At 40.6% G+C, this 57,671-nt stretch carries 59 protein-coding genes and 1 tRNA gene (1 of these 60 running past the window's edge); 34 read left to right on the top strand and 26 right to left on the bottom strand.

Annotated features, from left to right (window positions below; genetic code table 11):
• The 3 genes in view from O9316_RS07905 to O9316_RS07895 are tightly spaced (at most 6 nt apart) and all read right to left on the bottom strand, a layout consistent with a single transcriptional unit that may run on beyond the window.
• A protein-coding gene (locus O9316_RS07905; protein WP_298203607.1) for a glycosyl hydrolase 53 family protein crosses the window boundary here: on the bottom strand, positions 1-526 show its 5' portion. The gene continues 479 nt to the left of window position 1, outside the view; only the first 526 of its 1,005 coding nucleotides appear in the window; the start codon lies at positions 524-526; its stop codon lies off the left edge, out of view.
• A 6-nt stretch (positions 527-532) separates the two neighbouring features.
• Complete coding sequence (locus O9316_RS07900) at positions 533-1,603, bottom strand: glycosyl hydrolase 53 family protein (protein WP_298203606.1); 1,071 nt, start codon at positions 1,601-1,603, stop codon at positions 533-535.
• Positions 1,604-1,607: 4 nt separating this feature from the next.
• Positions 1,608-2,651, bottom strand: coding sequence for an aldose epimerase family protein (locus tag O9316_RS07895; RefSeq protein ID WP_298203605.1), 1,044 nt, complete (start codon positions 2,649-2,651; stop codon positions 1,608-1,610).
• A gap of 100 nt (positions 2,652-2,751) precedes the next feature.
• Here O9316_RS07895 and O9316_RS07890 point away from each other — a divergent pair, with 100 nt between their 5' ends.
• On the top strand, positions 2,752-3,750 hold the full coding sequence (locus O9316_RS07890) for a GntR family transcriptional regulator (protein ID WP_298203604.1): 999 nt from the start codon (positions 2,752-2,754) through the stop codon (positions 3,748-3,750).
• 67 nt (positions 3,751-3,817) lie between these two features.
• Positions 3,818-4,237 carry a CBS domain-containing protein gene (locus tag O9316_RS07885; RefSeq protein WP_298203603.1) on the top strand — a complete coding sequence of 140 codons (420 nt, stop codon included), beginning with the start codon at positions 3,818-3,820 and terminating at the stop codon, positions 4,235-4,237.
• Positions 4,238-4,263: 26 nt separating this feature from the next.
• Here the strand turns inward: O9316_RS07885 and rpe are convergent, their stop codons facing one another.
• The 3 genes from rpe to O9316_RS07870 all read right to left on the bottom strand — a co-directional run bounded on the left by rpe (position 4,264) and on the right by O9316_RS07870 (position 7,533).
• Positions 4,264-4,923, bottom strand: coding sequence for a ribulose-phosphate 3-epimerase (rpe, locus tag O9316_RS07880; protein WP_298203602.1), 660 nt, complete (start codon positions 4,921-4,923; stop codon positions 4,264-4,266).
• A 508-nt stretch (positions 4,924-5,431) separates the two neighbouring features.
• Positions 5,432-6,295, bottom strand: a complete 864-nt coding sequence (locus tag O9316_RS07875; RefSeq protein WP_073363102.1) for a sigma-70 family RNA polymerase sigma factor — start codon at positions 6,293-6,295, stop codon at positions 5,432-5,434.
• Between the two features lie 287 nt (positions 6,296-6,582).
• On the bottom strand, positions 6,583-7,533 hold the full coding sequence (locus tag O9316_RS07870) for a helix-turn-helix transcriptional regulator (protein ID WP_298203601.1): 951 nt from the start codon (positions 7,531-7,533) through the stop codon (positions 6,583-6,585).
• 100 nt (positions 7,534-7,633) lie between these two features.
• Between O9316_RS07870 and O9316_RS07865 the strand changes: the two genes are divergently transcribed.
• From O9316_RS07865 to O9316_RS07855, 3 genes are all read left to right on the top strand, one after another.
• The gene (locus O9316_RS07865; RefSeq protein WP_298203600.1) at positions 7,634-8,161 is read left to right on the top strand and encodes a hypothetical protein; all 528 of its coding nucleotides are present in this window, start codon (positions 7,634-7,636) and stop codon (positions 8,159-8,161) included.
• Positions 8,149-8,772 carry a hypothetical protein gene (locus O9316_RS07860; RefSeq protein WP_298203599.1) on the top strand — a complete coding sequence of 208 codons (624 nt, stop codon included), beginning with the start codon at positions 8,149-8,151 and terminating at the stop codon, positions 8,770-8,772. Before O9316_RS07865 ends, O9316_RS07860 begins: the two co-directional genes overlap by 13 nt.
• Before the next feature lie 177 nt (positions 8,773-8,949).
• Positions 8,950-9,549 carry a CDP-alcohol phosphatidyltransferase family protein gene (locus O9316_RS07855; RefSeq protein WP_298203598.1) on the top strand — a complete coding sequence of 200 codons (600 nt, stop codon included), beginning with the start codon at positions 8,950-8,952 and terminating at the stop codon, positions 9,547-9,549.
• A gap of 403 nt (positions 9,550-9,952) precedes the next feature.
• On the opposite strand, the gene O9316_RS07850 is transcribed toward O9316_RS07855, so the two are convergent.
• The 5 genes from O9316_RS07850 to O9316_RS07830 all read right to left on the bottom strand — a co-directional run bounded on the left by O9316_RS07850 (position 9,953) and on the right by O9316_RS07830 (position 15,599).
• Positions 9,953-11,068, bottom strand: a complete 1,116-nt coding sequence (locus O9316_RS07850) for a hypothetical protein (RefSeq protein WP_298347101.1) — start codon at positions 11,066-11,068, stop codon at positions 9,953-9,955.
• A gap of 387 nt (positions 11,069-11,455) precedes the next feature.
• Positions 11,456-12,325, bottom strand: a complete 870-nt coding sequence (locus O9316_RS07845; RefSeq protein ID WP_298203596.1) for a hypothetical protein — start codon at positions 12,323-12,325, stop codon at positions 11,456-11,458.
• 120 nt (positions 12,326-12,445) lie between these two features.
• Positions 12,446-14,644 (bottom strand): polyribonucleotide nucleotidyltransferase, encoded by a 2,199-nt coding sequence (locus O9316_RS07840; protein WP_298203595.1) that lies wholly within the window; start codon positions 14,642-14,644, stop codon positions 12,446-12,448.
• 130 nt (positions 14,645-14,774) lie between these two features.
• The gene (gene rpsO, locus O9316_RS07835; RefSeq protein WP_073363115.1) at positions 14,775-15,044 is read right to left on the bottom strand and encodes a 30S ribosomal protein S15; all 270 of its coding nucleotides are present in this window, start codon (positions 15,042-15,044) and stop codon (positions 14,775-14,777) included.
• Between the two features lie 99 nt (positions 15,045-15,143).
• Positions 15,144-15,599: a GAF domain-containing protein gene (locus tag O9316_RS07830; RefSeq protein WP_298203594.1), complete on the bottom strand. Its 456-nt coding sequence runs from the start codon at positions 15,597-15,599 to the stop codon at positions 15,144-15,146.
• Positions 15,600-15,670: 71 nt separating this feature from the next.
• Between O9316_RS07830 and xrtF the strand changes: the two genes are divergently transcribed.
• From xrtF to O9316_RS07790, 8 genes are all read left to right on the top strand, one after another.
• A complete protein-coding gene (xrtF, locus tag O9316_RS07825; RefSeq protein WP_298203593.1) occupies positions 15,671-16,225 on the top strand; it encodes an exosortase family protein XrtF in 555 nt (184 codons plus the stop codon).
• Positions 16,203-16,643, top strand: a complete 441-nt coding sequence (locus tag O9316_RS07820) for an exosortase F system-associated protein (RefSeq protein ID WP_298203592.1) — start codon at positions 16,203-16,205, stop codon at positions 16,641-16,643. Before xrtF ends, O9316_RS07820 begins: the two co-directional genes overlap by 23 nt.
• Before the next feature lie 39 nt (positions 16,644-16,682).
• Positions 16,683-17,522 (top strand): ATP cone domain-containing protein, encoded by an 840-nt coding sequence (locus O9316_RS07815; RefSeq protein WP_298203591.1) that lies wholly within the window; start codon positions 16,683-16,685, stop codon positions 17,520-17,522.
• Positions 17,519-18,874 (top strand): MBL fold metallo-hydrolase, encoded by a 1,356-nt coding sequence (locus tag O9316_RS07810; RefSeq protein ID WP_298203590.1) that lies wholly within the window; start codon positions 17,519-17,521, stop codon positions 18,872-18,874. The genes O9316_RS07815 and O9316_RS07810 overlap by 4 nt, the downstream gene beginning before the upstream one ends.
• A 52-nt stretch (positions 18,875-18,926) precedes the next feature.
• A complete protein-coding gene (locus O9316_RS07805; RefSeq protein WP_298203589.1) occupies positions 18,927-19,343 on the top strand; it encodes a hypothetical protein in 417 nt (138 codons plus the stop codon).
• A gap of 49 nt (positions 19,344-19,392) precedes the next feature.
• Complete coding sequence (locus O9316_RS07800; RefSeq protein WP_298203588.1) at positions 19,393-21,399, top strand: TonB-dependent siderophore receptor; 2,007 nt, start codon at positions 19,393-19,395, stop codon at positions 21,397-21,399.
• Between the two features lie 28 nt (positions 21,400-21,427).
• Positions 21,428-21,772 carry a heavy-metal-associated domain-containing protein gene (locus O9316_RS07795; protein ID WP_298203587.1) on the top strand — a complete coding sequence of 115 codons (345 nt, stop codon included), beginning with the start codon at positions 21,428-21,430 and terminating at the stop codon, positions 21,770-21,772.
• 156 nt (positions 21,773-21,928) lie between these two features.
• Positions 21,929-22,597 carry a VTT domain-containing protein gene (locus O9316_RS07790; RefSeq protein WP_298203586.1) on the top strand — a complete coding sequence of 223 codons (669 nt, stop codon included), beginning with the start codon at positions 21,929-21,931 and terminating at the stop codon, positions 22,595-22,597.
• 76 nt (positions 22,598-22,673) lie between these two features.
• Here the strand turns inward: O9316_RS07790 and groL are convergent, their stop codons facing one another.
• From groL to miaB, 9 genes are all read right to left on the bottom strand, one after another.
• Positions 22,674-24,302: a chaperonin GroEL gene (gene groL / locus O9316_RS07785; protein WP_298203585.1), complete on the bottom strand. Its 1,629-nt coding sequence runs from the start codon at positions 24,300-24,302 to the stop codon at positions 22,674-22,676.
• Positions 24,303-24,344: 42 nt separating this feature from the next.
• A complete protein-coding gene (locus tag O9316_RS07780) occupies positions 24,345-24,620 on the bottom strand; it encodes a co-chaperone GroES (protein ID WP_298203584.1) in 276 nt (91 codons plus the stop codon).
• Between the two features lie 144 nt (positions 24,621-24,764).
• Positions 24,765-25,127, bottom strand: a complete 363-nt coding sequence (gene secG / locus O9316_RS07775) for a preprotein translocase subunit SecG (RefSeq protein ID WP_298203583.1) — start codon at positions 25,125-25,127, stop codon at positions 24,765-24,767.
• A gap of 3 nt (positions 25,128-25,130) precedes the next feature.
• Positions 25,131-25,961: a tetratricopeptide repeat protein gene (locus tag O9316_RS07770; protein WP_298203582.1), complete on the bottom strand. Its 831-nt coding sequence runs from the start codon at positions 25,959-25,961 to the stop codon at positions 25,131-25,133.
• 2 nt (positions 25,962-25,963) lie between these two features.
• Positions 25,964-26,464: an LptE family protein gene (locus O9316_RS07765; protein WP_298203581.1), complete on the bottom strand. Its 501-nt coding sequence runs from the start codon at positions 26,462-26,464 to the stop codon at positions 25,964-25,966.
• 51 nt (positions 26,465-26,515) lie between these two features.
• The gene (locus tag O9316_RS07760) at positions 26,516-27,313 is read right to left on the bottom strand and encodes a hypothetical protein (RefSeq protein WP_298203580.1); all 798 of its coding nucleotides are present in this window, start codon (positions 27,311-27,313) and stop codon (positions 26,516-26,518) included.
• A 52-nt stretch (positions 27,314-27,365) separates the two neighbouring features.
• Positions 27,366-28,625 (bottom strand): sigma-54 dependent transcriptional regulator, encoded by a 1,260-nt coding sequence (locus O9316_RS07755; protein WP_298203579.1) that lies wholly within the window; start codon positions 28,623-28,625, stop codon positions 27,366-27,368.
• 11 nt (positions 28,626-28,636) lie between these two features.
• Positions 28,637-29,140: a YcxB family protein gene (locus O9316_RS07750; RefSeq protein ID WP_298203578.1), complete on the bottom strand. Its 504-nt coding sequence runs from the start codon at positions 29,138-29,140 to the stop codon at positions 28,637-28,639.
• A 3-nt stretch (positions 29,141-29,143) separates the two neighbouring features.
• A complete protein-coding gene (gene miaB, locus O9316_RS07745) occupies positions 29,144-30,595 on the bottom strand; it encodes a tRNA (N6-isopentenyl adenosine(37)-C2)-methylthiotransferase MiaB (RefSeq protein WP_298203577.1) in 1,452 nt (483 codons plus the stop codon).
• A 250-nt stretch (positions 30,596-30,845) separates the two neighbouring features.
• Here miaB and topA point away from each other — a divergent pair, with 250 nt between their 5' ends.
• From topA to O9316_RS07710, 7 genes are all read left to right on the top strand, one after another.
• Positions 30,846-33,350 carry a type I DNA topoisomerase gene (topA, locus tag O9316_RS07740; protein WP_298203576.1) on the top strand — a complete coding sequence of 835 codons (2,505 nt, stop codon included), beginning with the start codon at positions 30,846-30,848 and terminating at the stop codon, positions 33,348-33,350.
• A gap of 6 nt (positions 33,351-33,356) precedes the next feature.
• Positions 33,357-34,508 carry a formimidoylglutamase gene (locus O9316_RS07735; RefSeq protein ID WP_298203575.1) on the top strand — a complete coding sequence of 384 codons (1,152 nt, stop codon included), beginning with the start codon at positions 33,357-33,359 and terminating at the stop codon, positions 34,506-34,508.
• A 220-nt stretch (positions 34,509-34,728) separates the two neighbouring features.
• A complete protein-coding gene (gene gldK, locus O9316_RS07730) occupies positions 34,729-36,141 on the top strand; it encodes a gliding motility lipoprotein GldK (RefSeq protein WP_298203574.1) in 1,413 nt (470 codons plus the stop codon).
• 61 nt (positions 36,142-36,202) lie between these two features.
• Positions 36,203-36,832, top strand: a complete 630-nt coding sequence (gldL, locus tag O9316_RS07725) for a gliding motility protein GldL (protein ID WP_298203573.1) — start codon at positions 36,203-36,205, stop codon at positions 36,830-36,832.
• A 53-nt stretch (positions 36,833-36,885) separates the two neighbouring features.
• On the top strand, positions 36,886-38,415 hold the full coding sequence (gene gldM, locus O9316_RS07720) for a gliding motility protein GldM (RefSeq protein ID WP_298203572.1): 1,530 nt from the start codon (positions 36,886-36,888) through the stop codon (positions 38,413-38,415).
• A gap of 40 nt (positions 38,416-38,455) precedes the next feature.
• On the top strand, positions 38,456-39,367 hold the full coding sequence (gene gldN, locus O9316_RS07715) for a gliding motility protein GldN (RefSeq protein WP_298203571.1): 912 nt from the start codon (positions 38,456-38,458) through the stop codon (positions 39,365-39,367).
• Positions 39,368-39,422: 55 nt separating this feature from the next.
• Positions 39,423-40,493, top strand: coding sequence for an FAD-binding oxidoreductase (locus O9316_RS07710; RefSeq protein ID WP_298203570.1), 1,071 nt, complete (start codon positions 39,423-39,425; stop codon positions 40,491-40,493).
• On the opposite strand, the gene O9316_RS07705 is transcribed toward O9316_RS07710, so the two are convergent.
• Entirely contained in the window at positions 40,459-40,845 is a 387-nt protein-coding gene (locus O9316_RS07705; protein WP_298203569.1) for a DUF983 domain-containing protein, read from the bottom strand. The two genes, O9316_RS07710 and O9316_RS07705, sit on opposite strands and share 35 nt — an antisense overlap.
• Before the next feature lie 66 nt (positions 40,846-40,911).
• Here O9316_RS07705 and O9316_RS07700 point away from each other — a divergent pair, with 66 nt between their 5' ends.
• Positions 40,912-42,825 (top strand): ABC-F family ATP-binding cassette domain-containing protein, encoded by a 1,914-nt coding sequence (locus O9316_RS07700; protein WP_298203568.1) that lies wholly within the window; start codon positions 40,912-40,914, stop codon positions 42,823-42,825.
• Positions 42,822-43,193 (top strand): DUF4345 domain-containing protein, encoded by a 372-nt coding sequence (locus O9316_RS07695; protein ID WP_298203567.1) that lies wholly within the window; start codon positions 42,822-42,824, stop codon positions 43,191-43,193. The genes O9316_RS07700 and O9316_RS07695 overlap by 4 nt, the downstream gene beginning before the upstream one ends.
• 4 nt (positions 43,194-43,197) lie before the next feature.
• On the opposite strand, the gene O9316_RS07690 is transcribed toward O9316_RS07695, so the two are convergent.
• Together O9316_RS07690 and O9316_RS07685 are read right to left on the bottom strand one after the other, a co-directional pair.
• Complete coding sequence (locus tag O9316_RS07690) at positions 43,198-44,355, bottom strand: GNAT family N-acetyltransferase (RefSeq protein ID WP_298203566.1); 1,158 nt, start codon at positions 44,353-44,355, stop codon at positions 43,198-43,200.
• 63 nt (positions 44,356-44,418) lie between these two features.
• Positions 44,419-44,907 (bottom strand): DUF1761 domain-containing protein, encoded by a 489-nt coding sequence (locus tag O9316_RS07685; RefSeq protein WP_298203565.1) that lies wholly within the window; start codon positions 44,905-44,907, stop codon positions 44,419-44,421.
• 187 nt (positions 44,908-45,094) lie between these two features.
• Here O9316_RS07685 and O9316_RS07680 point away from each other — a divergent pair, with 187 nt between their 5' ends.
• The 3 genes from O9316_RS07680 to era all read left to right on the top strand — a co-directional run bounded on the left by O9316_RS07680 (position 45,095) and on the right by era (position 47,076).
• Positions 45,095-45,946, top strand: a complete 852-nt coding sequence (locus O9316_RS07680) for a leucine-rich repeat domain-containing protein (RefSeq protein ID WP_298347099.1) — start codon at positions 45,095-45,097, stop codon at positions 45,944-45,946.
• Between the two features lie 126 nt (positions 45,947-46,072).
• Positions 46,073-46,145 (top strand) — tRNA-Met (locus tag O9316_RS07675).
• A 46-nt stretch (positions 46,146-46,191) separates the two neighbouring features.
• Entirely contained in the window at positions 46,192-47,076 is an 885-nt protein-coding gene (era, locus tag O9316_RS07670) for a GTPase Era (RefSeq protein WP_298203563.1), read from the top strand.
• 123 nt (positions 47,077-47,199) lie between these two features.
• On the opposite strand, the gene O9316_RS07665 is transcribed toward era, so the two are convergent.
• Positions 47,200-47,697, bottom strand: coding sequence for a hypothetical protein (locus O9316_RS07665; RefSeq protein ID WP_298203562.1), 498 nt, complete (start codon positions 47,695-47,697; stop codon positions 47,200-47,202).
• A gap of 94 nt (positions 47,698-47,791) precedes the next feature.
• Between O9316_RS07665 and der the strand changes: the two genes are divergently transcribed.
• From der to O9316_RS07635, 6 genes are all read left to right on the top strand, one after another.
• Positions 47,792-49,102, top strand: coding sequence for a ribosome biogenesis GTPase Der (gene der, locus O9316_RS07660; protein ID WP_298203561.1), 1,311 nt, complete (start codon positions 47,792-47,794; stop codon positions 49,100-49,102).
• 5 nt (positions 49,103-49,107) lie between these two features.
• Complete coding sequence (locus O9316_RS07655) at positions 49,108-49,740, top strand: 7-carboxy-7-deazaguanine synthase QueE (protein ID WP_298203560.1); 633 nt, start codon at positions 49,108-49,110, stop codon at positions 49,738-49,740.
• Positions 49,741-50,547: an energy transducer TonB gene (locus tag O9316_RS07650; RefSeq protein WP_298203559.1), complete on the top strand. Its 807-nt coding sequence runs from the start codon at positions 49,741-49,743 to the stop codon at positions 50,545-50,547. It begins immediately after the preceding gene.
• Positions 50,548-50,561: 14 nt separating this feature from the next.
• Entirely contained in the window at positions 50,562-51,299 is a 738-nt protein-coding gene (locus O9316_RS07645) for an energy transducer TonB (protein WP_298203558.1), read from the top strand.
• Between the two features lie 97 nt (positions 51,300-51,396).
• Entirely contained in the window at positions 51,397-51,822 is a 426-nt protein-coding gene (locus O9316_RS07640) for a DUF2059 domain-containing protein (RefSeq protein ID WP_298203557.1), read from the top strand.
• Positions 51,823-51,884: 62 nt separating this feature from the next.
• Positions 51,885-53,042, top strand: coding sequence for an aminotransferase class V-fold PLP-dependent enzyme (locus O9316_RS07635; protein WP_298203556.1), 1,158 nt, complete (start codon positions 51,885-51,887; stop codon positions 53,040-53,042).
• Between the two features lie 118 nt (positions 53,043-53,160).
• Here O9316_RS07635 and O9316_RS07630 read toward each other — a convergent pair whose 3' ends face one another.
• A complete protein-coding gene (locus O9316_RS07630) occupies positions 53,161-53,862 on the bottom strand; it encodes a methyltransferase domain-containing protein (RefSeq protein ID WP_298203555.1) in 702 nt (233 codons plus the stop codon).
• 33 nt (positions 53,863-53,895) lie between these two features.
• Between O9316_RS07630 and O9316_RS07625 the strand changes: the two genes are divergently transcribed.
• Together O9316_RS07625 and O9316_RS07620 are read left to right on the top strand one after the other, a co-directional pair.
• Complete coding sequence (locus O9316_RS07625; protein WP_298203554.1) at positions 53,896-54,393, top strand: YkgJ family cysteine cluster protein; 498 nt, start codon at positions 53,896-53,898, stop codon at positions 54,391-54,393.
• Between the two features lie 41 nt (positions 54,394-54,434).
• The gene (locus O9316_RS07620; RefSeq protein ID WP_298203553.1) at positions 54,435-54,659 is read left to right on the top strand and encodes a hypothetical protein; all 225 of its coding nucleotides are present in this window, start codon (positions 54,435-54,437) and stop codon (positions 54,657-54,659) included.
• Here the strand turns inward: O9316_RS07620 and O9316_RS07615 are convergent.
• Positions 54,656-55,957, bottom strand: coding sequence for a DUF1343 domain-containing protein (locus O9316_RS07615; RefSeq protein WP_298203552.1), 1,302 nt, complete (start codon positions 55,955-55,957; stop codon positions 54,656-54,658). The two genes, O9316_RS07620 and O9316_RS07615, sit on opposite strands and share 4 nt — an antisense overlap.
• Before the next feature lie 4 nt (positions 55,958-55,961).
• Here O9316_RS07615 and O9316_RS07610 point away from each other — a divergent pair, with 4 nt between their 5' ends.
• The gene (locus O9316_RS07610) at positions 55,962-57,197 is read left to right on the top strand and encodes an FtsX-like permease family protein (protein WP_298203614.1); all 1,236 of its coding nucleotides are present in this window, start codon (positions 55,962-55,964) and stop codon (positions 57,195-57,197) included.
• Positions 57,198-57,671: the final 474 nt, after the last annotated feature.

Below are 57,671 nucleotides of genomic sequence, written 5' to 3'. Positions count from 1 at the left end.
TCCAATGTTGGGTGCTACCGTCGGGCCAGAGCATTCCACCTGGAATTTCATTGCCAATTTGAACCCAATCCGGGGTGATGCCCGCGACTTTGAGGGCCATAAGGACATCAAGCGTATGCTGGTAAACGGCATCGCAAAGTTGTGGAAATGGTAGATTTTCCCATGCTTTGGGTTTGTTTTGTTTGGCAGGATCGGCCCAGGAATCGCTGTAATGGAAATCGATAAGGATGCGCAGGCCTAATTTTTGTGCCCGAAGTGCCATAGCTACCGTTTCTTCAGTATTGCAATGGCCGCTGGTTTTGTCGTTATTAGGGTTCACAAAAACGCGCAATCGGATGCTATTCATGCCCAATTCTTTCAAGATAAGCAAACAGTCTTTGGGTTGGCCTTGCGGGTCTTTGAAGACGATACCGCTGGCTTCCATTTGGGGTAACCAACTCACATCGGCTCCTTTGGCAAAAAAGGGTTCTTGCGCCCAAGTAAGGATAGTGCCCCACAGGCATAGCGTTGTGAATAGCTTTTTCATTTTCAATTAATTGGCATTAAACACGCTCATCGCAGGTAAAGCATTTTGGTCAAAGTCCCATAAGGCTTGATTTTCCCAACTGGATCCATTGGTTGCTGTGGGTCCTCGAAACGCCACCCATTCCGCGCCCCAATAGCAAAATCCAACACCTACGGGCGATTGATTTACCATGTTTTTGATGGCTGAGAAAAAGCCGCGTTGGCCATTGGGAGTGGCGTCAAAACCGGGGATTAATTGGTTGTTTAGTCCTACCACATTGTTGGTAAAATCATCAAAGCCAAGGGTGAAAGGGTAGGATGTTTCGGCTAGCATCACTTTTTTATTATGTAAGTTGCCAAGCGTATTCATTTTGTTTTGTACATCGACCAAACTTTTTCCGTGCCAAATGGGGTAATAGGAGAGTCCGATATAATCATAGTCAACCTGAGCTACTTTTCCAAAATACCAATCAGCACCTGTTAAACCGGCAAAATGAAGCATAATTTTTGTGGCTGGATTGGCCGAACGAACGGCTCCACAAGCGGCATTTACAAGTTGTAAATATTGATTTTCTTGTGTTGAAAGGCGTCCCTCAGGCCACAGCATGCCGTCGTTGGTTTCGTTGCCAATCTGAATGATATCGGGTTGAATTTCGTTGACAATTTGGGTGGTGTAACTGATTACAGCATTTTTCAAGCTGTTAAAATCCATACTCTGCCAAGCTACAGGTTTGGTTTGGTGTCCGGGATCGGCCCAAGTATCAGAATAGTGTACGGTGATCCAAACTTTCAGCCCCGCTTGTTTGATGCGTTGTGCAAAGGTTTTTACCTCATTAAATCCACTGTGTCCGTCGGCTGGATTGTGCCAAAGACGAATGCGAATGGCGTTGCATCCTGCATTTTTGAGCGTAAGAATGGGATCTTCAGCCACTCCGTTGTTTTTATAGACGGTTCCCTCACTTTCGATAAGCGGAATAAAAGACGCATCCGTAGCGCGATAAAAGGTCGGTTCGGGAGTAGGCGTTGGACTTGTATTTTCTTCGCTGTTGGAACAAGAGAAAAGAAAGATAAGACTACATAAAGAGAGTAACTTTTTCATATGCTTATTGTTTTTGAAATTGAAATAACGTTTCGTGCAAATAGGGTTCTCCTTTTCGTAGCACGGTATTCGGAAAATGGGGGTGATTGGGGGCGTCGGGAAATTTTTGGGTTTCAAAACAAATGCCACTTAGGCTGTGGTAGGCGGCTTGTTCTTTGCCTGTAATGGTATCAAAACAGTTGCCACCGACATAAATATGTACCGCAGGTTGGTTGGTAAAAACATCCATACGCAATTGGTTTTTCGGACTGTATAAAGTCGCGGCATGGGCATTCGAAAGAATAAACGTCGTATCACACGCTTTAGGACACGCTCGAAGTTGCGCAAAATCATGGGCAGTTTCACGAACGGAAATACGATTTCCTGTGGGAATCATATCTGAGGTGGTCTCCAATTTTTGTGAGGCATAGAGTTGCAATTGCATGCCATGAATCGAAGTGTCGTGTCCGTTTAAATTGAAATAACTGTGCTGGGTGAGATTGAGGAATGTATCGGCTGTTGCGGTTCCTTTGAAGGTTACTTTTAGGGTGTTGTTTTCCAAAAGTTGATAGGTTACCCACAAGGTTAGTATGCCCGGATAATTTCCTGCTCCTGCCGCCGAGGTGTAAGTATAGGTCAAACTCGGATTTTCACCAAATGTTGCCGATTTAAACCGCCACAATTGATTGCTTAGATTGGTCGAGCCTCCATGCAAATGGTGTGCACCCGCATTGGTTTCGAGTTGAATGATCTCACCATTTAGCGGTGCTTTTCCTGCATTGATACGCCCAGCATAGGGTCCCACTACAGCTCCCATAAAAGGGGGGTTGGGTAAGGAAAACGATTGAATGTAATCGGCAACCGATTCAAAGCCGAGAACAACATCGACCGCATACAGCACATTTACGGGAATTTTTAATCGCGTAATCGTCGCCCCAAAATCAGCCACAGAAAGTTCCATACCGTTTTGATTGCGAATGGTGCGCAAATACACATCCTGACCCAAAGGCGTTGTCCCGAAAAATTGTGCTCCCGTTGCCGACTGCAGTTGCGAATGTGACGATTTCATCCTGATTTTTTTTTGGAATTATCAAAATTAGCCGACTTTATTGTAAATTGCATACCGGTACCTACCAGTTTTTGTTTTACACCCTACCGGTTTTTAAAAAATGCGCATTATACAAATTGATAAACAGTCCGTTACGCCTATTTATAGGCAAATTGTTGCTGCCGTTGAAGAGGCGATTGTGACAAAGAAGTGGCGAAAACACGATCGATTACCGTCCGTGAATAAGGTATGTTTAGAGAACGGGGTGTCGCGTGATACGGTTTTAACAGCCTATGAGATGTTGAAAAAGAAAGGGGTTATTTACGCGCATTTGGGGAAAGGGTATTTTGTAAAAAGTGAAGATCTCAGCTATACGCAGCGCTATTTTTTATTGTTTGACGAATTGAATGCCTTTAAGGAAGATATTTACAATGCGTTTTTGGACGCTTTAGGGAATAACGCACAGGTGGATATTTATTTTCATCATTTTAATTTGGGGTTGTTTCGCAAAATGATAGACGATGCGTCGGGAAGTTATTCAAAATACATTCTTATGCCCTCCAACATGGAAGGTGTTGAGGAAATTATTGCGCAATTGCCTCGTCAGGATGTGCTCATTTTAGACCAAACGCGACCCAGTTTACAGCAGTATCCCAGTATTTATCAAAATTTTGTTCGCGCCATGTATTCGGCTTTGACGCTGGCTGCTTCACGATTGGAACCTTATACCCAATTGGTGTTGTTGTTTCCGGGCCAGAAAGAACCTTTTGGGATGGTGACTGGTTTTGAGCAATTTTGTCGTGATTTTGGAAAGCGGTATACGATACAATCGCATTTTGAGCTTTCGCAATTAGAACGGGGAACGGTGTTTGTAATCCCCGACGATCGTGATTTGGTTCGAGTGGTAGAAAAATCACAAGAGTACGGATTGGAAATTGGGAGCGATGTGGGCATTATCTCCTACAATGACACCCCATTAAAGAAAGTCGTAGCCCGCGGAATAACAACGATTTCGACCGATTTTTCAGCAATGGGAAAACGTTTAGCCGATTGGGTGCTAACGCAAGAATTTATTCAGGAGGAAAATCCAAGTCGTTTGTTATTGCGGCAATCGTTGTAACTGATTTATATCATATTTTTTTGATTTTTTATCGACTACTTTTAATCAACCATTAAAGGATAATCTTATGAAAAATCATGTACCGGTCGCTACGATAATGACCAAAAATGTAATTAAACTCAACAGTACAGACGACTTAACGAAAGCAGAAGCGTTGTTCAAAAAGCATCACATCCGTCATATTCCCGTGGTGCAGGGCAATACCATTGTTGGGATGTTGAGTCTCACCGATTTGTTGCGAATTTCTTTTGCCGATGCTGTTGACGAGGAAGCGATGGAAGTAGATACTACCGTTTACAATATGTTTTCGATAGAGCAAGTAATGGCGCGCCATTTGGTTACTGTATCTCCTGATACTACTATACGGGAGGTTGCCGAAATTTTAGCATCTCGTGAGTTTCATGCTTTACCGGTGGTATTGGATGAATTATTGGTAGGTATTGTCACAACCACGGACTTGATTAAATACTTATTGGCGCAGTATTAAAAAAGGCTCCCGAAGAAGCCTTAATGTTATCTTGTAATTGATTTCAAATTTTGTATGGTTGCTATCGGATTCTCGGCGCGAAAGACAAAACTTCCTGCCACCAAAACATCTGCCCCGGCAGCGGCCAATTGTCTTGCGTTTTGGTCCGTAACGCCACCGTCGATTTCGATTAAAGTAGTAGCGCCTTTCTCAGTAATCAGTTGTTTTAAACGGATCACTTTGTTGTAGGTGTTTTCGATAAACGATTGTCCCCCAAACCCCGGATTTACACTCATCAAACAAACCAAATCAATATCTTGAATACAATCATTTAAAACTTCAATAGGGGTATGCGGATTTAAAGCGACTCCAGCTTGCATTCCCTCGGCTTTGATGGCTTGAAGGGTACGGTGCAAATGGGTGCAAGCTTCGTAATGTACCGTCAGAATATCGGCGCCTAATTTTTTGAAGGTAGTAATATATCGGTCAGGATCGATAATCATTAAATGTACATCAATGGTTTTTTTGGCATGTTTTTGAATTGCTTCCAAAACCGGCATCCCAAAGGAAATATTAGGAACAAAAACGCCGTCCATAATGTCAATGTGGAACCAATCGGCTTCCGATTGATTGATCATTTCGATATCGCGTTGAAGATTAGCAAAATCTGCTGCCAAAACGGAAGGCGCAATTAAGGTGTTTTTCATTGTGGATGTAGTGAGTTAGTGATGTCTTGGCAAAGGTAAAATTTTAACCGCAAAGACCGCAAAGGTTCGTCGCAAAGTTCGCTAAGAAAAATAAATGGGTTTTTATTACTGGTTTGCGTAAAGGGTTGAGCAATTGTTTGAGCTCTTTTTGTAGTGTGTAATGCAATGAAACACTACAAAAAAGCGAGTGCGAAAGCCTGGCCTGAAAGGACACGCCCAAAAAATGAGGTATAAGATACGATTGCTTCGCATAAAAAGCGCGCAATGACAAAAACAAAACTCCGGACCCGAGCAGCATACGAACGGTGTGAAACAAAACTCGAGCTGCAAGCGAACAGACCGGGTTTTGTTTGCCCTAAAAAAACAAAACTCCGGTAATCAGCCGGAGTTTCAATCATCAATCAAAAAACGAACAGTCGTGGACTGTTGTTGCGTTAAATGTGTTTCACGTTTCGGCATTTAAGTTGTGGAGTGACTTCCCTGAACTGTAGTGCTTGAAACGTATGTATTATCCTAAATACGTTTTTAATATTTTGCTTCGTGATGTATGTTTTAAACGTCGGATGGCTTTTTCTTTAATCTGACGCACACGTTCACGGGTCAAGTCGAAAGTTTCACCAATTTCTTCCAACGTCATCGGGTGTTGGTCACCCAATCCAAAATACAAACGTACTACGTCGGCTTCTCTTGGTGTTAAGGTTTCTAGAGAACGCTCAATTTCGATGCGTAACGATTCATGAATTAACTCACGATCGGGATTCGGAGATTCTCCCGAACGCAATACGTCGTAAAGGTTAGAATCTTCCCCTTCCACCAAAGGCGCATCCATTGATAAGTGACGTCCCGAGTTTTTCATCGACTCTTTTACGTCATTGACAGTCATGTCTAATTCCTTTGCGATTTCCTCAGCAGAAGGTGGACGCTCGTTAGATTGCTCCAACAAAGCGTACATTTTGTTGATTTTATTAATCGAACCAATTTTGTTCAACGGCAAACGAACGATACGCGATTGCTCAGCCAAGGCTTGTAAAATGGATTGACGAATCCACCAAACCGCATAGGAAATAAACTTAAATCCACGGGTTTCATCAAAACGTTGCGCCGCTTTAATCAACCCTAAGTTTCCTTCATTAATTAAGTCGGGTAGCGTTAAACCTTGGTTTTGGTATTGTTTTGCTACGGAAACAACGAAACGTAAGTTAGCTTTAGTAAGTTTTTCAAGTGCGCGTTGGTCACCCGCTTTAATGCGCTGTGCCAATTCCACTTCTTCATCGGCAGTAATCAAATCTACTTTTCCGATTTCTTGTAGGTATTTGTCTAAGGAAGCAGTTTCACGATTGGTTACCTGCTTGGTGATTTTGAGCTGTCTCATTACGTTTTCTCCTTATTAAAATTAAGTTTTCAGGTGTTTTACGTAACGTGTTTCATAAAAGTTACATAAATTCTGCTTTTTTTAAAATAATAATTATACCCTAATAAAGTGGTTGTTGGACCGCTGGTACAATTGATTACCGCTTGTTTTTAATAAATAAATTATATTGAAGCAATATCTTATAGTGTAATCAATTGAAAAGTAACATTTCAAAATTAATGAAGAATTTCATGTAAATTAATTGTTCAAGGATTAACAATTTAATTTAAGAACAAAACGATATTAATTTATATTTTAAATTCAATTGTGTTATTAATTTTATAGAGAACATACTGAATGCGTTGTTTCTTTTTGGCAAAAAATTGTAAACGATCTTTAGGTCCAGAAGCATTTAAACACTTTGCATTGCCCAATTGGCGTTGAAAATAAACTATCGATTCTTGTGTAGTATAAAGATCATCCGTAATTAAATAACTAATCATCGTGTAGGGGACAAACAATTTGGCTTGTTGTTCACTTTGTACCAATACATTGTTGTTCATGAGTAGTAATTCATGATGATATAAATAGAAGTTGGGATTGTCATTCACCTTTTGTTCCAATTGATCAATTAAGGTAACTAGGTTTTCCAATAACTCTTGAGCATGACGCGCCGTCAATAAACCGGCTTCATAATAATAATCAATTTGATACAGCGAACTGTTTAAGGTAGAATCATTCCAGAGTTCGTGCACTGTGCTTTGTCGGTAGAGGTTTTCTAATTTTTGAGTATAATCCGCTATACTTTGCTCTAAATAAAATTGGTCGAAAGCTTTAATGTTTTCTGGTTTTGCCAGTAAATTCAACCATACATACCACTTAAATTTGGATAGTAAATTACTTCCCAAAGTATAAAAGAGCGGAATGTCTTTGGCCGAATAATAGAAAGTCACCTGATTTTTAAACTCCGCTAAATGCATGTAGGCATCTTCTAAATAAGCCGCCAATTCCGTTTGCGAGGTTACTGCCGTCGACTTTTTACAAATTAAATGATTCTGATTTTGTTCCAGTTGGTCTAACGAAATACCAAAAGCTTTGCTCAATCGTAAGGCTTCGTCCATGGATAGTTTACTTTTTCCACTTACGCGACGATGGGCTGCATCATAACTGATGCCCAAACGTTCAACCAAAGTGTCATGCAGTGAACGGTTGCCTATCTTTTTTCTAAGTGCTTTAAATAGTAATTCCTGGGTGTTCATTTGTGAAAATCGCAAAAAATTTCTTCAAAATTAGTAAAAAGCACAAACTAATAAGCGATAATCACAATTAATTTTGAACTGTAATTCAACGTTTACCCCTATGAAATCATTTACATTTTTGACACTTTTACTCGTTTTTAGTGCTTTGGCAACTTCTTGTTCGGTCAGTCAACTGCAATTTCAAGAAATTGAGAAAGTAAAAACAAAAGGAACAGGTTGGAAAGACAATTATGCACTCCAACCTATCGATTCGGTTGCTAAAAAAAGAAATTTAATCGAATTCTTCGAACTGAATCGCTACAATGCCGATACGATTTATCATTTGGAAGTGACACCCAAAGCCTTGGTAATCCATTTTCGTGATCGGTTGGGGAACCATCATTTTTTACACTATGAAGGGAAATTAAAAAGGAAATGTTTTGAATTCTATACCGAGTATGAAACATTAAATTTTCCGCCTTTATTGATGATGACTCAAAAAAGTAAAATGCAATTGTATCGGCAACCGGATTCAAGTTTAGTGGTACGAAAAACCTTTGACCATAGCGGCATGCTCTTTATCATAGGTGCAGGAAATTCCGGTTCGTATTATTCCATCTTTAAATCCTTATCCCGATGGAAAAAATAGTCTTACTCGTAATTTTTGGGTTACAACTAATCCAAGCTCAAGATACCATTTTTGTAAAATCACCGGATACCTTTCGAAGAAATTATGTCGAAATAGGGTTCAACTATCCCCAAGGTAATTTGAGTAATAAGTTTGTACATGGGATCGAAGTGGGGTATTGGTTGCGCAATCGATTAGCAAAAAATCACTATTTAGATTATGGACTAGAATTAAATTTTCTAGAAAAACCTCGGACTATTTCCTATCGGTATGCCGACTCACTCATTCAATTTGAATCGGCAAGAGTGGGATTAAAATTAGGTCTTCGCTACAGTAAAGTTTGGTATCAAGGTTCCAATCCTGACGAATTTTCATTGGAGTCCAATTCGGGTTTAGGATGGGCTGCGCTTTATTATAGAGTCGCTTCACAATATCCAGATCAATTCCAACACGATTTAGATAAAAAAACCAATTTGCATACTCTTTTTTTCTCCCAGACGGTGAAGCTCAATTGGAATCGATTCGGATTTTATGTTACGGGTTCGCTGCAACCTTATACACTATTTTACAAAAAGCATGAAGCGCATTTTGGCGGAACACTCATTTCTTGGGGAATGGTGAGCCGATTTTAATCCAGTTGGTTGTCTAAAATTGGTATAACTCTCGAAAAGTCATGCATAAAAAGATGCTTTGGTTTTTGTCTTGGATCTATCGAAAAGGGGTTGAATGGTATGAACCCGAAAGTCTTTTGCGAAAGCAATTAAAGTATCTATGCTTACAATTCATTACCTATCTAAAAAACAAATAAAATGAAAAAGATTCCTCTTCTCCTTATCCTCTTTCGATTGATGTTAGGTCCATTAGCAATCACTACAGTTGTATTGGACATGGCTCAAGTTCGACCCATGCTTCTAGTGCTTATGAGTCTCGGATTTATAAGTGATATCCTCGATGGCATTATTGCTCGTAAAACGGGTACTGCTACCGCTAAGCTACGTCGCATGGACAGTCAAACCGATATGGTGTTTTGGGTTTGTATTGGTATTTGTGCTTGGTTGTTGAATCCAGAAATAATCGCTGACAACCGAGTGGCTGTGCTCACCGTATTGGGGATGGAAGCACTAACCTATGTATTTAGTTTTCTCAAATTTGGTCGCGAAACCTGTACGCATGCCTTTTTGTCCAAACTTTGGGGCATAACACTCTTGGGGGCTTTTATTTCTCTTATTGGATTTGCGCATGCGGGTTGGCCTTTTGCTTTAGCCGTAATTGTTGGGGTAATAAGTCATTTGGATGTGTATCTCATCATTTGGATTTTACCGCAATGGACCCATGATGTTCCTAGTGCCTACCATGCGTATTTGATTCGAAAAGGAATTCCGTTCAAAAAACACCGTCTTTTAAACTAATCCAATCGGTCCTTGTATTTTTTGAATAAACTGTTCATAACCAATAATACAATACCTACACCTAGTAATACCATCGCCCGAATTAAAAAGTCGGTATTGGAAAGGTTAGATTAACAAGTTGTATAAATCACATTAAATAATCTAGAAAATCAATCATACAGAACAGATACTAAGATGTAGAAAAACAAAACCGAAGTCGTTCTTTTATTTTTGGGCACGCCCCGATTGCCAGAATTTTAGTTGACAATAACAAACATTGTTCTCCGCAATCGGGGCCGGGTCATCCGCTGTATCTGCCCCTCCTCGCGTCGGAGCAGGATGCCGCTGCTCCCCCTCGTGCAATCCCTGCGCTTAAGCAAGAACCCATAAATCGATGCGGATTGAGGATTAAAAATCGTATGATTTAAAAATAACGAACCATACGTGTACCCACATTAGCCGTATTTTTGGGAAGTAAAACAGTGGCGCCCGTATTAAAATCAATGCATTTTGCCTGAGGTGTTCCTGTGTCGGTTGAACTCCAATACGGAGTTGCTGAAAATCCACCGGCCCCGTTCATGTGCAAATTGTCATGAATCAGTTTTAACTCATCATGCGAAGGCAAACACCAGTCGCGTTGGTCCCCAAAATCATTTGTTAAAGCCGAAAATGCAGCAACACTTCCATTATTCAACGCACTACAAATCCCAGGATTCGTCGCGTATTGATTTAACGATTGGTGAAAATTAGCAATAGCTACCGAGTTTTGATACCCACTACCAACACCATCAAATTGCGCATTCATCATGTTGGAGGTGACACATCCCCATTCGCTTATTGGTAAATCGTTGGGAGCCACTTCCATATAACGCCATCCCTCCGAATAACTTCCTTTATCATAAGCAATAATCCCCCCCGAAGGACCAAAATCACCTACTTGATACGGAAGAATTTCATTACACGTCTGAAGAAAAAACCGCTCTCCCCCCGAATAGGTGAGCTTTCTATACGGTCCCACAAAGCCCAAATAGTGATAACTTTTATTCCAATAGGTCGCGATGGGATTGATACCCGCAAAGTTGATGTTGATGTACGATTTTCGATTGATAAACATCACCGTCCAAGTTCCTAGATAGTTGTTGCCCAAATGGCGTAAAGTGATGGTGCCATCTGGATTGGCATAGAAAATAGCGCCAGCATATTCATTATCGGCATTATCGGGCAGGTATGGAATTTTTGTAACACAACTCGTAGGGGTACAAAATTGTCCAGTGATATACGAAATCACACTTTCATCCGAACACGAACGCAGTGAAATCAATAGTTCATCATCATTGTTAATACTGATGATATTGCCATTGGAATCGGTAGTTTCAATGGGATATGAGATGCTAATAGTGTGATTTAGCGGCAAATCCACCAACGTTTGAAACAAAGTACTGTCATCCGTCATGGTCAAGTTTTGCACCGGCTCCCGATTGGTGTTGTAGACCAACAGTTGAAAAGGGTATACAAAATCGATACAAATTTGCTCTTTCATTGGGTCACCATTTTGTGACGTAGTGTTTAACATGAGTTTGAAGAGCTCATTCGGGTACCCGATGGTGGATACAGTACCTTCGGCAGGTTCGTTGTTACAACTCTCCAAACCAAGTGACAATACTGTAAGGAAAATAAAAATTTTAAATTTAAGTATAGCTTTCACCTCAATAATATACTAGTAGATGATAAATTGTAGAATAGGTTGCGCTGAAATAGGCATTAATTTACATCGACCGCCTTTAAAATAAATTTAAGCAATAATATGACTTTAGAATTTGCTTGAAGTAAAAACTATAATGCCAATACTAGTTTTAAGTAATATATTGTATTTATTCGGTTTTCAATAAGTATTTTCAAACACCTTATGTAAGTTCTGAGTTAATAGTTAATTGTAAATATAAATTTCTTCCTCAGTTAATGAGGCACCACTAGTATTATTTACCCGTGTAGTTGTAAAATTTGTAATGTAATCGGAGCTGTTAAATGTACTTTGATAGGTGATAGTGAAATTGCCAATTGTGGTGTTTGCGTAGAAAGGATAAAAATTACATATAGCATTAACATTTCGTATTGATAATTCACGTAGCATGGTATTATTCATTTCTAATATAGGAATTGTTAAGTTAGCAGGTTTGGGGAATGGATAAAATTCATATACCAAATTTGCATTTGGATTATTAGTGCTTTGGAATGAGAGTGGTTGCAGATTGTTGTAGGTCACCGTTCTGATATCAGGATTATCTGCACCTAAAGATTCTTTAAATAAGAGCCCATTGGAATGAAAGTAGAATGTGGCTAGATAAAAAGTTGGTGTATTGGGCTGATTTTGAAAAGTTGTGTAAATAGTAACGCTTCCTTCTATATCATTATAAACGTAAGTTTTTGAATTGTTATACGGTAAAACATCTCTTCTTTCAATTAACCTTCCGGAGGTGTCGTAAATCAAATCTTGTTGAAAAGTTAATTGGTTATTGTTGTTAAAGGTTTTATACGATTTAGTGTTGCCACTTACTGTAATTACATTTCTACTAATCCACTGATCTAAATGATTAAAAGTAGTGTCGGCTATTACTTGATTATTCAAATAATACCGAATACGTTTAGTGTTGTCCTGTGGCGTTTGTGAATAGGTTTGTAAAGTAATTCTTTTCACTAAACTCATTGTGCTTTCTGTAGCTACCGTACTTGACTCGGAATCGCAAGATGCCATTAATGCAACTAAACATAAACTAAGGGCTTGAATTAATTTTCTCATATTTTTTTGGTTTTTATTGTATAAAATTAACAAAAATTACGCCAAATGTTTAGATTTTATAAAAAAAACTCCCGTTTCAATACCATGAAACGGGAGTTCAATGCTAGAATTTAAATCTATTTAGTTATCAGACGTATCCTTTTTCTCTCCTCTAGGGGGACGTTTGTCTTCGCGCGGAGGACGATTTTCATCCCGTGGAGGACGCGGTAACAATTGTTTGCGTGAGACTTTCTCTTTGCGTGTTTTGGGATCAATGCCTAAGTATTTCACTTGGAATACATCGCCCATATTCACCACATCAGAAGGTTTCTCAGTGCGCTCCCATGCCAATTCAGAAACGTGAAGCAATACTTCATTTCCAGGGGCTTGGGTATATTCAACTACCGCTCCAAAGTCCAACATTTTGATGACACGAACTTCATACGTCTCGCCAATTTCGGGCTTGAAAATAATGGAATCGATTTTAGCCAATACCATTGCGATACCGTCCGGACTAGTTCCTAAGATTTCTACAATACCTTGCTCGTCCACTTCGTTGATGACAATGGTAGTTCCCGATGCTTTTTGTAACTCTTGAATTACTTTTCCACCTGGACCTATAAGTGCACCAATAAAGTTGCCTGGAATAGTTCGGGTAATAATTTTTGGAGCGTGATCTTTAACGTCTGTTCTAGGTGTAGCAATGGTCTCCGTAATTTTACCTAAAATATGCATACGGCCTTCACGTGCTTGCTCCAAGGCTTGCTCCATGATGTCGTAGCGCAATCCATCAATTTTGATGTCCATTTGACAAGCGGTAATTCCGTCTGCTGTCCCCGTTACTTTAAAGTCCATATCTCCCAAGTGATCTTCATCTCCTAGAATATCAGAAAGAACAGCAAATTTTTGTCCGTCAGTGATCAATCCCATCGCGATACCCGATACGGGTTTAATCATTTGAACTCCCGCATCCATTAGTGCCATTGTTCCAGCACAAACTGTTGCCATTGATGAGGAACCGTTGGATTCTAATACTTCTGAAACCACACGAATAGTATACGGACAATCGGCAGGAATCATATTCTTTAAGGCGCGTTGTGCCAAATTTCCATGTCCTACTTCACGGCGCGACGTTCCACGTAACGGTTTTGCCTCTCCAGTGGAGAACGGAGGGAAGTTGTAGTGTAAATAGAATTTTTCTTCCCCTTGTTCAGAGGCATTGTCAATCACATTGGCTTCGCGAGACGTTCCAAGGGTTACTGTTGCCAAGGCTTGTGTTTCCCCACGGGTAAACAAAGACGATCCGTGAACAGAAGGTAAGTAATCTGTTTCACACCAAATAGGTCTGATTTCAGTTGTTTTTCTTCCATCCAAACGAATGCCTTTTTCCAAAATCACATTGCGTACGGCCTCTTTTTGTGTTTTGTAATTGTATTTACCAACCAACCCTGCTAAATCGGGGTTTTCGGCGTATTCTTCTTCGCTAAAAAGCGCTTTTACTTCTTCCTTCACTGCCGCAAATTTTTCGCCTCTTTCGCTTTTTGCAGAAGCTTCTTGTGCGATAGCATAATACTTGTCATACGAAGCTGCTTTTACTTTTTTGTAAACCTCTTCATCTTCAACTTCACCTTCATATTCGCGGTATGCTGGAGAACCAACAGCGGCTCTTAATCGCTCTTGCGCTTGAATTTGAATTTTGATGGCTTCGTGAGCAAACTTGATGGCTTCAATCATTTCGGCCTCTGAAATTTCTTTCATTTCGCCTTCTACCATTGCAACCGAATCCATAGAGGCTCCGATCATCATGTCGATATCTGAACGCTCTAAATCGGTGCGACTTGGGTTGATGACCAATTTTCCGTCGACACGGGCTACACGAACTTCCGAAATTAAGTTGTAGAAAGGAATGTCAGAAACAGCCAACGCAGCCGAAGCGGCCAATCCAGCCAATGCATCGGGCATAACCTCTTCATCATGCGACATCAATTGAATCATGATTTGGGTTTCGGCGTGATAATCATCCGGAAATAACGGACGCAATACGCGGTCAACCAAACGCATGGTCAACACTTCCGCGTCGCTAGGACGGGCTTCACGCTTGAAGAATCCGCCTGGGAAACGCCCCGCAGCGGCAAATTTTTCACGGTAATCAACCGTTAAAGGTAAAAAGTCTACTCCGGGATTGGACGTGCGTGCCGAAACGGCTGTAGCCAATAGCATAGAATTGCCCATGCGAACGACAACCGAACCATCGGCTTGTTTGGCAAGTTTCCCGGTTTCAATGGTGATGGTTCTTCCATCGGCCAAAGTAATGGTTTCTTGGGTTACTTTTGGAATCATAAAATTTAATTCTGTTTTTAATTAAGGTTAGTTGTGTTGTTGTTAGTTGTTGTAACCCAATGAAAAACTGAAACTTTTTTTTAATGGTGTTTAAAAAAAAGAGGCGCGCAGGCACCTCTTAAGTTTTGTATTATTTTCTAATACCTAATTCCTTGATGATTTCACGATATCTGTTGATATCTTTATTTTTCAAGTAATCGAGTAAGCTTCTTCGTTTACCTACCAATTTCACCAACGAACGCTCCGTGTTAAAATCGTGACGATTTTTTTTCAAGTGCTCCGTTAAGTGGTTAATTCTAAATGTGAACAAAGCGATTTGTCCTTCTGCTGAACCCGTGTTTGCAGCAGCTCCTCCGTGTTTAGCGAAGATTTGTTCTTTAACTTCTTTAGTCAAGTACATGCTAATATTTGTTTAAATAATTATTATGTAGATTGGGTCGTTCCCAATTCGGTTGCAAAGGTAGCCTTATTTTTGAATTTGGCAAATAAAAAAAAGGATTTAAAATAATTTGGCAACTTCTTGATTTACAAACTCCAAGAAACGTTCGTCAGCCTCAGAAAACGGGTCAAGCACATGGCTGTCAATATCGATTTGACCGATGTTTTCACCGCGAACAAATAAAGGAACCACGATTTCAGATTTGACCGTAAAACTGCAAGCAATATAATTGTCTTGTGCCGAAACATCGGGTACTACAAAATTAGCGTTTGATTCGGCGACCTGCCCACAAATCCCTTTCCCAAAAGGAATTACAGTATGGTCGGTTGGAGCGCCTACATAGGGACCTAGATGTAAGGTACGCGTTTCATGATTGGCAAAATAGAATCCCACCCAATTATAGTAGGATACTTTTTCATTCAAAAGGGCACACAGTTCGTGTAACTTTTCATCCCGTGATTTTGCGGGTTGCGATAAAATCGAGACAACTTCGGGCTGTAAATCTTCAAATTGCATTTGCGGTATTTTTTTGCAAAAGTAACCAATGGCTTTTCGTATTTTTACCTAAAATTTGTTAAAAACAACCCTTGGCAAACGTATTCACGGTTTATCGGCCCTTTTTATCTTTTTTACTGCGATTCATCGTTTCGTATGCAGCATTGGCCTTTTTGTATCAAGGGTATCTTCTGCAATATGATTCGTCTCAAAAAGAAGTGGATTATATAACTTATCAAGTGGCTGAACAGTCCAAATGGGTGCTGCAATTTTTTGATGAAACGGCCTACACAGCTCCCAATCCAAAAGAAGCGGGGATTAAATTATTTTATCATAACACTTGGATTGCACGGATAATAGAGGGATGTAATGCCGTAAGTGTAATGATTTTATTTGCTGCTTTTGTGGTTGCTTTTCGCGGAACTTGGCAACGAACCCTTTGGTTTATACCGCTTGGAATCGGGATCATTCATTTAGCCAATATTTTACGAATTGCATTGCTAGCCATCGCACTCTATCATTTTCCTACCTATGAGCACGCCCTTCATGGCGTATTGTTTCCAATGGTGATATATGGCATTGTTTTTTTACTTTGGATGGCGTGGGTTAATTATTTTTCAAAGTATGCAGGGCCTTCCAAAAAATAAGTCAAAATGGTTTTTAATTGCCGTACTCGTTGGTCTTCTCTTGTGTATTCGAGCAGGAGAGGGGCAATGGTTTTATGATCCGCTTTTGACCTATTTCAAAGGCGATTATCAAAATCTACCGCTACCACCATTAGATTCTTTTCGGTATGGAGTCCATTTGTACTTGCGCTACGGACTAAACTCGTTGATTTCCATGGCGATATTGTTTGTGGTGTTTCGCCAACGCGAACAGTTGCGTTTCGTAGCGTATTTGTATGTTGGTCTAGGATTAATTTTGGGCATAACTTTTTTTTTACTCTACAATTCATCGACTGACGCCCCTAAACTCTTAATTTTTTACGTTCGACGTTTTTTAATTCAACCCCTTTTTCTGTTGCTTTTTATTCCCGCATTTTTTTATCAAAATAAACATCGATAACGGGATTATTTCATACCTTTAATAGATAATTGAAGGGGTATGAAAGTAGTAAAACAATCGGGACATTATGTTGATTTTGATCGTGAAAAGCTTCGGAAGTCCATGATTCGTTCGGGAGCTGATGCTGCTTTGGTAGACAATGTCGTGCAAAAAATTAGCGCATCAATTTATGACGGGATTAGTACACGTAAGATATATAAGTTGGCATTTTCTCTGCTCAAAAAAGAATCCAGTTCTCATGCGGCACGATACAATTTAAAGGGAGCTTTACAAATGTTAGGCCCAGCAGGCTTTTTCTTTGAAAAGTTTATTGCCAGACTTTTTGAAAGTCAAGGGTACCAAACGGAGGTAAATTGTTTTTTACAAGGAACCTGTGTGACACATGAAATCGATGTGGTCGCTCAAAAAAATGAAATTACAGCCATGATTGAATGTAAGTTTCATGCCACTCCTGCAGCGGTCACAGATGTAAAGGTGCCTATGTATATTCTTTCCCGATTCAATGATATAAAACCGCTCCCACACAAGCTAATGGGGCAACATCAAAATATTACAACTTGTATTTTGGTAACCAACAGTCGATTTACTTCCGACGCTTTAGCCTTTGGTACATGCTGCGGATTAACATTACTAAGTTGGGATTACCCCAAGCACGAAAATATTCGGCATTTAATCGATCGCGAACGATTGTACCCTATAACCTGTTTGACCACATTAACGGCAGTCGAAAAAGAGAAAGTGTTGATTCAAGGCATCATTTTGGTTTCCGATCTGCCCGATCAATCCTTTATTTTGGAAGCCATCGGACTTAGTCCACAGCGGATAAAAAATGTATTGCAAGAAATTCGTGAACTCACCAAAACCAAATTAACAATATGAAAGTAACTTTTTTAGGCGGGGTGGGTACCGTCACGGGGTCTAAGACCTTAATCGAATCGCAGGGAATTCGAATTCTCATTGATTGTGGCCTTTTTCAAGGGCTTAAAAATCTTCGGGAGTTGAATTGGGAACCCTTACCTATTTTACCCAAAACTATTGATTATGTGTTGCTCACTCATGGGCATCTCGATCATTGTGGGTGGCTCCCGTGTTTGGTGGCTCAGGGGTTTGAGGGTAAAATTTATTGTACTTCTTCAACCCGAGATATTGTAAAGTTAATACTGTTGGATAGTGCCAAAATTCAGGAGGAAGAAGCCGAACGCGCCAATAAAGAAGGTTTTTCAAAACATGAAGTCGCCCGCCCACTTTACACCGTAGAAGATGCCGAAGCGGTTTTTCCCTACTTACACGCAATTCAAGAAGACGACGAAGTTGCTCTTGATCCCGAGATTTCTGCGTTATTTTTTAAAGCAGGACATATTCTTGGAGCGTGTTCGATTCAACTTACATCAGAGGGAAAGACACTAGTTTTTTCGGGGGATATAGGCCGTGAGCAAGATGATTTAATGCCAGCACCCCTACGACCCAAAAAAGCCGATTTTATTTTTTTAGAAAGTACCTATGGCAATCGTATTCATCCTGTTGAGGTAGTGAAAGATATTTTAGCGAAAGTTATCAATAGTACTTTTGAAAAAGAAGGAACTGTTTTGATTCCTAGTTTTGCCGTGGAACGGGCGCAAGTTTTGATGTATTTATTGTGGGAATTAAAAACGGAAAATCGTATTCCTAATATCCCATATATTTTAGATACTCCAATGGGCATTAGTGTGTTGCAACTTTTTAAAGCTTATCCAAAAGGACATAAATTGACTCCAGAAAAATGTGAGGCCATGAGTCATATGTTTCAATCGATTACCAATTATAAAGATACTATAGCAACCCTGTATGATGCCCAACCCAAAGTGGTCATTGCTGCCAGTGGAATGCTAACTGGGGGACGAATATTGAGTTATCTCGAGCGATACCTTGAACGCCCCGAAACTTCGATAATTTTAGTTGGGTATCAAGCCGAAGGAACCCGTGGGCGAAAATTATTGGAGGGTGCAAAAGAGCTAAAAATGTTTGGAAAGTATATTCCCGTAAAGGCTGCAGTTTACGAAATTGAAGGATTGTCTGCACATGCTGACCAAACAGGTTTACTCCAATGGTTGAGTGAATTACAGTTACCGCCTCAAAAACTTTTTTTAGTGCATGGTGAAAATGAAGCGGCCGATGCCTTGCGCATAAAAATTCAAGAAACATACGGATGGCCCGTGCATATTCCCCATCTTGGCACTTCGTTGATTATTTGACTTTTAACTTTCTATTATCCTTTAATAGGACTATAGTTACTATCTTTGTGCTATGTTTTTGAGAAAGTTTCTTACGATTTGCCTAGCAGTTTTCATAGGGTTTGCCCAAATGGGGGTCGCTTTGCATGTGCACTATTGTGCAGGGGAAGTGGTTTCGGTTAAAACCGTGATGGGTTTCTCTGAACTTGCAGCGCAAATGGAAGACAATTGTTGTGGTGAGGATGCAACAAATTTCAAGAAAATGGCTTGTTGCAAAGACAAAAAACTCAAATTCAAAGACACTTCCGAAAAATTACTTGTCAAAGATATTACCCCTGAATTACTGGCTTTTGGAGGGGATAATGCTTTCTTTTCTCCTGTTTTATCACCAATAAAGACGGTCTGCAAAAAGCCTATTTTGGCGTATTACTGTGATGCTCATGGGCCACCGCTTTACCACCGCTATTCCCAGCTTATTTTTTACGCCTAATTTATTATTTGACCTAATATTTTTTGTCAAATAATAAATTATTGCATTTATGAAAACACCTGCGTTTGTTGTAGCGTTGTGTATTTCTTTAATGACTTATGGCCAACAAAAATTGGACGAAGTCAAAGTAGAAGGCAAATCGCGAAGCCTACAAAAATCCTTATCCAAAACCACCAATACGGCAGTGGTAACCTCCAAAGAGTTGCTCAAAGCCGCGTGTTGTAACCTCGCCGAGAGTTTTGAAACCAATCCTTCTATTGATGTCAATTTCTCGGATGCCCTTACGGGTACCAAGCAAATTCGAATGCTCGGATTAACTAGTCCCTATATCCTTATGGCCGAGGAGAACATCCCTTCAGTTCGAGGGGCTTCTCAAATTTATGGGCTATCCTTTATTCCCGGAACCTGGGTCGAAAGTATACAAATTACCAAAGGAGCAGGAAGTGTCGTCAATGGCTACGAAAGTATTTCTGGGCAAATCAATACCGAATTGATAAAACCATTAAACGATATTCCCTTTTTCCTCAATGCCTATGCCGATAATGGGAATCGCTACGAATTGAATACCCATTTTAATGTCAAATTAGGCAAATATTGGGCGTCAAGTTTGTTCATTCATGGCAATGCCCGTGTAGGGAAAAATGACATGAACGATGATGGATTTCTCGATAATCCTTTAGGACAACAGTTTAATGTTACCCATCGTTGGCAGTATACCAATCCCGAAACCGGGTGGGTGTCTTTTTTTAACCTAAAGTATTTGAATGATCAAAAGCAAATGGGCGAAGTCGATTTTCATCCCCAGTATCATCGGGGAACGACCCAACAATGGGGCTCCGAAATTAACACCGAACGCTTTGATGTATCCACCAAGTCGGGGTATGTCTTCAAAGGCATGCCGTACCAAAGTTTAGGGTTTCAAAATGCTTTTTCGTACCATCATCAATCTTCCTATTTTGGGTTGCGCGAATATGCCATAAAGCAACAAAGTTTGTATTCCAATTTCATTTTTAACTCCATTATTGAAAATACTCGCAACAAATTTTCAACGGGTATCAATCTAACGTTAGACCGCTACACCGAAGTCTTGGATGCCACCGATTACAGTCGTATCGATAATGCCATCGGAACCTTTTTTGAGTACACTTTCGACAATGGAAATTCGCTAAGTTATATTTTGGGAGGACGCGTCGATTATCACAATCGTTTAGGGGTATTTTTTACACCCCGTTTCCATTTGCGCTACAATCCATGGGAGTTTGGCGTAGTGCGTTTATCGATGGGTCGCGGTAAAAGAGCGGCCAATATTTGGGCGGAGAACCAAACATTATTCAACAGTTCTCGGCAATTTGTAGTGCAAAATTCAGGCGGTTCATTGTATGGTTTAGATCCAGAGATTGCATGGAATTACGGGGTTAGTTTTACCCAAAAGTTTCGCATATTCAATAAAAACGCCGCTTTTACTATTGACGCTTACCGCACCGATTTTCAAAACCAAGTGGTTGTCGATGTCATGCAAAATGCGCAACAGGTGATCTTTTACAATTTACAGGGGCGTTCGTATGCTAATACCCTTCAAGTTGATTTTGATTTCGAACCCATTCATCGGTTGAATATTCGCAACTCCTTTAAATATTATGATGTGGCTACCGACTATTTGTCGGGTCGATTTCAACGTCCGCTTCAAGCAGGACACCGTTTTTTTTCCAATGTTGAGTATGAAACAGCCCGTACTGAGAAAAACCAACAATGGAAAATGGACGCCACCTACAACTGGATGGGTGTTCAACAATTGCCTTATACCGGAAACAATCCTGCATCGGAACAGTTGGGTAATTTTTCTCCATCGTATTCGTTGGTTAATGCGCAATTGACCCGAGTTTTTTCCAAATCCTTGGAAGTCTATTTGGGGGCAGAAAACCTATTCAACTACCAACAAGAACGGGCAATTTTAGGAGCAGATGCGCCCTTCGGACCCAATTTTGATGCCACCATTATCTATGCTCCTGTTTTTGGTCGAATGGTTTATACTGGATTACGCTACAAAGTCTTATAAATAAAACAAATCCTAATACATAACTACAATGAAAAAATTATTGATTGTAATGGTGACCTTACTTACTGTTCAAGGATGGGCCCAAGAGAAAAAGAACAAAAATGCCGCTTATACTATCGAAGTGAATGGCAATTGTGAAACCTGTAAACAGCGCATTGAAAAAGCAGCTTATGCCGTTAAAGGAGTTAAATCTGCGGTATGGAATATTGAAACCCACCAGTTGCAATTGATCATTAACGAAGAGAAAACCACTCTTGATGGTGTAAAAAAAGCCATTGCCGCTATTGGGCATGATGTTATCGGCTCCTACAAGGCCCCCGAAGGAGTTTATGAAAACTTACACCATTGTTGTAAATACGAACGCTTGAACTAAATTAATTGAGGGAGTGAAGTCGATGAACAAGGCATTATAAAATTGAACAATTGCTGTTGATTTTGTAGCGTGTTAAGTGCAATAGGATTCTACCAAAAAATTAAGACTCCTTTTGGAAAATAATGCCTAATTTCACGACCTCAAAAAATTGATTTCATGGACCACTTTGATTGGAGACAACTCCTAAACCCCGAGTTTTATATTTTATTGGAAGTTGGAGGTATAAAAATAGGCCTGTATGTAGTATTGTTTATCGTCTTTGCCGAGACCGGATTGCTGGCAGGTTTCTTTTTGCCTGGCGATAGTTTGCTTTTTCTTTGCGGGATTTATAGCGAACTTTTAATGCGGGATTTCTCTACGGGTAGTGATTTTGTTAACGTGACGATTTTGGCTTCTATGGTCGCGTTAATGGGAATTGTGGGCAATATGTTTGGATATTGGTTTGGAAAAAAAAGCGGTAGCTACTTGTACAAACGAGAAGACAGTTTGTTTTTTAAGAAAAAGTACTTGTATCAATCGAAAGAGTTTTTTGATAAATACGGTAGTCGAGCCGTTGTATTTGGTCGCTTTTTACCTATCGTACGAACTTTTGCTCCCGTGATTGCTGGTATAGTCGAAATGGATCGCAAAAAGTTTATGTTTTATAATATTCTTGGGTCGGTCCTTTGGTCCGTTACAATGATCTTTGCGGGTCATTATTTATACGAGTTGTTTAAAACGCAATTCAATATTGATTTAAAACATTATATCGAATACATCGTTATCGGGATCGTATTGGTAACAACGGTTCCCGTGATCATGAAGTTTGTGCGAAAACGAAAATAAGCACAGAAAATAGGATACTAAAAAATCCGACTGCCTTAAACAACAGTCGGATTTTTTTATGCTTATGTATTTAATCTTACATCATGCCGGGCATACCGCCACCCATTGGCATGGCTGGAGCGGATTCTTCCTTAATCTCCACCAAAGCACATTCCGTGGTTAAAATCATGCCCGCAACCGAAGCCGCATTCTCCAAAGCAACGCGCGTCACTTTTTTCGGATCGATGATACCTGCTTTCAACATATCTACATATTCATCGGTTTTGGCATTGTATCCAAAATCACCTTTGCCATCGGCTACTTTTGCTACTACGACAGAGCCTTCTAAACCAGCGTTCTCCACAATCGTACGTAGCGGCGACTCAACGGCACGAGAAACAATTTGAATTCCTGTCGCTTCATCCGCATTTTCAGCTTTTAAATCAGTCAAGGCCGCTTTTGCGCGTAATAAAGCCACACCACCTCCCGCTACAATACCTTCTTCTACGGCGGCACGTGTTGCATGCAAAGCATCGTCAACGCGGTCTTTTTTCTCTTTCATTTCAACTTCAGAAGCAGCACCAACATACAATACAGCCACACCACCCGCTAGTTTAGCCAAACGCTCTTGTAGTTTTTCGCGGTCGTAATCAGAAGTCGTGGTCTCAATTTGCGCTTTGATTTGATTCACACGATTTTTGATCATGTCGGCATTACCAGCACCGTTTACAATGGTCGTGTTATCTTTGTCGATCGTTACTTTTTCAGCCGTACCCAACATTTCTAACGTAGCATTTTCCAGGGTAAAGCCACTTTCTTCAGCAACAACAGTACCGCCCGTTAAAATAGCGATATCTTCTAACATGGCTTTTCTACGGTCACCGAAACCAGGTGCTTTTACAGCAGCGATTTTCAAGGCGCCACGCAATTTGTTGACTACCAAAGTCGATAAGGCCTCTCCATCCACATCTTCGGCAATAATCAATAACGGTTTACCCGATTGTGCCACAGGCTCAAGGATAGGCAACAATTCTTTTAAGGAAGAAACTTTTTTGTCGTACAATAAAATGTACGGTCGGTCTAAGTCCACTTCCATTTTTTCAGCATTCGTCACAAAATAAGGCGACAAATACCCGCGGTCAAACTGCATTCCCTCTACGACATCCACATAAGTATCGGTTCCTTTGGCTTCTTCTACGGTGATAACGCCTTCTTTACCCACTTTGGAGAAAGCGGTTGCAATTAAATCGCCAATCACTTCGTCGTTGTTGGCCGAAATCGAAGCCACTTGTTTGATTTTCTCCGAAGAGCTTCCAACTTCCTGGGATTGTTTTCCAAGATCGGCTACAATCGTTTCAACGGCTTTATCAATACCGCGTTTTAAATCCATTGGATTTGCTCCAGCGGCTACGTTTTTCAATCCTTCTTTAACAATGGCTTGCGCTAAAACGGTCGCTGTAGTGGTTCCGTCACCCGCTAAATCATTGGTTTTTGAAGCCACTTCTTTTACCATTTGAGCCCCCATGTTTTCGAGGGCATCTTTCAATTCTACTTCTTTAGCAACCGAAACCCCATCTTTCGTTACTGTAGGGCCGCCAAAGGATTTTGAAATGATTACGTTACGGCCTTTTGGACCTAAGGTTACTTTTACCGCATTGGCCAAAGCGTCTACTCCACGTTTTAATCCGTCGCGTGCTTCAATGTCAAATTTGATATCTTTTGCCATAGTTTTCGTTTTTTAAATTTTTGATTTGTTAATCCTGTTTTCTTAAATGATGGCTAGGATGTCATCCTCGCGCATGATTAAATAATCTTTACCGTCGTATTTAAGTTCGGTTCCAGCGTATTTTCCATACAATACGGTATCGCCCACTTTGACAGTCATCGAATGGTCTTTTTTACCGTTACCTACTGCAACGACAGTTCCTCGTTGTGGTTTTTCTTTTGCAGTGTCCGGAATGATAATTCCTGCTGCGGTGGTTGTCTCTGCGGCCGCAGGCTCAACCAAAACTCGATCAGATAAAGGTTTAATGTTTAAAGCCATAATGCATTATTTTTAGTTTGTTATTTTTTTGTTTGCCTCGTTTATTTCAGAAATTGTGCCAAGGGGTAAAAACTGCCAATTTTTCAGTCTGGCTGTCAGCGGATTTTAGGTCAAAAAAAAAGTCCCGAATTGGGACTCTTTACATTATTTTTTTTCAGGAGTGGCAGGGGTCTCTGCGGGTTTTGTATTGGCATCACCCGGTTTTGCTTCCTTAGCATCTTCAGGAGCTGGCGCTGCTGATTGACTCGCATCGATGATTTTGTCAGTACTGCCACCAGAACCCGGAAAGCTCATGCTAGACAATAAAACCAACACAATCAACGCTGCACCCAATACCCAAGTACTCTTATCTAAGAAATCGGTTGTTTTTTGTACACCGCCTAATTGTTGTGTTCCTCCTAAGGCAGAAGACAATCCTCCTCCTTTAGGGTTTTGAACCATTACTACGATGATTAACAGAAAACAAACAATCGTAATTAATACCAAAAAGATTGTAAATGTGCTCATTGTTTAGGGATTATTTTGTTGTAATTTTTTTATTTCTTCAATTCGGTCTGCAAAGAAACTACTTTTTTCTGGATATTTCAAAATTAAAATTTCATACGCTTGAATTGCCCGTTGATACTTTTTTTGCTCCAAATAGACCTTGGCTAGGGTTTCGGTCATTAAGTAACTTTTATCGGGCGTTTCCATAGCTATCGCAGTTAGCGCACTTTCTTTTGAAATCGCAGGTATTTTCGGATTAGTCTCTATAAATTTATCGATGAGCTCCAGTTTTTTTGAACGTGTAGCAGCAGTATCTGTAGGGTTAGATTCAGCAGGGATTTCTTTTCGTTCAATAGGTTTAAAACGCGAAAGTTGAAGCCACTTTTGAAAACTGTGCTTTTCCTCGGTGTTGAATGGCAAAGGCTTTCCAAGCTCGAGCGCCTCAGCAGTTTGGGATTCTCCTCTTGGTACAACTTCTCCCGATTTTTCAATAGTAGCTAAAAGGGATTGTTGCAAAGGGTCGACCATCGGTTGCACAACGACTACTTCAGAATCAATGACTTCCATATTCAATAACTCGGCTACCTTACGATCATACAACGTATTGTCTATAGTAGTAAATTGTGTTGTTGTTATAAAGTCAAAAAGCACACCACGGTCCTGGGTGTAGGCCGCAGTTTTTTTTAACGCATCGTTGTATTGGTAACTGTCAAGATTGTACAAATGCTTCAATTGTAAAACACGCGCACTTTGAAAATAGGGGTATTTTTCCAGAATCGGTTCCAATTCTCGAAATTGCCGATCGTTGATGGCATAAGGTTTATTGAGTAGATAGATGTAATCAGTGCTATTCATACCTACCACTTCGCCAACGATTCATTAATAATATCTTGTGTAATTCGATTGAAAATGAAATCGACAACTTCAGTGAGTTTGCTTCCCGTCAATTGGGCATTTCCCTCATAATCTTGAAAAAAGGAAAAACGTTTTTCAAAATTTTCATCTTCTTTGTTGGCGTTGGTAAATTTAACCAATACCGTAATGGTTAATCGGTTTTGTGCCGCTGTAAAATTGGCAGTTGAGGTCATTGGTGACACGCGATAATCCACGATTTCACCTTCATACACCAAGTCGCCATTGGAGGAGGTCAAACTTAATCGCGTTTGGTTTTGAATGGCCTCTTGTAATTTGTTGGTGAAAATTCGTTCAATCCCAGGTTCGACAAGCGGTGCCGTGTTTTGAAAGTATTTTACTTGTACGGTTTTGGCGTCGGTTTGAATCCCCGTAAAACTATATCCTCCACAACCGTTGAGGAATACAAGCAAAGCCAATAAAGAAATCCACCGTAATGCTTTCATGAGTCAAAGATAAGACCGCTAAAATAAAGCAATATTTCGAATTGAAGAAGTTTAATTCCCGTAATAATACTCTTGATAGGAAGCAATTGTCCCAGGTGTATCATTTACATATTCTTCTGAAGTAAATTGCAACGAGCGTTCCCCCGGAAGTACACCATAACTGTAGCGAAGCGTTGCGGGAGCGCCGTGGTGACATTCTTCAGGTACATATTGCGACGTGAAGGCATGAGCTAAAAATTCGGGCTCTATAAAACTTTTAACCATGGCCAAAGCAGCGGTGTATCGTCCCAACTCTGTTCGGTAGGTCATCATTGTGTTATAATTGTAATTACGACTCACATTAGAAGTCATCGAAGTGCGGGTGTAGGAGGTCAAATTTCCTGCTTGATAGGTCATTGTGTAACCAGTGGACGCTGTACCTTCCATGTCGACAATTTGGGTAGCTTTTCGGTCGGTATTAAAGGTCACCGAGCGAGCGGTACCGTTGTGCGTATAGGTGTATGTATTTGTTGCGGTGTTGTGAACGACAGCATTCCCGTTGATACTTGCCACTATACCGTTAGTGTCATAGGTAAAGGTATAACTGTTGGTTTCAGTGCCATTGGTAAAAAGTCCTACGCGTGTGATTTGATTCAAATTGTTGTAGGTATAACGCTCAACGACCTGATTTTGACCATTGGTGGCTTCCGTTAATTGACCATCGGTATTGAATTTCCAATGTAATTCTTGTGGTGAATTTCTGAAAAGGACAACTTCTCGAAGTGAATTAGCAATAGACGCGTTATCACTATCGTTGGAACAAGAAAAAAAACTTACGGTAAGTACTGCTAAAACTAGTAGTTTTTTCATGGTAGGTTAAATTGGGCTTCAAATGTAAATGTATTTCTGGTTAAGCCACTGTTTATAGGTCAAACTGCTTGATTTTCCGATAAAGTGTACGTTCAGAGATACCTAGCTCATCGGCAGCTGCCTTTCGACGGCCTTTGTTTCGCTCTAAAGCCTTTTTGATTAATTCGATTTCTTTTTGCTCCAAACGCAATACTTCCTCTTCTTCTACGGTTTCGGCAAAAAGATAATTGTGTTCAGCGTCATCATCGTGAAATTCCTCTTGATGCGTTTCTACGGTAGGCTGGTATACCGCAACAGTAGTCTCTGGTGTAAATGGAGTGCTTTCCTCGGCTTTGCCATAAATTTTTTGAATCAAGCTCGGATTAATATCCTGAACGTTTTTGCCGTTTTTCATCAATTCTAAAGTGAGTTTTTTTAAATCATTCAAATCACTTTTCATATCAAATAAAACTTTGTAAAGGATATCGCGCTCCGTAGCAAAATCACTCTCCGATTTGCTATGCGAGACCACAGTAGGTAAATTGCGTTGGTCTAGCGGAATGTATCCTGCCAAAGTAGATGCGCTGATATCCCGTTTGGTTTCAAGTACCGAAATTTGTTCAGCGACATTGCGCAATTGGCGAATGTTTCCCGCCCAACGGTAATTGACTAAATATCCAACAGCGTTGTCTTCCAATTTGATGGGGGGCATTTTGTATTTGTGAGCAAAGTCAGCCGCAAATTTTCGAAACAACAAATGGATGTCATCGCGGCGTTCACGTAGGGGAGGTAATCCTATTTCTACGGTACTTAAACGATAGTACAAGTCTTCTCTAAATTTCCCTTTTTCAATGGCTTCGTGCATATTCACATTAGTGGCCGCAACAATGCGCACATTGGTTTTTTGAACCTTGGACGACCCCACTTTGATAAATTCGCCATTTTCCAAAACACGTAATAAACGCACCTGGGTAGTCAAAGGCAATTCGCCTACTTCATCCAAAAAAATGGTGCCGCCGTCAGCTACTTCAAAATAGCCTTCACGCGTTTGTGTAGCACCTGTAAACGACCCTTTTTCGTGTCCAAAAAGTTCGCTGTCAATGGTGCCTTCAGGGATTGCACCACAGTTCACCGCAATGTATTTGCCGTGTTTTCGATGCGAAAGGGAATGAATAATCTTCGGAATGCTTTCTTTTCCAACACCGCTTTCACCCACCACCAACACCGAAATATCGGTAGGGGCTACTTGAATGGCTTTTTCTATAGCGCGATTCAATTTGGCGTCATTTCCGATAATTTCAAATCGTTGTTTGATACTTTGTACACTTTCCATAAGTCAAGGAATTAAAGCAATTGTTTTTTTACAGGCACGGTCTTTAATAGCGTTCGGATGGCTTCTATTTGGTTGGGTTGCAGTTGTGATTTAAATATTGGTAGCGCCGAATTGTGTTGGGTGTAAATCAAAAACCAACGTTTGGTTTCTTTGACCCTGTATATGGATCGCCAACTTCGGGTTACCTGAAAGCTGCTTCCTTTTTGTTCGATTTCTTTTTCGCTCAAACGCAATTGGTGCAGCTCTTGATTTTTCGGGTTATGCAACAACGACCGTTTTAACGTCCATAACAGATAGCCGTAAATCAGAAGTCCAATGCCTACCAAGAGCAAACCGTTAAACGAGGCCACCCAATATTCAGGAAGTCGGTAATACAGCGCTGCAAAAAGACTGCCGCCCAATAACATACCAACTGTAAATAGTAAGATTTTCACAAGCGGCTTTTCAAACAATACATACCGCGTAGCCAAAGCCATTTCTTGTAGATCGGGTCGGTATTGAATGTGAATTTCCATAGGTTACGATTGCATTCGCTCTGCATAGCCAACGGCCTCTCCGATAAGTGTTGCCGAGGTACAATCGGTTACTTTTACCATCACAAAATCGCCTGGTTTGTAATTTTCTTTGGGGAATACGACTACCGTGTTTTGCGAATTACGTCCGCTCCAATGGGCATCCGAACGTTTGGATTCTTTTTCGATCAACACTTCAACTTCTTGTCCTAAAAAACGGCGGGTGCGTTCCCATCCTAATTTTTGTTGAAGTGCGATAATTTCATTCAAACGTCGTTTTTTAACTTCCTCCGGCACATCATCTTCCATTTTGCGCGCAGCCAATGTTCCAGGTCGCTCTGAATAAGCAAACATGAATCCAAAGTCGTACTTGGCATGCTCCATTAAGGACAAGGTGTTTTGATGGTCTTCTTCTGTTTCAGTCGGGAAGCCAGCAATCATGTCTTGGGATAAAGAGATTTCGGGAATGATTTCATAAATTTTATCCACCAACGCCATATATTCTTCTCGCGTATGTTGACGATTCATCGCTTCCAAAATTCGGGTGCTTCCACTTTGAACGGGTAAGTGAATGTACTTGCAAATATTGTGGTGTTTGGCCATCGTTTCGATAACCTCCAAATGCATGTCTTGTGGGTTGGAAGTAGAAAAGCGAAAACGCATTTTTGGGAACTGTGTAGCACAGAGGTCTAAAAGTTGCGCGAAATTGACCGCCGTCGCTTTTTGCATTTCTGAAGCTTTGACAAAGTCCTTTTTCAAGCCACCCCCATACCATAGGTAACTGTCCACATTTTGTCCCAAAAGCGTTACTTCCTTGTATCCTTTATTCCATAGATCTTGAATTTCAGCCAAAATACTTTGCGGTTCACGACTGCGTTCACGACCACGCGTAAAAGGAACTACGCAAAAGGTACACATGTTGTCACAGCCACGAGTGATGGATACAAAAGCATTCACACCGTTACTGTTTAAGCGCACGGGGGCAATGTCGCCATAGGTTTCTTCTTTAGACAAAATCACATTGATGGCATCGCGACCGTCTTCTACCTCTTTTAAAAGATTTGGAATGTCCTTGTAGGCATCGGGCCCTACCACCATGTCAACGATTTTTTCTTCATCCAGGAATTTTTCTTTCAAACGTTCGGCCATACAACCCAATACACCGACTTTCATGGAAGGGTTGATTTTTTTTACCGCATTGTATTGCTCCAAACGCTTGCGAACGGTTTGCTCTGCTTTGTCACGAATCGAACAAGTATTGACCAAAACCAAATCGGCTTCTTCCAAATTTTGGGTCGTATTGTACCCTTCATTGGCCAAAATAGAGGCCACAATCTCACTGTCCGAAAAATTCATTTGACAGCCGTAACTTTCGATAAACATTTTTTTGGTGTTCCCTTGACGTTCGTCGAGAATCAAACTTTGTCCTTGTATACTTTCGTTAATTTCTTTTTCCATCGACCTTGTGCCGTTCAATTACGTAAAAACGGACTGCAAAGATAATACTAAAATCAAAAATATGACAAGATGGCAGTGTTAATCTAAAGAGGAAGCTGTTTTACTACCAATTACTAAAGTTATGGTTCAAAAAATAGATAAATACACCTTTTAATTCACTGTCGTTTGACAAAGCAAACCAAGGCATTTGAAAACGCTTACTCTTGGAATTTAAAAAAAACACCTACTTTTGCCCCAAACAAAACAATGAATGGCAAAAAATTTAGTGATTGTAGAGTCGCCTGCCAAGGCCAAAACCATTGAAAAATTTCTTGGGAAAGATTTTCAGGTGGAGTCGAGTTATGGACATATTGCCGATTTGCCTTCCAAGGAAATAGGCGTTGACGTTGCCAATGGCTTCAAACCCAAATACGAAGTTTCTCCCGACAAGAAAGCCTTGGTTAAAAAACTCAAAGATCTTGCTAAATCGGCCGAAATAGTGTGGTTGGCTTCCGATGAAGACCGTGAAGGAGAAGCGATTTCCTGGCATTTGGCCGAAGAATTGAAGTTGGATCACCAAAAGACAAAACGCATTGTTTTTCATGAAATTACCAAAACGGCCATTCAAAAAGCGATCGAAAACCCACGAGGTATCGATTATAATTTGGTCAATGCACAACAAGCTCGTCGTGTACTCGACCGTTTGGTAGGGTATGAGCTGTCTCCTGTATTATGGAAAAAAGTAAAAGGGGGACTTTCAGCAGGACGTGTCCAGTCGGTATCGGTTCGCTTAATTGTCGAACGGGAACGAGAAATTCAGGCTTTTAAGGCGGAACCCTTTTATAGTATAGCGGCTGAATTTGTCAACGAAAAAGGAAAAGTGGTCAAAACGAAATTGGCAAAAAACTTTTCAAGCCAAGAACAAGCTGCCCAATTTTTATCTCAAAATATCGGGGCCGAATATAAAGTAGGCGAACTAGAAACGAAGCCCGCCAAAAAATCACCGGCGGCTCCCTTTACGACGTCAACCTTGCAACAAGAAGCGGCACGTAAGCTATACCTTCCTGTGGGAATTACCATGCAAATTGCCCAACGCCTTTACGAAGCGGGTTTGATTACCTACATGCGAACCGACAGTGTAAACTTATCGCAAGAGGCGATGGCAGCAGCCAAAGCGGAAATCTCAAGATATTATGGTCCTGAGTTTAGCAAGCCAAGAAATTTTAATACCAAGTCCAAAGGCGCACAAGAAGCTCACGAAGCAATACGCCCTACGGATATGTCACGTCATTCGGTCGATTTGGACCGCGATCAAGCCCGATTGTATGATTTGATTTGGAAACGCACTCTTGCTTCACAAATGAGTGATGCCGAATTGGAACGCACCCAAGCTAAAATAGTGGCCAGTACCCATTCAGAACCCTTTATTGCTTCTGGAGAAGTGATCAAATTTGAAGGGTTTTTAAAAGTCTACTTGGAAGGACATGATGATGAAGAAGATGAGCAAGAAGGAATGTTGCCTGCCATGAAAGTGGGAGAACGTATGCGCAATCAACTCATTACGGCAACCGAACGATTTTCAAGACCACCAAGTCGCTATACGGAAGCTTCTTTGGTAAAAAAATTAGAAGAGTTAGGTATTGGACGCCCTTCAACCTATGCTCCGACGATTTCTACTATTATGGGAAGAAATTATGTTGAGAAAGGAAGTTTTGAGGGACAAGAGCGAAAATACCAGCAATTAGTATTGAAAGAAAGTCAGGTTATTACGCAAACGTTGACCGAAAATGTAGGGTCAGATAAAGGGAAGTTAGTGCCCACCGATATTGGGATTATCGTGAATGATTTCTTGGTAAAAAACTTTGAGACGATACTCGACTATAATTTTACAGCTAAAGTAGAGCAAGATTTTGATGAAATTGCGGAAGGCAACCGCGATTGGGCGGCGATGATGAATGATTTTTACCAGCATTTTCATCCCAATGTGGTCGATGTGGAGCAAAATGCCGATCGTGAAAGTGGAGAACGAATTTTGGGTACGGATCCCAAATCAGGAAAACCCGTTTCGGTGCGTTTGGGTAAATTTGGACCCATGGCACAAATTGGCGATGCAGAAGATACGGCCAAACAATTCGCAAGTTTGCGTCAAGATCAGAATATCAGTACCATTACACTTGAGGAAGTGTTGAACTTGTTTGAGTTGCCTAAAAAATTAGGGGTATATCAAGGAGAAGAAATAGAAGTCAATAATGGACGATTCGGACCCTATGTACGTTTTGGGAAACAGTTTATTTCGCTCCCCAAAGGAATGGATCCTATGGATGCAACTATGGAGTTGGCACAACAATTAATTGATGAAAAGAATCAAGCCGATGCCCCAATTGGGGTTTACGATGGGCTGCCCGTTCAAAAAGGAGTGGGGCGCTTCGGACCTTTCATCAAATGGAATGGGATGTTTATCAATGTGAGTAAAAAATACAATTTTGACCATCTTTCCGATGAAGATATTCAGAGTTTAATTGTAGATAAACTCCAAAAAGAAGAAGAAAAAGTGCTTCAAGAATGGCCTGAGGAGAAAATCCGTATCGAAAAAGCACGATGGGGACGTTCCGTGATTTTAAAGGGTAAAATAAAGATCGAATTAAATAAGGATGTAGATGCGGCGAAGTTGACACTAGAGGAGGTCAAAGCCCTGTTGGATAAAAAAGCACCAGCAAAGAAAGCACCAGCAAAGAAAACACCTTCCAAAAAAACAGCAACAACCAAAAAGAAATAAAAGGTTATGGAATTTGATTTTCTAACCCCATTGGAGACCGATTTGATCATTGATATCAAACGTTTGTCTTCGCAACAATTGGGACAAAAAGTTGTTTTTCACACCCAAGAGGCATTTCCCGATGTCACCCAAATCGATATAGCTATAATTGGAGTTCCCGAAAATAGAGGGGCACAAAATTATGTGGCGCTAGAAGATCTTTCCGAAATACGAATGCAATTGTATCGTCTTTTTCCTGGAAATTGGAATAAAATTATAGCCGACATGGGCGATATTAATCCGGGGAATTCGCCAGAAGACACCTACTATGCTTTGCGAAAGGTGGTTTCTAAATTATTGAAGAATAAAATTATACCGATTATCATTGGAGGTTCTCAAGATCTTACCTATGCGGTTTACAGAGGGTATGATGATTTGGAACAAATGGTTAACTTGGTGGCGATTGACAATCGTTTTGATTTTGGTAAACAAGATGATAGCATTCCCGCGTTGGCATATTTATCCAAAATGATAGTGGAAGAGCCTACAAATTTGTTCAATTACAGTAACGTAGGGTATCAAACGTATTACAATTCGCAAGAAGAAATTGATTTAATCGAAAAATTATATTTTGATGCCTATCGATTAGGCGATGTAAGCGCACAAGTAGCACTTGCAGAACCCGTTTTTCGCGATGCCGATTTGGTAAGTTTGGATATGACCTCAGTGAAATCCTCGGATTCAGGGAATTTTAACGATTTTCAGCCCAACGGATTTAACGGAAAAGAAATTTGTGCTTTGGCGCGTTATGCAGGCATTAGCGATAAAGTAAGTGCTTTTGGTATTTTTAACCATCAAGCTACTGCACAAGAAGCACCACTCATCGCGCAAATTATTTGGTATTTTATGGAAGGAGTAAATTTCCGTTCTAATGAATATCCCTTCGGTAGTCGAGAGCACTATTTAAAATATATTGTGCCTTTTGAGAGTGAAGAAATCGTGTTTTATAAGAGTCACAAAACCGACCGTTGGTGGATTGAAGTTCCATTTTTTTCAAACATACACAATAAGCTTCATAAAAACACGTTATTGCCCTGTACTCATGACGATTATTTGGCGGCTTGCAATCAAGAGTTCCCGGAACGCTGGTGGAAAGCACAACGAAAGAGTATTTTATAAAAATTAAGTAATATTTGTAAGAAAAATATTTCAAAAAACACCAAAATTGCTTTTTAGCGATAAAAAAATGCACTTAATCGACACTTTTTCATTGTCAATTCAACTTTAGTTGTATTTTTGATTTGTGAAAAAAATTTTAAGAAGCAAATAATTGTTTTTTTGAAAAATAATAGATAGGTTTACGGCCTCAAAAAAAATAACATAAATTAACCCAAGTTATATGAAGAAGTTCATTGCGTTTGCATCTGTTTTAACCCTATTAGCCAGCTGTGGGAAGTCCAGTGACAAGGGCGAATTAGTAGGAGTTAAGGGTAAAAAATGGCATCCTGAAAAACCCTACGGAATGACATTAGTTCCCGGTGGAGCTTTTATCATGGGTAAATCAGATGATGATTTAGCTAATGTACAAGATGCACCTACGAAAACAGTGACCGTTCGTTCCTTTTATATGGACGAAACTGAAATCACAAACAGTGAATACCGTCAGTTTGTAGAATGGGTTAAGGATTCTATCATTCGTGTGCGTTTAGCCATCTTAGCCGATGAGGTAGGTGTGAAGCCAGGAGCCGGTAAAGGTGGAAAAGGCGGTGGAAGCATCGGTGATTTCGCTTTCGCAGATCAAGATCCAGCGAAAATGACGCCTTACGATAAATACATGTACGAGAATTATTACAGTGTGGGTACTGCTGATGATCCGTATGCAGGTCGTCGTTTGAACCGAAAAGTAAAATTGATTACCGACACCAAAAAGTATCCTGATGAGTATTATGTAGAGGTTATGGATTCAATGTACTTGCCAGCTACAGAATCTTATAACGGTTTGCGTACAATTGATGTCAATAAGTTGGAATTCCGTTATTCTTGGATGGATATTCAAGCAGCAGCAAAAGCTAAAGTAGGAAAACGCAGCAAGTTCATCCGCAACGAAAAAACGAGAGTGTATCCAGATACTACAGTTTGGATTAAAGATTTTGCATATTCCTACAATGAGCCAATGCATAATGATTACTTCTGGCACCAAGCGTATGGTGATTATCCGGTAGTAGGGGTGAACTGGAAACAAGCGAAAGCATTCTGTGCTTGGAGAACGTTAAACAAAAACGTGTATATCAAATCCAAGAAAAAAGGGAGAGATTTAGTGAACTCATTCCGTTTGCCAACTGAAGCTGAGTGGGAATACGCTGCCCGTGGAGGTCTAGAATCAGCAACCTACCCTTGGGGAGGGCCTTATGCTAAAAACGATCGCGGTTGTTTTATGGCTAACTTTAAGCCGAATCGTGGAGACTATGCCGCAGACCAAGCTTTGTATACCGTAGAAGCTAAATCATTTGAACCCAACGGATATAACTTGTATAACATGTCAGGTAACGTAGCGGAGTGGACCGATTCATCCTATGACGCCGCAGCTTATGGATATGTTTCAACAATGAATCCTAATGTACCTGATACATCCAATAAACGTAAAGTAGTACGTGGGGGTTCGTGGAAAGATGTGGCCTACTTCCTTCAAGTAGGAACACGTGATTGCGAATACCAAGATACAGCGCGTAGTTACATCGGGTTCCGTACCGTTCAAGATTACATGGGTACACAAGTGACGGGTAATGCTGGAAAAGCGGGAAGACGTCGCTAATTAGAATTGTATATTAACTAACTTAATTATATTAAACTTAACTAACTAAATTATTATTATTATGGGACTATTACCACCTAGAGTTATGAATTTCACCTACGGTATGGGTGCAGCTGTTGTAATTATTGGAGCGTTGTTCAAATTGATGCACTGGCCTGGAGCAAGTTTGATGTTGATCATCGGGTTAAGTACAGAAGCGTTGATTTTCGGTCTTTCTGCTTTTGATGCTCCTGAAAAAGAATTGGATTGGTCTTTGGTGTATCCTGAGTTAGCAGGAGGTCAAGCTAAACCACGTGACAAAAAAGAAAACCCAACAGAAGCTCAAGGATTGTTGTCACAAAAATTAGACAATTTATTAAAAGAAGCTAAAATTGATGGTGAATTGATGGCGAGCTTAGGAAACAGTATCAAAAACTTTGAAGGGGCTGCAAAAGCAATTTCTCCAACAGTTGACTCGGTAGCTTCTACCAAAAAATATGCTGAAGAAATGACCAAAGCGGCTACGCAATTGGAAACTTTAAACAGTTTATATCAAGTTCAGTTACAAGCTGCGGAGCGTAATGCACAAATCAACAACGAAGTAGCTGAAAACAACTTAAAATTAAAAGATCAAATGCAGTCGTTAGCTTCCAACTTACAGTCGTTAAATTCTGTATATGGAGGTATGTTATCTGCAATGAGCAACCGATAATTAGTTTTAAACGCTCATTATTTATTTTAACGAATTAAAACTAATTAGAAGAAATGGCAGGAGGAAAACTAACCCCTAGACAGAAGATGATTAACCTAATGTACTTGGTTTTCATCGCGATGTTGGCATTAAACATGTCGAAAGAAGTGCTTTCGGCTTTTGGTTTGATGAATGAAAAGTTTAATGGTATTAATGCAACTCAAACAGAACAAAATTCGAAGCTTGCCCAATTGTTAGGCCAAAAAGCTGCTGAGAATCCAGGATTTGCTGCATCATTAGCTTTATCAAAGCAAGTAAATACAGCTACTAATGAATTCTACGAGTTTATTGAGCAAGTAAAAAACGAAGACATCTTAAAAGATTTCAAACCTGAGAACGGTGTTTTACCTTACGAATCCATGGATAAATCAAATATTGATGAGAAATGGTTCAAAGGTGATGGATATTCAAAAAGAGGTCAAGAAATCATTGATCGTATCGATGCATATCGTAATAAAATGAAAGAATTGTTTGGTAAAGATGCCAAATATCAACCTCTTTTAAACAAAATCGATAAGATGTTTAGCACCGAAAAAATCAAAGACAAAGAAGGTGTAAACAAATTATACTTAGATTACCACTACAAAGGATTTCCAGCCATTGCTTCAGTAGCTAAATTGACAGCTTTGCAAAATGACTTGAAAACCATTGAAAATGAATCGTACAACATTTTCTTAGGAAATGCTTACAAAGAAGCAGCATCTATGAAGAACTTCCAAGCGATTGTAGTTTTGGATAAGAATGCTTATTTTGAAGGGGAAACCATCAAAGGTAAAGTAGTTTTAGGTCGTTACGACAAAAACACTGTTCCTACAAGTTTCTCTGGTCCTGGAAAAATTGAAAATGGACAAGCGGTTATTTCGATGACAGCGGGTGGAGTAGGTGAACATAAATTAGGAGGTAAATTTACATTCTTAGAAGATGGAAAGCCTGTACCACTAGATTTCGAAGGAACTTATGTTGTTGTGCCTCGTCCTAATTCTGCCAATATTTCTGCAGATAAGATGAATGTGGTATACCGTGGATTACCTAATCCAATGACCATTTCATTTGCAGGTATTTCCGATAATAACGTTACAGCTTCAGCACCTGGTCTTCGTTCTGTAGGAAAAGGAAAGTATGATTTGAATCCTGGTTCTGGTACTGAAGTAACCATTAATGTTTCTGGAAAAATGGGTGATGGTAAAACGGTTTCTGATAAAAAAGTTTTCCGTATCAAAAACATTCCTGCACCACAAGGAGCTATTGGAGGGACACCTGGGGTACAAAAAGGGGCTAAGTCTCGTTTGCAAGCTTCACAGATTTCAGCGGTTTTGCCTGACTTCTTGTATGACTTGAAATTCCGTGTAACCCAGTTTGTGTTCAAAGTACCTGGTCAAGCTTCTATCGTGGTTAATGGTGATCGTTTGAACGCTCAGTGTATCGCTGCTTTGGCACGTGTTTCCAAAGGGGATCAAGTGACTATTTCAGATATCAAGTCTAAAGTAGAAGGTGCGCAAATTGACGTTAAAACAGCTGCTCCTGCGATTTACGAAATACAATAATGCTTTAGCATCAGCGTTTGTATAATAAACAAAAGAAAAAATGAAATTGAAAAGCCTTTTAGTACTCATTTTAGCTGTAGTTGGTTCTTCAGTAACCGCTCAGTCCAACTTATTGAACGCGAAGTCACCCGATGAAATCGGTAAGAAAACTGCCGCTCAATTGGAATCCGATAATGACAAACCATTACCCTATGGTTATGTACACGATCGCGATGTATTGATGGGTAAAATGATTTGGGAAAACATTGACTTGGACGAACGCGTGAATTTCCCACTTTACTACCCTGTGGATACAGCGTTTGTTGGAAAAGAACGTCGTTCCCTATTTGCTGTTTTGCTAAAAGGAATCAAAGATGGTAAAATCACTGAAGTTTATGGAGATGACTATTTTAATATCAAAAAGTCATTGAAAGATATGGAATCAGTATTTAAATTTATTGATACCACGGATGCCGGTAAAGACGAAATCAACAATTATTATGAGGATTATAAGTCTGGCAAAAAAGTTCTTGATAAACAGTTTATCAATGAAACGGAACTAGATGCCTCTGATATTTCTGGGTATAAAGTGAAAGGGTTTTGGTACTTTGACAAACGGCAAAGTGAATTGAAATACCGCTTGATGGCTATTTGTCCTTTAGCTGTGGAAGCACGTGATAAAGCACGTGGAAATAATGACCCGATTGAACTATTTTGGGTTTATTTTCCAGCCGTACGAAATATTTTGCACGAAGCCAAAGCTTTCAATGACCGAAATTCCGCGATGCCGATTACCTTTGATCAATTGTTGAATTCGCGCCGTTTTAATGGAGTGATCTACAAAGAAGAAAACGTATATGGCGACCGTACTATTCAAGATTACATGAAAGATAACGCCCAGTCCCAGCTCTTAGAGTCAGAACGCGTTAAAGAGAAAATTCGTAATTTTGAACAAGATATGTGGAATTACTAAAATTCAATTTCAATTCTAAACATAGAAACTCCTACCTTTGGTGGGAGTTTTTTTTATGATTACACACGAATATATTATTGTTGGAGGCGGTTTAGCCGGGTTAGCATTTGCACACTATTGTCGCAAAAACAACCGAACATTCCTATTGTTCGAGGATGGCTCTCAAAACGCCTCCTTAATTGCAGGAGGGCTCTACAACCCTGTAGTGCTCAAACGGTTTACTTCGATATGGAATGCTCAAGCGCAACTTCAATGTGCCGACAAATTTTATCGTGAACTCGCGACTGATCTAAATTGTAAATTAGATTATCCTTTGCCTTTATATCGCGTACTTCATTCTGCGGAAGAACAAAATAATTGGTTTTCTGCCGCTGATAAGCCTTCTTTGAATTCTTACCTTGCAACTCCTTTAGTGCAAAACACACATCCCGCTATTGAAGCGCCCTTTCAATTGGGCAGTGTTAAAAATTGCGGCTATGTCGATACAAAAACGCTACTACAGCAGTTTCATGACCGCTTAGAAACAGAGGAGGTGCTAATTCGAGAAAGCTTTAATTATGGGGATATAGCTTTCGAAGATGAAAGTGTCACGTATCATGAAATAAAAGCAAAACACATCGTTTTTGCCGAAGGTTTTGGGTTGTCTCAAAATCCCTTTTTCCATACCCTACCTCTTGACGGAACCAAAGGAGAGTTGTTGGTTATTCATGCTCCCGATTTAAAACTCGACGCCATTTATAAATCGGGCGTCTTTATCTTTCCCCTAGGGAATGACCATTATAAAGTTGGTGCCACCTATGATTGGCATGATAAAACCGATGTGCCAACTCCTGCAGCACGTGAGGAATTAGTTCAAGGATTAAAGTCTTTTTTACATGTTGATTTTAAAGTAGTTGCCCATTATGCAGGCGTACGGCCTACCGTCAAAGACAGGCGTCCGCTTGTGGGAACACATCCATTGCATTCCAATGTGCATATATTAAATGGAATGGGTACCCGCGGCGTATTGCTTGCACCAGCCATGGCAAAGGCGTTATTTGAATCTATTGCGTTGGGAATACCTTTAGACCCTCATGTCGATATCAAACGATTTAAACATTTTTACGCCAATCCTTATCGTAATTGACAAACATGTTGATATAGATATTACGGGCAATGCGCGCAGTGATAGGCATTAAGACCAAAATCCCTATTCCTAATGCGATAAATGATGTCTTTGCAGGGAGTCCAAGTATTAACTTGGTGATGACAAAAATAGCAACCCCAAACGCAATTGACACGCCATACGCTACATACATCGCCCCATAGAAAAAGGAAGGTTCAATTTCATAACGTAGATGACAATGACTACAAGTTTCGTGCATGGTGTATACTTTACTCAATTTGTACGGATTTTTTTCCACATACATATTTTCTTCTTGACAACGAGGACAACTTCCTGTTAAAATACTATTGATTTTCCAGCCTTTTTTTAACATTTGCAAATAATTTGATACAAAGGTAAAATAACCCTTTTTATCCCATGTAACCTAAGTCACATTTTTATGTTGAATATCCATAATTTATCGGTTTCTTTCGGAGGTACCTATTTGTTTGAAGAAGTAACCTTTCGTTTGGGTTCGGGCGATCGCGTAGGACTCGTAGGGAAAAATGGCGCCGGTAAATCGACCATGCTCAAAATCTTAGCAGGCGACATCAAACCCGACAGTGGGACCATTGCTACTGAACGCGATATTAAACTAGGGTTTTTACGTCAAGACATTGATTTTGAACAAGGGCGAACGGTACTTGAAGAAGCCTATGAAGCCTTTGAAGAGATTAAATATATCGAGCGTAAAATAGAGGATATTAACCATCAATTGGTCACACGGACCGATTATGAAAGCGAAGCCTACAGTCAGTTGATTGAAGATTTGTCAGAGTACACCCATCGCTTTGAATTGTTGGACGGCTACAATTATGTGGGAAACACCGAACGCATTTTATTGGGCTTAGGATTCAAACGAGAAGAATTTAATAATCCCACCGAAACGTTCTCAGGAGGTTGGCGTATGCGTATTGAACTTGCCAAACTTCTGTTGCAATCCAACGATGTCTTACTACTTGATGAGCCCACCAATCACTTGGATATTGAAAGTATTATTTGGTTGGAAAGTTTTTTGAAAACATTTCCAGGTGTAGTCGTAATCGTTTCCCATGATAAAATGTTTTTGGATAATGTGACCAACCGAACCATAGAAATTTCGTTAGGGAAAATTTACGATTACAACAAACCCTATTCTCAATACCTTGTCCTTCGTGAAGATATTCGAGAAAAACAATTAGCCTCCCAACGCAATCAACAAAAAAAGATTGAAGAAACCGAAAAACTGATAGAACGTTTTCGCTACAAGGCCACCAAAGCAGCCATGGCACAATCCATGATAAAAAAGTTGGAAAAAGTCGAACGTATTGAAGTAGATGAAGATGACAATGCCGTCATGGCGATTTCGTTCCCCGTGTCTAAAACGCCGGGCCGTGTCGTGATAGAGGCTGAAAACGTCTCTAAAGCATTTGAGGCGAAAATAGTTTTGCAAGGGATTTCTCTTTTGGTCGAACGCGGAAGCAAAATTGCGTTTGTGGGTCAAAATGGCCAAGGTAAATCCACGTTTATTAAAGCGATTGTCAACGCATTTCCTTATGAAGGCACTATCAAGCTGGGTCACAACGTAGAGCTTGGTTATTTCGCTCAAAATCAAGCCGACCATTTAGACGGTGAAAAAACGCTTTTAGATACCATGCTAGAGGCCGCTACCGACGCCAATCGAGCCAAAGTTCGCGATATGTTGGGTGCCTTTTTATTTCGAGGCGATGACGTTGAGAAAAAGGTTAAAGTATTATCCGGAGGTGAGCGCAATCGGCTAGCTTTATGTCGTCTCTTATTGCAACCGATCAACGTTTTACTCATGGACGAACCCACGAATCACTTGGATATTAAGTCCAAAAACGTACTTAAAGCTGCTCTAGAGCAATACGAAGGAACGCTATTGATTGTATCGCATGACCGTGACTTTTTGCAAGGCTTAGCTACGACAGTGTATGAGTTTAAAGACACTAAAATTCGGGAATACCTCGGTGACATCAACTTTTTCTTGGAACAACGCAATGCCCAATCCATGCGAGATTTTGAACAAAAAGGAATTCCTGATGGTGTTCAAAACGAACCCAAAGCCGAGAAAAAAACCTTGAGTTTTGAAGCCCAAAAAGCCCAAAAATCATTGCAAAACAAATTGTCTAAAATTGAAAGTCAAATTCAAGAATTAGAAAAAGCCATTCAAAATGACGATAAAGAACTAGCCTCCAATTACAACAAACATATAGAGAATGCCGCCTTTTTTGCTGCTTATGAGAAGAAAAAGCATGAGTTAGAGCAGCTTTTGGGGGAATGGGAACGGATTCAACTCGAACTGGAAGCGTGAAAAATTTACACTTAATCATCGGCAGTAGCATCGTAATTCCTGCAGGGCTTTGTTACGGCTTGGCACCCGATTGGGCTTTCGGAATAACCGATACCTCACCAACGTTGCATAGCGTGTTGAAAGCGGTAATGGGACTCTATGTCGCCTTTGCTTTGTTTTGGATCGTAGGGATAGTCAAATCTAACTATTGGGAACCCGCTACTTGGTCGTCACTTTTATTTATGTGGGGATTGGTCTTCGGCCGAATCGTTGCTTGGATCTTGATGGGAATGCCCGCACCTATTTTTGTGCTTGGGATTGTTGGAGAGTTTGTGTTAGGCTTGTATGCGGCACTTCAATTGCGAACGTATTCCTCTTCAAAGCTATGATCTTCTAATCTTGTTTGTTTTTAAACGGGTGACGCTGCTCCCATCGTATCGGAGGTTCAAGGTTTTTAAATAAACGTGGCAAAAGTTGATGGACTAGTGGCTGGGTGTGTTGCATAAAACCAAACATAGCTACGGGTTCTGCTCCGATTGAACTTTTTATTTCTAAAGCCGTGCGCCCAAAAATGATGCGTTGAAACTGGTTCTCAATGCCAAACGCGGTCATGCGATAAAGCATATTCAAATACAACATGCGCTCTTTTTGATGCGCCGCATCGTACCCCAAAAAGTAAGTCTCTAAGGTTTGTCCGTTTAAAAGTAAGGTATAAAACCCAATCAATTTGTCTTCCAAAAAATAGCCAAATACTTTAAATCGATCACCGCATTGTTTTTTAAAAACATAAAAATGATTTTTCGCAAGAAAGAAGGTATTGAATGGAGCATTAAGCGCCACATGATGGTATAGCGAGTACAGCGCTTCTTCATGTTGTTGAATCATCGGTAAATCTAATTCGCAGCACACAATCCCTTCCCCCTTTTTTTGGGCGCGTTTGTATTGGTCACGGTACTTTTTTTGCAAAGCAGCCACATAATCTTGACTATTTTGCCAAGAAGGATGTAGATGAAAAATCATGTTGGGTTGCACCGAAAAATGAAAAAGCGATCGAAATCTGTGGTTACGCAGCGCTTGTGATTCTAAAGCATAAAAATCTTTGAAGGATACCAAATGAATGCGAATGCCTTCCTTTTTAAAATGAACCATAAGTTCATCCGCCATGGCACGAAGTAAACGACTCAAGTCTTCAGGCGCCAAAGGTTTTAAAAAAGTGTATCCATTCTGTCCCGTAATCATGGTATTTCCAATAAAAAGCACATGCCGGGCCAAACGACGAAAAGCAAAATTGCGCACTTTTGTTTTCATGCAATGCTGTCGTTCACCAAACGAATACAACTTGCTTACATCCAAGTATTGCGCCAAAGCAACGCCAATCAGCTGCTCTTTTTCATAGATGCCAATAAAAAAACACCGCATATTGGTGGGCGCTGATTTTTCCAATACGCTTAAATACGGCGTTTGTAAAAAAGCATTATCATGTGCCACCGTATCCCAAGAAGTTGGCAAAGACTCAATAGTAGTGTAAAGCGTAAAGCGTAAATCTGACATGCTAAAAAAATCGCCCCACAAAGGTAGAGCGATTACATATAAATAAAATGTTAAGAGGGTTGATTATGGCATGCTGCACAAAATGCCTCCCATAACCGTAAAACAAACCATCCAATAGCCACCATGGATTAAAATGTATTTTGCCGAACGTCGTTCATACAAGGCATTAGTGCCTATCAGCGGTAAGGCTAGAAGAACTCCTGACATAAATCCGTGTAATGCACCGTGCTTAAACGTGCGAAATTTCATGCCGTAATCATTCATAAAGGCAGTGTAGGAGGGAAGGGCTTGTTTAACATCGCCGCCAATCATCCCCAGTGCTCCCCACTGATGAATGGTCAACATATTGATGATTAGCGAAATCATAAGCGCAAAAAGAAACGTCATCCCAAACAGTTTTGCCAGGTTAGCGCCTTTGATTTTTTCTTCGGTCATCCCCGATTCCTGCATCCATACCGTTCCCATTACTTTGGGATGATACCATATAACCCCAATAATTAAGGCTGAAACGGCAGCACAAAGCACGGCAATCCAATTCATTTGTAATTCCATAAAATGTTGATTTAAAGGTTGGTCTATCAAAGATAAAACTTTTACATCAATTATTGGTAAACCTTATTAATAGTAAGAAAAGTATTATTTATATATCAACCATTTTATAATTAGATGCATTTCATCGATTTTATTTGCATATAAACGACAAGATGTCTTACTTTTACAACACCAAATCTAAACAATCATGAGACGATTCGTAACCCTTTTTGCCCTATTTCTTGCTACCACCGCTTTTGCCGAAGTTTCTAACGCTGAGCGAAAAGCACTCCTCGATTTTTACAAAGCTGCTCAAGGTGCCCAATGGACACATACTTGGGATCTTACTAAACCCGTAGCTACATGGTACGGTGTGAAGGTTGAAAATGACCAAGTGACTGCCATTGACTTGTCAGACAATAATCTTTCGGGGTCGTTGACAGCAAAAATTGGCGACTTGAAGTACCTACAATCGTTGGTTTTGTTCAAAAACAATCTGGAAGGTGCTTTGCCTACATCCATTGGTCAATTGAAAAAATTTCAAATATTAAACGTTTCCTTCAATAAATTTTCTGGAACTATTCCTGCCGAAATTGGCAATGCTGTATCGCTTACCGAGTTGGTGATGTTTATGAATAACTTCTCCGGAACTATTCCTTCCTCTATCGGAACGCTAACCCAATTGCAAACCTTGTCATTGTACAACAACCGCCTCACAGGGGATATCCCTTCGGCAATTTATGCACTAAAAGGGTTGCGCACGCTTGAATTAAACAGCAATGAGTTGACAGGAAGTTTGCAACCTGAAATCGCCAACTTGACAGCGCTTGAAACGCTAAGTTTATTCGATAACAAACTCAACGGACGCATTCCTGTTGAAATCGAAAAGTTAGATAACTTAACTGCCATGAACATCTCTTACAACAAATTCAACGGTTTTGTGACCAAGAAAATGTATGCCAAAGACATGATGAACATGACCATGATCAACGAACAAGGATTGGCAGTAAACCTATCCGTTAAAACCGATCCCAATACGGCAATTGCCAACGAAGAATAATTTTTTTCCTTTATCCGAGTTTAAAGCCCTGTAAATCACAGGGTTTTTTTACGGCATAAACTTTTGTATTTTTTTTAATTCATCATTTGTATTTCAAATAATAGTCTTATATTTGCACCCGAATAGCGCGGGATAGAGCAGTAGGTAGCTCGTCGGGCTCATAACCCGAAGGTCACAGGTTCGAGTCCTGTTCCCGCTACTAAGAACCCAGCAACTGCTGGGTTTTTTCATTTAATCCCATTATCATGTCACACAAAGCCGGTTTCGTCAATATCATCGGGAATCCCAACGTAGGAAAGTCTACCTTAATGAATGCATTCATCGGAGAACGCCTTTCCATCATCACCTCCAAAGCACAAACCACCCGCCACCGTATTCTGGGTATCGTCAACGGCGACGATTTTCAGGTTGTACTCTCCGATACCCCAGGAATTATCAAACCGGCCTACGAACTTCAAAATGCTATGATGGATTTTGTAAAAACCGCTTTTGAAGACGCCGATGTACTCCTGTATATGGTTGAAATTGGCGAAAAAGAACTGAAAGACGAAGCTTTTTTCAATAAAATTATTCACGCCAAAATCCCCGTACTTCTTTTGCTCAACAAAATCGATACCTCCAATCAAGAACAATTGGAAACACAAGTCGCCCTGTGGCAAGAAAAAGTCCCCAATGCCGAGATTTTCCCCATTTCAGCGCTGAAAAATTTCAATGTCAAAGAGGTTTTTGATCGGATTCTCGCCCTGCTGCCCGATTCGCCCCCGTATTACCCCAAAGACGCCCTCACCGACAAACCCGAACGTTTTTTTGTCAACGAAATCATCCGCGAGAAAATCTTACTCAACTACGACAAAGAAATACCCTATGCCGTCGAAGTTGAAACCGAAGAGTTTAAGGAAGAAGAACACATCATTCGCATCAAAGCCCTTATCATGGTCGAGCGCGAAACGCAAAAAGGAATCATTATTGGTCATAAAGGCGGTGCACTCAAAAAAGTAGGCACCATGGCGCGGGAAGACATGGAAAAATTCTTTGGCAAACAGGTTTACCTCGAAATCTTTGTGAAAATCAATAAGGATTGGCGCAGCAACGCACGACAGTTACGCCGTTTTGGTTACAATCAAAAATAAGGAGCAGCAGGTTTCAATTTCTTATGAATGCTTGGTCCTGCTGTCCGCACTACCTCCCGGCCTAACGGCTTCGGCAGGGTAGTTGGCTCCCATCAGGGCTATCCCGAAAGCTTTGTGCCTCGATTAGTGTTGTAAAGCCTCTTCCATCAAAGCCTCCAATTCATGCATTTGGTCGATGCCTTGCTCGCGAATCTGGCGGGCGACGACATACAACATGAACCAAACACCTACCATCATCCCCATGATAAATATGTTCCAAAGAATGGGTTGCTTTAATGTCCAATTGGAATAGGCCATGACGCCAAAAATCACAAATACGCCCGCTACGATGAAATGTAAAAACATAAATAAGGTCCATAAAGTGGGGTCGGGACCAAACAATCCTCGAATATGCGTTCCCGATTCTGGATGGGGCTCCAGTTCCAAATGCAAATGCGGCGAGTAATAGGCTTTCTGCGAACCCACAATGTGAAACCAAATATGGGTGTCGTTCACTTTTATCGTGTAATCCGCTGGGCATTTCGATTTAAAGTGTTCAAAAAGCGCTCGAACTTCAGCAACCGTTTCGGGGACATCCTTGTAAAAGCGCAGCCGTAATTGAATAGCATTTTCGTTTTCCATGGCAGAGGAATAGGAGTTTGATTTTAACTAAGATACAAAAAATTAGATAGCTCAAGCCAACTTTATTACCTTTGCATCCCAATTTAGAATACGTATGAACAATATCGTCGCCATCGTAGGGCGCCCCAATGTAGGGAAGTCTACTTTTTTTAACCGACTCATTCAACGAAGAGAGGCCATTGTCGATTCGGTGAGTGGGGTAACCCGTGATCGGATTTACGGTAAAAGTGAATGGAACGGTAAAGAGTTCTCAGTCATCGATACTGGTGGATACATCAAAGGCTCTGACGATATCTTTGAAGCCGAGATTCGCAAACAAGTCGAACTGGCCATCGAAGAAGCCGACGCCATTATTTTTGTTGTGGACGTCGAAGAGGGTATTACCCCCATGGATGCCGAAGTAGCCAAATTGTTGCGAAAAGTAACTAAACCCGTACTTTTGGCCGTCAATAAAGTCGATTCCGCCGGCCGTGAAAAAGACGCTTTCGAATTTTATAACCTAGGCTTAGGCGAATATTTTACTCTCTCTGGCATGAACGGGAGCGGTACAGGAGATTTACTCGACAAACTCGTAGAAGTCTTACCCGAATTGCCCGAAACCCCCGATGAAGAGGAAGTTTTACCCCGTTTTTGTGTGGTCGGGCGTCCCAATGCAGGAAAGTCTTCTTTTATCAATGCCTTGATTGGTGAAGACCGTTATATTGTTACCGATATCGCAGGAACCACCCGCGATGCGATCGATACCCGATTTACAAAGTTTGGTTTTGACTTTAACTTAGTGGATACAGCAGGAATTCGACGTAAAGCGAAAGTCAAAGAAGACCTAGAATTTTATTCCGTCATGCGTTCTGTTCGAGCCATCGAACACAGTGATGTGTGTATTCTTATGGTCGATGCTACCCGCGGATTTGAAAGTCAAGATCAAAACATTTTTTGGTTGGCACAAAAAAACCGAAAAGGGATTGTCATTTTGGTCAATAAGTGGGACTTGATTGAAAAAGAAACCATGACCATGCGCGAGTACGAACTTCGGATTCGTGAGCAATTAGAGCCGTTTACGGATGTACCTATTTTGTTTATTTCAGCTTTGACCAAACAACGCTTATTAAAAGCGTTGGAAGCGGCCGTTACCGTCTATGAAAATCGTAAACAGCGCATTGCAACGTCCAAGTTTAACGAGTACATGTTGGATTTGATTGAGCGTTTCCCTCCTCCTGCATTGAAAGGCAAATACATCAAAATCAAATACTGCATGCAATTGCCCACACCGGTACCGCAGTTTGTATTTTTTGCCAATTTACCCCAATATGTCAAAGATCCCTACAAACGTTTTTTAGAAAATAAAATACGGGAAAATTGGAATTTTTCTGGCGTTCCCATCGATATTTACATTCGCGATAAATAGTTTTCATGCTCACACAAGAAGTACAAAAAGCGGTGGATAGAGGCGAGTTGTTGCCCCTTATGGAAGAATTTTATACCATTCAAGGCGAAGGCTTCCATACAGGAACGGCTGCCTATTTTATTCGTATTGGCGGTTGTGATGTCGGATGCCATTGGTGTGATGTTAAAGAAAGTTGGAATGCCGATTTACATCCCCCGACAGCCATTGAACACATCGTAGCCAATGCTCAAAAATATGCCGATACGGTGGTTGTTACAGGAGGTGAACCCTTAACTTGGGACATGACCCTTCTCACGACCTCTTTAAAAGCGGCACAACTACGCGTGCACATCGAAACGTCAGGGAGTTATCCCGTGACTGGACATTGGGATTGGTTTTGTTTGTCACCCAAAAAAAATCGATTGCCCGTACCCGAGGCCTACCAAGCTGCCAATGAATTAAAGGTGATTATTCATAATAAACATGATTTTATTTTCGCCGAAGAGCAAGCGGCTTTAGTCAATCCAAATGCCATTCTCTTCTTGCAACCCGAATGGAGTAAACGCGAGCAAATGACTCCGCTCATCGTTGATTATGTGATGCAACACCCCAAATGGCGTGTTTCGCTTCAGACCCATAAATATTTAAATATCCCTTAAGTGAAAAAACTATTGCTTTTAGGATTGTGTTTGTGGGCTGTGCTTACTGTAGCGCAACCAATACAACCGCCCAAGATGCCCGTATTTCCAACAGATAAATACGCTTCTTTTGAAGATTTTTTAGCCAAACAAAGCGCAATGGCTATCGATACCGCTCAAGTAATCCGTTTTAAAGTTTCCTTTTACATCGATAACCAAGGGACAGTGCACTTTCCTACGGTTTTTTACCATACCAATGAAGCCGACGCCCTACGCCTTTATAATACGATTCAAAAATCTCCAAAATGGAGTACCGAAGGGATGAATGAAGCGTACATGACCTTGGTAGAAAAATCAATCCAAATCAAGAATGGACAATGGGAAGCCAAAACAAAATTAATGAGCTATAAACGGACTAGTCTCAATTGGGATGCCTTAAAAAGTCAAAGTGTTGTGGTCTATATGCCCAATGATGAGGGACCCAAGACCGAACTGGTTGAAGATAAATCCGAACCCGTGTATTCTTTCTCTGCAATTGAAACTAAACCTGAGTTTCCTGGGGGTATGGAGGCATTTTATAAATTTATTGGAAAAGCATTTAAAACTCCCGATATACCCGGTCTCAAAGGGAATGTATTTATCAGTTTTGTGATTGAAAAAGACGGGTCATTATCAGAAATTAAGGTGCTCAGGGATGTGGGTTATGGTACGGGAGAAGAAGCGGTGCGTGTTTTAAAATCATCCCCCAAGTGGAAACCTGCTACACAACGAGGCAGACCTGTGCGGTGTAAGTACAGTTTACCAATTAAAATCATAGTTCCCCAATGATACGCTTCAAGTTTATGTTAGCCCTATACTGCTTTTTTTTCATTTTCAACGGTGCGGCTCAAATTCAAGGCGAAGGCGAAGTTTATTTGAAAGGGGATTTGATCGACCCCAAATTTCAAGGCGGGGGAGTCGAGAAGTTTTACGATTATGTTAAAACTCATTTTGATTTTTCAAAAGCAAAAAAGCCAGGAAGAATGGTGCTTTCCTTTGCTATTACTACCAAAGGTGAAGTCAGCGACATTCGTATTGTTGAAGTCTTAGACATCGAATCGGCCACCGAGATGATCCGTGTTGTCAAAGCATCTCCTTTGTGGGTTCCAGCCTATCGAAATGGAAATCCAACAGTTACTACTATTAAATTCCCTTTTGAGTTTAAAGCGATCCAACCAACAACACCCGCCCAAGGGACTCCAGCCCAAACAACACCCAAAAGTGAACCCGAGGTATATACCAAAAATCAAGTGGAAAAAGCACCCCAATATCCGGGCGGTTTGGAGGAGTTTTATACACTGATAGCCAAGAACTATCAAACACCCAGTGTGGCGGGTTTATCGGGTACTATAATCGTCTCCTTTATAATTGATGAAGCGGGCTCATTAACCGATATAAAGGTGGTAAAAGATCTTGGTTATGGAACGGGAGAGGAAGCAATTCGCGTACTAAAATTATCGCCACTATGGCAACCCGCTATGCAAAGAGGCGTGCCTGTTCGTTGCAGTTATTCGATACCCATTAAAATTAATAGTAAATAAAAATATTTTATTGTACATGCAAGTAACAAAAAAACTGTTTTTGCGTCTAAGAAATTAAATGTAAAAACGTACATTTATAACCATTAAAAAATATACCATGAGAAAATTAGTTTACACATTCGCATTTGTTTGCGTTTCCTCTTTGGCAATGGCCCAAGCCCCTGCTAAACCCGCTGTTGATGAAGCTTTGAAAAAAGAATGTTTGGCCGTTATTGAAGCAAGTGGCTCCGGAAATGTGCTTAGCGGATACAAAGATCAATTGTTGGGGCAAGTTCCCGACGATAAAAAAGCAGCATTCACCATGGAGTTTGATGCCATGATGAAAAAAATCAATGAAAAAACGGCCGAGGTTTACGCACAAACTTACACCAAAGAAGACATCAAAGCAATGATGGCATTTTATAACAGCCCTGTTGGGAAGAAAATGAAAGAAAAAGCCGGTGAAATCAATCAGAAGTCTCAAGAAGCGATGATGGAAATTCAAGCGGACTTGCAAGCGATGATGATGAAATACATGCAATAATCAATGCAAAAACCTTAAGAAGTCCCAAACAAATTGTTTGGGATTTTTTTTGACCCATTCCTATGAAAACACATTTTTTATTAGATCCAACGATAACGTTCTTAAATCACGGTTCTTTCGGAGCGACACCCCGACCCGTTTTTGAAGCCAAAATGGCTTTACAGCGCGAAATGGAAGCGGACCCCGTACATTTTATCCAAAAAAAATTACCCAATTACCTGAAAGAAGCCAAATATCCTTTGGCTGAATTTCTGGGTTGTGAGGCCAACGATTTTTTCTTTACCCCCAATCCCACTCAAGCCATCAATACCATCATGCGGAGTTTGCAGTTGCAACCAGGGGACGAAATTTTAGCCACCAATCATGAATACGGCGCCATGGATCGTACCTGGAATTTTTATTGTAAAAAATCAGGCGCCAAATATATTCGTCAAAATATTACGTTGCCGATTACGTCCAAGGAGCAAATCATAGCCGATTTTTGGAAAGGGTATACCTCCAAAACAAAAGTGGTATTTATCAATCAAATTTCGAGTTCAACAGCACTCATTTTTCCCGTCAAAGAAATTTGTGATAAAGCCCAAGAGCTTGGTTTGATTACCATTGTTGATGGAGCGCATGTACCGGGTCATATTCCGTTGAATTTGCACGAACTCAACCCCGATTATTATACAGGAACGTTGCACAAATGGATGTTGGCGCCCAAAGGAAGTTCGTTTTTGTATGTAAAAAAAGAGTTTCAAGCCGACCTCGATCCATTAATCGTGAGTTGGGGCTATGAAAGTTTGTTCCCCAGCGAAAGTCCGTTTTTGGATTACCATGAATACCAGGGCACCAACGACTATTCGACCTATTTATGCACGCCAGAGGTGATTCGGTTTTTAAAAGAGAATGACTGGGAAAACCAAGCCAAAGCCTGTCGTGAGTTGGTTATCGATCAATATCCTAGGTTTTGTAAATTGGTAAATAGTCAGCCGATTTGTCCCGTTACGGAAGAGTTTTTAGGACAAATGGCGAGCATACCCGTTTGTACTGCCAAACCGATGGAACTTAAAGAACTATTGTATACGAAATACAAGATTCAAATTCCAGTGATGCCTTTAAACGATGGGGTTTATTTACGGTTTTCAATCAATGCCTACAATACCGTTGCGGATTTGGATACGTTGTATGCCGCGTTATGGGATATTATCCAAACGACGGATTTAATCGATGTGTAGAGCCATACAATTGTCTGGCGCTGCAGCCCGGATTGAAGCGGCATCCCCGCAACGAAGTGGAGGGACCTGCCTGCCGGCAGGCAGGTATAGCGGAAAGCCGGAATTGCTGCCCAAAAAATTAAACCGTCAACCGCGCTAAATAATCATAGTTTTTGCCTTCCATGACTAATTCACATTGGAACCCGTTGGCCAAGGCTGCGTTTTGAAGCGTATTGTAATCCAAATACAACCAAGGGAACTGCTCTTTTTGTCCTTTGTAGTGGAGGGTAAATTCAAGCTCGCCATAGTAACCGTTGTCGGGAATCCAACGTCCGCCGTCTTCATCTTCGTCAAACATGTAGATAAGATCTGAACTGTCGATTAGAATTTGCCCCCCGGGATTCAGTAACGATTTTAGCTTTTGGAGGTACAATGCAGTCTGATTCAATTTTCCGAAAATTCCTGTGCCGTTCATCAATACTAAAATCGTGTCGAATAGCGTATCGGGGTTGTAATCGAGCAACGAACTTTGAACGCAATGTTGAATGTTTTGTAAACGACAAGCTTGAATAGCATACGAGGATTGGTCCAACGCGGTAACATCAATCCCTTTTTGTTGGAGATACAAGGTGTGGCAACCCGCCCCCGCCCCTATATCCAAAACTTTTCCATTAGTGAGTTGCAGTGCTTTTTGTTCGAGTCGCGGCATATTTTGATACGTTCGAAACAGATACCCCACATCCATTTCATCTTTCTCAGAGATCGAAGTTTCCGTCAAAAGCGGTTGCGGATTATTTTGGGTGTAAAAATCGAGGATGGCTTGGCCGAATAAATCCAACATGATTGTATTTTTGTACAAAGATACCGAGCAACATTGAAACCCGCTGTACACGAATTAGCAAAATTGGCCAAAGAACGCCAGAGTGAGAACAAAAAGTATTTTGACAAACTCAAAAAACATCCGCCGCGCGATTTAGATTACCAAATGCAGGAGTTGCATGAGCGTGAATTTAAAAAAACCGATTGTTTGCAATGCGCCAATTGCTGTAAAACGACAGGCCCTTTATTTACATCGGCCGACATTGAGCGAATTGCCAAACACTTGCGCCAAAAGCCTCAACAGTTCATCGACCAGTATTTGCGCATGGACGAGGATAAAGATTATGTGTTAAAAAGTGTCCCCTGTACGTTTTTGGATGCCGAAAACTATTGTATGATTTATGAGGTACGACCCAAAGCTTGTCGCGAGTATCCGCACACGGATCGTACGAAGTTTTATCAAATCGCGAATTTGACCCTACAAAACGTTGCCATTTGCCCAGCCGCCTTCAATATTGTAGAGGAAATGAAAAAAAGAATTCCGGTGAAATAATATTCTTTTGTAGCATTCGTTTTGTAAAAAACACACTTCCTATGCGACATTTGTTTATTCTTCTTGGCATCTATGCTATCGGTTTGGGACTTACCTTGTTTGGGGCCTATATTGATACCGATGTACCACAGTCCAGTCATTTTTCGTTGGGAATGGAAATTGTTTGCATGTCCCTCATCGTTTTTGGATTGCTAGTGGGAATCTTTTATAGTTTGTTTTTCACCTTCAAGGGGTTGCAACGGATTCTAGAACAGCGTTTTGCTTAGTATAATAAATAGGGCTGACGCATTTTTTTGAAAGCTTCAAGGCCATTTTTCCACGAATCCCGTATCGCCTCTTCCGTCACTCCAGCTTCAATTTGTTGACGCAATTGTTTGGTTCCCGCCAATTTGGTAAAAAAATCATTGAAGAAAATACTCTTGTCAACAGTAGATGCATAGGCTTTAAGTAGCCACTTTAATTCCAAATGTTGTACTTTCTCAATTTTCGATAAATTTTCACCAAAGCATTTTTGTCCTTTGTGTAGGGGTTCTTTGGCACCAAAATTAGGTTCTGGTGTAAATTCAAACGGCATATTCTCAAGAAAAGGCGATCCGTAAATTTGAAATTGTAAATCGGTGCCACGTCCGACACTCACGTTGGTGCCTTCAAAAAAACACAAACTCGCATACAAATTAATCGATTGATCGTTGGGTAAATTGGGGGAAGGCCGAACCGGTAGGCTATACAACATTTCGCGTGAATAATTCAAACAGGGAATGACGGTGAGCTGACATTGAATGCCGTTTTTTAACCATTTTTCACCATTAATCATTTGGGCATATTCACCGATAGTCATGCCATGTAGCACCGGAATAGGATGCATCCCCACAAAACTGGTATGTTCTTTTTCCAAAACAGGTCCATCCACTATGCTGCCATTCGGATTGGGGCGGTCCAGTACAAGCAACGGAATTTGATTTTCCGCACAAGCTTCCATAATATAATGCAAGGAAGAGATATAGGTGTAAAAGCGAGCCCCGACATCTTGTAAATCAAAAACCATCACTTCAATTCCCTCCAATTGTTCCGGTTTTGGTTTTTTGTTGTTGCCATACAACGAAACAATAGGCAAGCCCGTTTTGGTGTCTTTACCATCAACGATATGTTCACCCGCATCGGCAGTACCCCGAAAACCATGTTCAGGGGCGAAGATTTTTTGAACATTGACGTTGGATTCCAAAAGGAAATCGACTATCGACTTGCTGTATTTTTGAAAACCACCTTGGTCATCTCGTTCATAAAAGTGACGAACGGTAATGATTTTGCCATTGGGTAACGTGTCATTTTTAGCATTACTGGAAGTGAGTATTCCTGACGGATTGGTGATAATTCCGACTTTCTTTCCTTTTAAAAGCGGTAAGTAGAATTTTGTATTTTCAGCTCCGGTGAGTAAAATATCTTCCGATTGTTTGACCATGGGTACGCTGGTGCTATTGGTTGGTCTATGCGTTTGCAATCCGCTACACGAAACCATTAGCAAAACCAAGAATAAAACTGTACTTTTGAGCACCCAATTACGCATACGATTGAATTTAGAATTTTTCATAGCAAAACGCCTTACGGCCTCCAAAAAGGTTAAAAGTAGTATTTCTGCTCCAATTATAAAAATTGCAGTGGTGGCGATTGCCTTGGGGATATTTATGATGGTGCTCTCAGTCGCTACAGGTGTAGGTTTGCAAGAAAAAATTCGAGAGAAAGTAGCCGCTTTCAATGGTCATATTGTGATTAGCGCTTTCAACGGCAATGCCTCCGAAGTGAGCACTGAACCCATAGCACTTCACCAAAAGTTTTACCCAAAGTTTACCTCCGTAAACGGGATCGCTCATGTGCAAGCCGTGGCAACCAAAGCGGGGGTCATTCGCACAGCGAATTCTTTTGAAGGGATTTTGTTCAAAGGGGTTGGAACCGATTTTCGCTGGTCGGCCATTCAAGAGTATGTCGTCGCTGGAACGATTCCTAAACTCGGGAAAGGCTATTCCCAGGAGGTTTTGATTTCACAATACCTAGCCGACCGACTCCATCTCAAGGTTGGAAGCCAGTTCAATACGTTTTTCTTAGCACAAGGTCAAAATTCTTTGCCCAAAGCACGACGGTTTACGGTGTCTGGTATTTACAACTCTGGCGTTAAAGATTTCGACTCGGTGTATCTCATCGGCGACATCAAGCATGTGCAACGCATGAACCGCTGGCGTCCTGACCAAGTGGGAAGTTTTGAAGTTTTTGTGTCCGATTTTAATCGCATCGCCCAAACGGGTCAAGCCGTATACCAAGAAACAGGGTCGCTATTAAACACCGAAACCATCACTGAAAAATATTACTATATCTTCGATTGGCTAAAGCTTTTCGACTTTAATATCCTTATTATATTGTGCGTCATGATTGCTGTTTCGACGATCAATATGGTGGTGGCCTTGTTGGTGCTAATCCTAGAGCGAACGCAAATGATAGGCATACTCAAAGCCATGGGAGCGACCAATTGGTCTGTGCGGAAAATCTTTTTGTACAATGCATTACATCTTATCGTACGCGGTTTACTGTGGGGCAATGGCGTTGCCTTACTCGTGTTGTACATACAAAAGTATTTCGGAGTCATTCGTCTCGATCCCGAAAGCTATTATGTGACCACCGCCCCCGTTTCTATTGATTACGGCTACATTGCATTGCTCAATTTAGGCACTACTCTCGTATGTTTGCTAGTGCTTCTCATTCCTTCCTATATTATTACCCGTATCGTTCCTTCCAAAACCATTCGCTTCGATTAGTTTTTGGCAGCACCTTATTTTCGGGTTCTTGCGTGAGCGGCTTCCCGTGCTATGCTATACCGGCCCCTTTCGCTAGCGCACCGGGGCAGGGTGCCGCGTCGCCCGGGGCTGTGTTGTAGGCTTGCTGCTGCAGAAGAATGCCTTAAAATTGTGCTTTGAAAAAACCAATGCCAAAAAATTCGCTTTTTTCACGACGTTTTTGGGGTGTTGTGTTTTCAAAAATGAGCCCCAATTAGGCCGTTGGATTGGATTTTCCACCCGAAAATCAAATCCTTTCACGGTGTAAGTCTTTGGAAACAAGCCGATAGAAAAAAAGATAGAAAAAAGACCAATTTTTTTTTGGATATAGGGTGTATAGGTTTCTATATTTGCACTCCCAAAACGGAAGTTACGGGTTTTTGGAATGGTAAAAGATTTCGAAAAAAAAGTTGCAAAAGTATTTGTCAGATTAAAAAAGAGTTTTACTTTTGCACC

The sequence above is a fragment of the Flavobacterium sp. genome (assembly GCF_027533505.1).
Lineage (GTDB): Bacteria > Bacteroidota > Bacteroidia > Flavobacteriales > Flavobacteriaceae > Flavobacterium.
This window is presented reverse-complemented; position numbering and strand designations above follow the sequence as displayed.

What these genes read in the sequence shown, in the direction of transcription:
- O9316_RS07870 (WP_298203601.1), bottom strand. Translation starts at nt 7,533, where the DNA reads ATGAACACCCAGGAATTACTATTTAAAGCACTTAGAAAAAAGATAGGC.
- der (WP_298203561.1), top strand. Translation starts at nt 47,792, where the DNA reads ATGAACAATATCGTCGCCATCGTAGGGCGCCCCAATGTAGGGAAGTCT.
- O9316_RS07735 (WP_298203575.1), top strand. Translation starts at nt 33,357, where the DNA reads ATGGAATTTGATTTTCTAACCCCATTGGAGACCGATTTGATCATTGAT.
- O9316_RS07810 (WP_298203590.1), top strand. Translation starts at nt 17,519, where the DNA reads ATGAAAGTAACTTTTTTAGGCGGGGTGGGTACCGTCACGGGGTCTAAG.
- O9316_RS07765 (WP_298203581.1), bottom strand. Translation starts at nt 26,464, where the DNA reads ATGAAAGCATTACGGTGGATTTCTTTATTGGCTTTGCTTGTATTCCTC.
- O9316_RS07690 (WP_298203566.1), bottom strand. Translation starts at nt 44,355, where the DNA reads ATGTCAGATTTACGCTTTACGCTTTACACTACTATTGAGTCTTTGCCA.
- O9316_RS07630 (WP_298203555.1), bottom strand. Translation starts at nt 53,862, where the DNA reads ATGTTGGATTTATTCGGCCAAGCCATCCTCGATTTTTACACCCAAAAT.
- O9316_RS07895 (WP_298203605.1), bottom strand. Translation starts at nt 2,651, where the DNA reads ATGAAATCGTCACATTCGCAACTGCAGTCGGCAACGGGAGCACAATTT.
- O9316_RS07620 (WP_298203553.1), top strand. Translation starts at nt 54,435, where the DNA reads ATGCGACATTTGTTTATTCTTCTTGGCATCTATGCTATCGGTTTGGGA.
- groL (WP_298203585.1), bottom strand. Translation starts at nt 24,302, where the DNA reads ATGGCAAAAGATATCAAATTTGACATTGAAGCACGCGACGGATTAAAA.
- O9316_RS07760 (WP_298203580.1), bottom strand. Translation starts at nt 27,313, where the DNA reads ATGAAAAAACTACTAGTTTTAGCAGTACTTACCGTAAGTTTTTTTTCT.
- topA (WP_298203576.1), top strand. Translation starts at nt 30,846, where the DNA reads ATGGCAAAAAATTTAGTGATTGTAGAGTCGCCTGCCAAGGCCAAAACC.
- O9316_RS07780 (WP_298203584.1), bottom strand. Translation starts at nt 24,620, where the DNA reads ATGGCTTTAAACATTAAACCTTTATCTGATCGAGTTTTGGTTGAGCCT.
- O9316_RS07640 (WP_298203557.1), top strand. Translation starts at nt 51,397, where the DNA reads ATGAGAAAATTAGTTTACACATTCGCATTTGTTTGCGTTTCCTCTTTG.
- O9316_RS07830 (WP_298203594.1), bottom strand. Translation starts at nt 15,599, where the DNA reads ATGCAATTTGAAGATTTACAGCCCGAAGTTGTCTCGATTTTATCGCAA.
- O9316_RS07805 (WP_298203589.1), top strand. Translation starts at nt 18,927, where the DNA reads ATGTTTTTGAGAAAGTTTCTTACGATTTGCCTAGCAGTTTTCATAGGG.
- O9316_RS07800 (WP_298203588.1), top strand. Translation starts at nt 19,393, where the DNA reads ATGAAAACACCTGCGTTTGTTGTAGCGTTGTGTATTTCTTTAATGACT.
- era (WP_298203563.1), top strand. Translation starts at nt 46,192, where the DNA reads ATGTCACACAAAGCCGGTTTCGTCAATATCATCGGGAATCCCAACGTA.
- gldN (WP_298203571.1), top strand. Translation starts at nt 38,456, where the DNA reads ATGAAATTGAAAAGCCTTTTAGTACTCATTTTAGCTGTAGTTGGTTCT.
- O9316_RS07615 (WP_298203552.1), bottom strand. Translation starts at nt 55,957, where the DNA reads ATGCGTAATTGGGTGCTCAAAAGTACAGTTTTATTCTTGGTTTTGCTA.
- O9316_RS07860 (WP_298203599.1), top strand. Translation starts at nt 8,149, where the DNA reads ATGGAAAAAATAGTCTTACTCGTAATTTTTGGGTTACAACTAATCCAA.
- O9316_RS07855 (WP_298203598.1), top strand. Translation starts at nt 8,950, where the DNA reads ATGAAAAAGATTCCTCTTCTCCTTATCCTCTTTCGATTGATGTTAGGT.
- O9316_RS07795 (WP_298203587.1), top strand. Translation starts at nt 21,428, where the DNA reads ATGAAAAAATTATTGATTGTAATGGTGACCTTACTTACTGTTCAAGGA.
- rpsO (WP_073363115.1), bottom strand. Translation starts at nt 15,044, where the DNA reads ATGTACTTGACTAAAGAAGTTAAAGAACAAATCTTCGCTAAACACGGA.
- O9316_RS07770 (WP_298203582.1), bottom strand. Translation starts at nt 25,961, where the DNA reads ATGAATAGCACTGATTACATCTATCTACTCAATAAACCTTATGCCATC.
- gldL (WP_298203573.1), top strand. Translation starts at nt 36,203, where the DNA reads ATGGGACTATTACCACCTAGAGTTATGAATTTCACCTACGGTATGGGT.
- O9316_RS07890 (WP_298203604.1), top strand. Translation starts at nt 2,752, where the DNA reads ATGCGCATTATACAAATTGATAAACAGTCCGTTACGCCTATTTATAGG.
- O9316_RS07635 (WP_298203556.1), top strand. Translation starts at nt 51,885, where the DNA reads ATGAAAACACATTTTTTATTAGATCCAACGATAACGTTCTTAAATCAC.
- O9316_RS07875 (WP_073363102.1), bottom strand. Translation starts at nt 6,295, where the DNA reads ATGAGACAGCTCAAAATCACCAAGCAGGTAACCAATCGTGAAACTGCT.
- O9316_RS07685 (WP_298203565.1), bottom strand. Translation starts at nt 44,907, where the DNA reads ATGGAATTACAAATGAATTGGATTGCCGTGCTTTGTGCTGCCGTTTCA.
- secG (WP_298203583.1), bottom strand. Translation starts at nt 25,127, where the DNA reads ATGAGCACATTTACAATCTTTTTGGTATTAATTACGATTGTTTGTTTT.
- O9316_RS07755 (WP_298203579.1), bottom strand. Translation starts at nt 28,625, where the DNA reads ATGGAAAGTGTACAAAGTATCAAACAACGATTTGAAATTATCGGAAAT.
- miaB (WP_298203577.1), bottom strand. Translation starts at nt 30,595, where the DNA reads ATGGAAAAAGAAATTAACGAAAGTATACAAGGACAAAGTTTGATTCTC.
- O9316_RS07865 (WP_298203600.1), top strand. Translation starts at nt 7,634, where the DNA reads ATGAAATCATTTACATTTTTGACACTTTTACTCGTTTTTAGTGCTTTG.
- O9316_RS07680 (WP_298347099.1), top strand. Translation starts at nt 45,095, where the DNA reads ATGAGACGATTCGTAACCCTTTTTGCCCTATTTCTTGCTACCACCGCT.
- O9316_RS07700 (WP_298203568.1), top strand. Translation starts at nt 40,912, where the DNA reads ATGTTGAATATCCATAATTTATCGGTTTCTTTCGGAGGTACCTATTTG.
- O9316_RS07815 (WP_298203591.1), top strand. Translation starts at nt 16,683, where the DNA reads ATGAAAGTAGTAAAACAATCGGGACATTATGTTGATTTTGATCGTGAA.
- O9316_RS07705 (WP_298203569.1), bottom strand. Translation starts at nt 40,845, where the DNA reads ATGTTAAAAAAAGGCTGGAAAATCAATAGTATTTTAACAGGAAGTTGT.
- O9316_RS07850 (WP_298347101.1), bottom strand. Translation starts at nt 11,068, where the DNA reads ATGAAAGAGCAAATTTGTATCGATTTTGTATACCCTTTTCAACTGTTG.
- gldK (WP_298203574.1), top strand. Translation starts at nt 34,729, where the DNA reads ATGAAGAAGTTCATTGCGTTTGCATCTGTTTTAACCCTATTAGCCAGC.
- rpe (WP_298203602.1), bottom strand. Translation starts at nt 4,923, where the DNA reads ATGAAAAACACCTTAATTGCGCCTTCCGTTTTGGCAGCAGATTTTGCT.
- O9316_RS07790 (WP_298203586.1), top strand. Translation starts at nt 21,929, where the DNA reads ATGGACCACTTTGATTGGAGACAACTCCTAAACCCCGAGTTTTATATT.
- O9316_RS07845 (WP_298203596.1), bottom strand. Translation starts at nt 12,325, where the DNA reads ATGAGAAAATTAATTCAAGCCCTTAGTTTATGTTTAGTTGCATTAATG.
- O9316_RS07900 (WP_298203606.1), bottom strand. Translation starts at nt 1,603, where the DNA reads ATGAAAAAGTTACTCTCTTTATGTAGTCTTATCTTTCTTTTCTCTTGT.
- O9316_RS07840 (WP_298203595.1), bottom strand. Translation starts at nt 14,644, where the DNA reads ATGATTCCAAAAGTAACCCAAGAAACCATTACTTTGGCCGATGGAAGA.
- O9316_RS07885 (WP_298203603.1), top strand. Translation starts at nt 3,818, where the DNA reads ATGAAAAATCATGTACCGGTCGCTACGATAATGACCAAAAATGTAATT.
- O9316_RS07645 (WP_298203558.1), top strand. Translation starts at nt 50,562, where the DNA reads ATGTTAGCCCTATACTGCTTTTTTTTCATTTTCAACGGTGCGGCTCAA.
- O9316_RS07655 (WP_298203560.1), top strand. Translation starts at nt 49,108, where the DNA reads ATGCTCACACAAGAAGTACAAAAAGCGGTGGATAGAGGCGAGTTGTTG.
- O9316_RS07710 (WP_298203570.1), top strand. Translation starts at nt 39,423, where the DNA reads ATGATTACACACGAATATATTATTGTTGGAGGCGGTTTAGCCGGGTTA.
- gldM (WP_298203572.1), top strand. Translation starts at nt 36,886, where the DNA reads ATGGCAGGAGGAAAACTAACCCCTAGACAGAAGATGATTAACCTAATG.
- O9316_RS07665 (WP_298203562.1), bottom strand. Translation starts at nt 47,697, where the DNA reads ATGGAAAACGAAAATGCTATTCAATTACGGCTGCGCTTTTACAAGGAT.
- O9316_RS07820 (WP_298203592.1), top strand. Translation starts at nt 16,203, where the DNA reads ATGCAGGGCCTTCCAAAAAATAAGTCAAAATGGTTTTTAATTGCCGTA.
- O9316_RS07750 (WP_298203578.1), bottom strand. Translation starts at nt 29,140, where the DNA reads ATGGAAATTCACATTCAATACCGACCCGATCTACAAGAAATGGCTTTG.